54 protein-coding genes (1 of these 54 cut by a window edge) are annotated in these 57,420 nt (G+C 68.6%); 19 read left to right on the top strand and 35 right to left on the bottom strand.

Annotation, left to right across the window (positions count from 1 at the left end; translation table 11 throughout):
• The first annotated feature begins 118 nt into the window (after positions 1-118).
• The 4 genes from NI1_RS29185 to NI1_RS29170 all read left to right on the top strand — a co-directional run bounded on the left by NI1_RS29185 (position 119) and on the right by NI1_RS29170 (position 4,648).
• A complete protein-coding gene (locus NI1_RS29185) occupies positions 119-1,012 on the top strand; it encodes a serine hydrolase (protein WP_245663457.1) in 894 nt (297 codons plus the stop codon).
• Positions 1,013-1,060: 48 nt separating this feature from the next.
• A complete protein-coding gene (locus NI1_RS29180; protein ID WP_067827737.1) occupies positions 1,061-2,092 on the top strand; it encodes an ATP-dependent 6-phosphofructokinase in 1,032 nt (343 codons plus the stop codon).
• Between the two features lie 98 nt (positions 2,093-2,190).
• Positions 2,191-2,553 carry a thioredoxin gene (trxA, locus tag NI1_RS29175; protein WP_067826958.1) on the top strand — a complete coding sequence of 121 codons (363 nt, stop codon included), beginning with the start codon at positions 2,191-2,193 and terminating at the stop codon, positions 2,551-2,553.
• Positions 2,554-2,677: 124 nt separating this feature from the next.
• Positions 2,678-4,648, top strand: coding sequence for a TerD family protein (locus NI1_RS29170; protein ID WP_067827735.1), 1,971 nt, complete (start codon positions 2,678-2,680; stop codon positions 4,646-4,648).
• Here the strand turns inward: NI1_RS29170 and NI1_RS29165 are convergent.
• Both NI1_RS29165 and NI1_RS29160 read right to left on the bottom strand, forming a co-directional pair.
• Positions 4,645-4,845, bottom strand: coding sequence for a DUF397 domain-containing protein (locus NI1_RS29165; protein WP_067826955.1), 201 nt, complete (start codon positions 4,843-4,845; stop codon positions 4,645-4,647). The two genes, NI1_RS29170 and NI1_RS29165, sit on opposite strands and share 4 nt — an antisense overlap.
• Positions 4,842-5,723 (bottom strand): helix-turn-helix domain-containing protein, encoded by an 882-nt coding sequence (locus NI1_RS29160; protein ID WP_067826953.1) that lies wholly within the window; start codon positions 5,721-5,723, stop codon positions 4,842-4,844. Before NI1_RS29160 ends, NI1_RS29165 begins: the two co-directional genes overlap by 4 nt.
• A 431-nt stretch (positions 5,724-6,154) precedes the next feature.
• On the opposite strand from NI1_RS29160, the gene NI1_RS38220 reads away from it, so the two are divergent.
• Positions 6,155-6,331, top strand: coding sequence for a hypothetical protein (locus NI1_RS38220; RefSeq protein WP_157535395.1), 177 nt, complete (start codon positions 6,155-6,157; stop codon positions 6,329-6,331).
• On the opposite strand, the gene NI1_RS40175 is transcribed toward NI1_RS38220, so the two are convergent.
• From NI1_RS40175 to NI1_RS29145, 3 genes are all read right to left on the bottom strand, one after another.
• The gene (locus tag NI1_RS40175; protein ID WP_084523884.1) at positions 6,332-9,166 is read right to left on the bottom strand and encodes a serine/threonine-protein kinase; all 2,835 of its coding nucleotides are present in this window, start codon (positions 9,164-9,166) and stop codon (positions 6,332-6,334) included. It lies immediately after the preceding gene.
• Between the two features lie 67 nt (positions 9,167-9,233).
• Positions 9,234-9,893, bottom strand: coding sequence for a response regulator (locus NI1_RS29150; protein ID WP_067826950.1), 660 nt, complete (start codon positions 9,891-9,893; stop codon positions 9,234-9,236).
• A 163-nt stretch (positions 9,894-10,056) separates the two neighbouring features.
• Entirely contained in the window at positions 10,057-11,205 is a 1,149-nt protein-coding gene (locus NI1_RS29145) for a sensor histidine kinase (protein WP_245663456.1), read from the bottom strand.
• A 764-nt stretch (positions 11,206-11,969) separates the two neighbouring features.
• On the opposite strand from NI1_RS29145, the gene NI1_RS29140 reads away from it, so the two are divergent.
• Both NI1_RS29140 and NI1_RS29135 read left to right on the top strand, forming a co-directional pair.
• Complete coding sequence (locus tag NI1_RS29140; protein WP_245663455.1) at positions 11,970-12,623, top strand: hypothetical protein; 654 nt, start codon at positions 11,970-11,972, stop codon at positions 12,621-12,623.
• Between the two features lie 53 nt (positions 12,624-12,676).
• Entirely contained in the window at positions 12,677-14,140 is a 1,464-nt protein-coding gene (locus tag NI1_RS29135) for an alpha/beta-hydrolase family protein (protein WP_245663454.1), read from the top strand.
• A 1-nt stretch (position 14,141) separates the two neighbouring features.
• Here the strand turns inward: NI1_RS29135 and NI1_RS38955 are convergent, their stop codons facing one another.
• The 3 genes from NI1_RS38955 to gatC form a co-directional block, all read right to left on the bottom strand.
• Positions 14,142-16,172: an ADP-ribosylglycohydrolase family protein gene (locus NI1_RS38955; RefSeq protein WP_218026838.1), complete on the bottom strand. Its 2,031-nt coding sequence runs from the start codon at positions 16,170-16,172 to the stop codon at positions 14,142-14,144.
• Positions 16,173-16,336: 164 nt separating this feature from the next.
• Positions 16,337-17,860 carry an Asp-tRNA(Asn)/Glu-tRNA(Gln) amidotransferase subunit GatA gene (gene gatA, locus NI1_RS29125; RefSeq protein ID WP_067826943.1) on the bottom strand — a complete coding sequence of 508 codons (1,524 nt, stop codon included), beginning with the start codon at positions 17,858-17,860 and terminating at the stop codon, positions 16,337-16,339.
• Positions 17,857-18,156, bottom strand: coding sequence for an Asp-tRNA(Asn)/Glu-tRNA(Gln) amidotransferase subunit GatC (gene gatC, locus NI1_RS29120; protein ID WP_067826941.1), 300 nt, complete (start codon positions 18,154-18,156; stop codon positions 17,857-17,859). Before gatC ends, gatA begins: the two co-directional genes overlap by 4 nt.
• A gap of 246 nt (positions 18,157-18,402) precedes the next feature.
• Here gatC and NI1_RS29115 point away from each other — a divergent pair, with 246 nt between their 5' ends.
• The 3 genes from NI1_RS29115 (at position 18,403) to NI1_RS29105 (ending at position 20,163) form a co-directional block, all read left to right on the top strand.
• A complete protein-coding gene (locus tag NI1_RS29115) occupies positions 18,403-19,053 on the top strand; it encodes an ACT domain-containing protein (RefSeq protein ID WP_067826940.1) in 651 nt (216 codons plus the stop codon).
• A gap of 184 nt (positions 19,054-19,237) precedes the next feature.
• Positions 19,238-19,663 carry a hypothetical protein gene (locus NI1_RS29110; RefSeq protein ID WP_157535393.1) on the top strand — a complete coding sequence of 142 codons (426 nt, stop codon included), beginning with the start codon at positions 19,238-19,240 and terminating at the stop codon, positions 19,661-19,663.
• Positions 19,657-20,163 carry a hypothetical protein gene (locus NI1_RS29105; protein WP_067826936.1) on the top strand — a complete coding sequence of 169 codons (507 nt, stop codon included), beginning with the start codon at positions 19,657-19,659 and terminating at the stop codon, positions 20,161-20,163. The genes NI1_RS29110 and NI1_RS29105 overlap by 7 nt, the downstream gene beginning before the upstream one ends.
• Here NI1_RS29105 and NI1_RS29100 read toward each other — a convergent pair.
• Positions 20,156-20,674, bottom strand: a complete 519-nt coding sequence (locus tag NI1_RS29100; RefSeq protein WP_067826933.1) for a GNAT family N-acetyltransferase — start codon at positions 20,672-20,674, stop codon at positions 20,156-20,158. The genes NI1_RS29105 and NI1_RS29100 overlap by 8 nt on opposite strands.
• 243 nt (positions 20,675-20,917) lie before the next feature.
• On the opposite strand from NI1_RS29100, the gene NI1_RS29095 reads away from it, so the two are divergent.
• From NI1_RS29095 to NI1_RS29080, 4 genes are all read left to right on the top strand, one after another.
• Positions 20,918-23,791 (top strand): tetratricopeptide repeat protein, encoded by a 2,874-nt coding sequence (locus tag NI1_RS29095; RefSeq protein ID WP_169815649.1) that lies wholly within the window; start codon positions 20,918-20,920, stop codon positions 23,789-23,791.
• A gap of 92 nt (positions 23,792-23,883) precedes the next feature.
• The gene (locus NI1_RS29090) at positions 23,884-24,063 is read left to right on the top strand and encodes a hypothetical protein (RefSeq protein ID WP_157535391.1); all 180 of its coding nucleotides are present in this window, start codon (positions 23,884-23,886) and stop codon (positions 24,061-24,063) included.
• Between the two features lie 171 nt (positions 24,064-24,234).
• A complete protein-coding gene (locus NI1_RS29085; protein ID WP_218026837.1) occupies positions 24,235-24,999 on the top strand; it encodes a 2OG-Fe(II)-dependent halogenase WelO5 family protein in 765 nt (254 codons plus the stop codon).
• Positions 25,000-25,045: 46 nt separating this feature from the next.
• Entirely contained in the window at positions 25,046-25,966 is a 921-nt protein-coding gene (locus tag NI1_RS29080; protein ID WP_084523880.1) for a PhzF family phenazine biosynthesis protein, read from the top strand.
• Here NI1_RS29080 and NI1_RS29075 read toward each other — a convergent pair.
• Together NI1_RS29075 and ligA are read right to left on the bottom strand one after the other, a co-directional pair.
• Positions 25,919-26,380, bottom strand: a complete 462-nt coding sequence (locus tag NI1_RS29075) for a RidA family protein (protein ID WP_067826921.1) — start codon at positions 26,378-26,380, stop codon at positions 25,919-25,921. The two genes, NI1_RS29080 and NI1_RS29075, sit on opposite strands and share 48 nt — an antisense overlap.
• A gap of 45 nt (positions 26,381-26,425) precedes the next feature.
• Positions 26,426-28,549, bottom strand: a complete 2,124-nt coding sequence (gene ligA, locus NI1_RS29070) for an NAD-dependent DNA ligase LigA (protein ID WP_067826918.1) — start codon at positions 28,547-28,549, stop codon at positions 26,426-26,428.
• Positions 28,550-28,697: 148 nt separating this feature from the next.
• Between ligA and NI1_RS29065 the strand changes: the two genes are divergently transcribed.
• Positions 28,698-29,117: a PPOX class F420-dependent oxidoreductase gene (locus tag NI1_RS29065; RefSeq protein WP_067826914.1), complete on the top strand. Its 420-nt coding sequence runs from the start codon at positions 28,698-28,700 to the stop codon at positions 29,115-29,117.
• Here NI1_RS29065 and NI1_RS29060 read toward each other — a convergent pair whose 3' ends face one another.
• A complete protein-coding gene (locus tag NI1_RS29060; protein WP_067827728.1) occupies positions 29,118-29,909 on the bottom strand; it encodes an ArsR/SmtB family transcription factor in 792 nt (263 codons plus the stop codon).
• Between the two features lie 164 nt (positions 29,910-30,073).
• Between NI1_RS29060 and NI1_RS29055 the strand changes: the two genes are divergently transcribed.
• Positions 30,074-31,321, top strand: coding sequence for an AAA family ATPase (locus tag NI1_RS29055; protein WP_067827725.1), 1,248 nt, complete (start codon positions 30,074-30,076; stop codon positions 31,319-31,321).
• Positions 31,322-31,373: 52 nt separating this feature from the next.
• Complete coding sequence (locus NI1_RS29050; RefSeq protein ID WP_174564536.1) at positions 31,374-31,745, top strand: hypothetical protein; 372 nt, start codon at positions 31,374-31,376, stop codon at positions 31,743-31,745.
• Positions 31,746-31,755: 10 nt separating this feature from the next.
• On the opposite strand, the gene NI1_RS29045 is transcribed toward NI1_RS29050, so the two are convergent.
• From NI1_RS29045 to NI1_RS29020, 5 genes are all read right to left on the bottom strand, one after another.
• Positions 31,756-32,298 carry a PIN domain-containing protein gene (locus tag NI1_RS29045; RefSeq protein WP_067826911.1) on the bottom strand — a complete coding sequence of 181 codons (543 nt, stop codon included), beginning with the start codon at positions 32,296-32,298 and terminating at the stop codon, positions 31,756-31,758.
• Between the two features lie 57 nt (positions 32,299-32,355).
• The gene (locus NI1_RS29040) at positions 32,356-32,802 is read right to left on the bottom strand and encodes an excisionase family DNA-binding protein (protein ID WP_067826908.1); all 447 of its coding nucleotides are present in this window, start codon (positions 32,800-32,802) and stop codon (positions 32,356-32,358) included.
• Between the two features lie 70 nt (positions 32,803-32,872).
• Entirely contained in the window at positions 32,873-33,937 is a 1,065-nt protein-coding gene (locus NI1_RS29035) for a methionine synthase (protein WP_439957316.1), read from the bottom strand.
• Between the two features lie 409 nt (positions 33,938-34,346).
• Positions 34,347-35,465, bottom strand: a complete 1,119-nt coding sequence (gene mnmA / locus NI1_RS29025) for a tRNA 2-thiouridine(34) synthase MnmA (RefSeq protein ID WP_067826902.1) — start codon at positions 35,463-35,465, stop codon at positions 34,347-34,349.
• Positions 35,466-36,686: a cysteine desulfurase family protein gene (locus NI1_RS29020; RefSeq protein ID WP_067826899.1), complete on the bottom strand. Its 1,221-nt coding sequence runs from the start codon at positions 36,684-36,686 to the stop codon at positions 35,466-35,468.
• A gap of 279 nt (positions 36,687-36,965) precedes the next feature.
• On the opposite strand from NI1_RS29020, the gene NI1_RS29015 reads away from it, so the two are divergent.
• A complete protein-coding gene (locus tag NI1_RS29015) occupies positions 36,966-37,856 on the top strand; it encodes an SGNH/GDSL hydrolase family protein (RefSeq protein WP_067826896.1) in 891 nt (296 codons plus the stop codon).
• Positions 37,857-37,881: 25 nt separating this feature from the next.
• On the opposite strand, the gene NI1_RS29010 is transcribed toward NI1_RS29015, so the two are convergent.
• The 8 genes from NI1_RS29010 to NI1_RS28975 are packed head-to-tail and all read right to left on the bottom strand — an operon-like array spanning position 37,882 to position 46,818.
• Entirely contained in the window at positions 37,882-38,079 is a 198-nt protein-coding gene (locus NI1_RS29010; RefSeq protein WP_067826894.1) for a hypothetical protein, read from the bottom strand.
• 39 nt (positions 38,080-38,118) lie between these two features.
• The gene (locus NI1_RS29005) at positions 38,119-39,339 is read right to left on the bottom strand and encodes a glycosyltransferase (protein WP_067826890.1); all 1,221 of its coding nucleotides are present in this window, start codon (positions 39,337-39,339) and stop codon (positions 38,119-38,121) included.
• A gap of 3 nt (positions 39,340-39,342) precedes the next feature.
• A complete protein-coding gene (locus tag NI1_RS29000; protein WP_067826887.1) occupies positions 39,343-40,596 on the bottom strand; it encodes a glycosyltransferase in 1,254 nt (417 codons plus the stop codon).
• Positions 40,593-41,843 carry a glycosyltransferase gene (locus tag NI1_RS28995; protein ID WP_067826884.1) on the bottom strand — a complete coding sequence of 417 codons (1,251 nt, stop codon included), beginning with the start codon at positions 41,841-41,843 and terminating at the stop codon, positions 40,593-40,595. Before NI1_RS28995 ends, NI1_RS29000 begins: the two co-directional genes overlap by 4 nt.
• Entirely contained in the window at positions 41,840-43,111 is a 1,272-nt protein-coding gene (locus NI1_RS28990) for a condensation domain-containing protein (protein WP_067826881.1), read from the bottom strand. Before NI1_RS28990 ends, NI1_RS28995 begins: the two co-directional genes overlap by 4 nt.
• 25 nt (positions 43,112-43,136) lie before the next feature.
• Positions 43,137-44,348 (bottom strand): GNAT family N-acetyltransferase, encoded by a 1,212-nt coding sequence (locus NI1_RS28985; protein ID WP_067826879.1) that lies wholly within the window; start codon positions 44,346-44,348, stop codon positions 43,137-43,139.
• Positions 44,345-45,631, bottom strand: coding sequence for a DegT/DnrJ/EryC1/StrS family aminotransferase (locus tag NI1_RS28980; protein ID WP_067826876.1), 1,287 nt, complete (start codon positions 45,629-45,631; stop codon positions 44,345-44,347). The genes NI1_RS28985 and NI1_RS28980 overlap by 4 nt, the downstream gene beginning before the upstream one ends.
• A 5-nt stretch (positions 45,632-45,636) precedes the next feature.
• Positions 45,637-46,818, bottom strand: coding sequence for a 2-deoxy-scyllo-inosose synthase (locus NI1_RS28975; protein WP_169815648.1), 1,182 nt, complete (start codon positions 46,816-46,818; stop codon positions 45,637-45,639).
• 219 nt (positions 46,819-47,037) lie between these two features.
• Here NI1_RS28975 and NI1_RS28970 point away from each other — a divergent pair, with 219 nt between their 5' ends.
• Positions 47,038-47,826 (top strand): helix-turn-helix transcriptional regulator, encoded by a 789-nt coding sequence (locus NI1_RS28970; RefSeq protein WP_218026836.1) that lies wholly within the window; start codon positions 47,038-47,040, stop codon positions 47,824-47,826.
• Here the strand turns inward: NI1_RS28970 and NI1_RS28965 are convergent.
• The 10 genes from NI1_RS28965 to NI1_RS28920 all read right to left on the bottom strand — a co-directional run.
• Complete coding sequence (locus tag NI1_RS28965; RefSeq protein ID WP_067826868.1) at positions 47,815-48,606, bottom strand: alpha/beta fold hydrolase; 792 nt, start codon at positions 48,604-48,606, stop codon at positions 47,815-47,817. The genes NI1_RS28970 and NI1_RS28965 overlap by 12 nt on opposite strands.
• A 93-nt stretch (positions 48,607-48,699) precedes the next feature.
• Complete coding sequence (locus tag NI1_RS28960; RefSeq protein WP_067826865.1) at positions 48,700-50,790, bottom strand: winged helix-turn-helix domain-containing protein; 2,091 nt, start codon at positions 50,788-50,790, stop codon at positions 48,700-48,702.
• A 314-nt stretch (positions 50,791-51,104) separates the two neighbouring features.
• Positions 51,105-52,520 (bottom strand): ABC1 kinase family protein, encoded by a 1,416-nt coding sequence (locus NI1_RS28955; protein ID WP_245663452.1) that lies wholly within the window; start codon positions 52,518-52,520, stop codon positions 51,105-51,107.
• Positions 52,517-53,506 carry a DUF1702 family protein gene (locus tag NI1_RS28950; RefSeq protein WP_067826863.1) on the bottom strand — a complete coding sequence of 330 codons (990 nt, stop codon included), beginning with the start codon at positions 53,504-53,506 and terminating at the stop codon, positions 52,517-52,519. The genes NI1_RS28955 and NI1_RS28950 overlap by 4 nt, the downstream gene beginning before the upstream one ends.
• Positions 53,507-53,539: 33 nt before the next feature.
• Positions 53,540-54,277, bottom strand: coding sequence for an ABC transporter permease (locus NI1_RS28945; RefSeq protein ID WP_067826860.1), 738 nt, complete (start codon positions 54,275-54,277; stop codon positions 53,540-53,542).
• Positions 54,278-54,279: 2 nt separating this feature from the next.
• Positions 54,280-55,032: an ABC transporter ATP-binding protein gene (locus tag NI1_RS28940; RefSeq protein ID WP_067826858.1), complete on the bottom strand. Its 753-nt coding sequence runs from the start codon at positions 55,030-55,032 to the stop codon at positions 54,280-54,282.
• Between the two features lies 1 nt (position 55,033).
• Positions 55,034-55,507 carry a DUF3237 domain-containing protein gene (locus tag NI1_RS28935; protein WP_067826856.1) on the bottom strand — a complete coding sequence of 158 codons (474 nt, stop codon included), beginning with the start codon at positions 55,505-55,507 and terminating at the stop codon, positions 55,034-55,036.
• An 8-nt stretch (positions 55,508-55,515) separates the two neighbouring features.
• A complete protein-coding gene (gene fabF / locus NI1_RS28930) occupies positions 55,516-56,754 on the bottom strand; it encodes a beta-ketoacyl-ACP synthase II (protein ID WP_067826853.1) in 1,239 nt (412 codons plus the stop codon).
• Complete coding sequence (locus NI1_RS28925) at positions 56,751-57,263, bottom strand: SCP2 sterol-binding domain-containing protein (protein ID WP_067826851.1); 513 nt, start codon at positions 57,261-57,263, stop codon at positions 56,751-56,753. The genes fabF and NI1_RS28925 overlap by 4 nt, the downstream gene beginning before the upstream one ends.
• Positions 57,260-57,420 carry the 3' portion of an FAD-dependent monooxygenase gene (locus tag NI1_RS28920; RefSeq protein WP_067826848.1) on the bottom strand. Its footprint extends 1,543 nt past the window's final position, so the window shows 161 of its 1,704 coding nt (coding positions 1,544-1,704); the start codon falls outside the window, past its right edge — the gene reads right to left on this strand; the stop codon is at positions 57,260-57,262. The genes NI1_RS28925 and NI1_RS28920 overlap by 4 nt, the downstream gene beginning before the upstream one ends.

Below are 57,420 nucleotides of genomic sequence, written 5' to 3'. Positions count from 1 at the left end.
TACGCACCGCATTTGACCCGGTCGCCACAACCCAGAACAATCCCTTGCGATTGACGGGTTTTGGTGTGTCCGCTAGGAACAGGGACCGACCGGTATCCGGGAAAATGGAGGTGCAGGGGTGGACGGATCGCAGGCGCGCACCGCGCGGCGAAGATGGGCGCGCCTGGTCGCGACCGGTGCGGTCGCGCTGCTGACGGGGGTGGCGACCGGGTGCAGCAGCAAACCGGTACTGGTGCCGGACGCCACCGCGGTGGCCGGGCCGAGCGGCACCGCGGGACCGGTCGTCGCGGCCCTACCCGGCACGCTGGCCTGGGATTTCGTCAATACCCTGAAGCCGACGCTGAACGGCAAGGTGGGATTGGCGCTGATGCCGGTCGGCGGGGATCGGGTAGTCGCGCTGGGCGATTGGACCAACGGACCGGCCTGGTCGACCATGAAGGTGCCGCTCACGCTGGCGGCATTGCGCGCCAATTCCGGGTATACGGGGGCGGCGGCCAATGCCATCACCTATTCGGACAATACGGCCGCCGATACGCTCTGGCAGTCGCTCGGCGGCGCCGATACCGCGGCGCAGACCGTGCAAGCGGTTTTGCGGGAAGGCGGGGACAGCAGCACCAAGGTGCCGGCGGTGCGCACCCGATCCGATTACTCCGCCTTCGGGCAGGCCGACTGGTCGCTCTCGGACCAGCTGAAATTCGCCTCCCGACTACCCTGCCTGCCTGATTCCGACGCGGTCACCGCGCTGATGGGCAAGATCAGCTCCGGCCAGCGCTGGGGACTGGGCAATCTGGACAATGCGGAATTCAAGGGCGGGTGGGGGCCCGACCTCGCCGGCAACTACCTGGTCCGGCAGTTCGGGCTGATTCCCGTCGAAGGCGGTGAACTGGCCATAGCCATTGCCGCCCAGCCCAATTCCGGGTCCTTCGACGACGGCACCGCCATGCTCACCAAGGTCGCCAACCTGATCAATCAGCACCTGGAAGAACTCCGCGGCGGCAACTGCGCCCGCTAGATCGGGGGCGCGACCCGCGAACGCACGGGTTCGGGCATGATGGGGGCCATGCGCATCGGAGTCTTGACCGGAGGCGGAGACTGCCCAGGGCTGAACGCGGTGATTCGGGCCGTCGTTCGGACCGCGAACGGGCGCTGGGGGGATGCGATCGTCGGGTTCCAGGACGGGTGGCGGGGGCTACTCGAGGATCGCAAGATCCAGATCCTGAACAACGACCGGACCGACCGTCTGCTCACCAAGGGCGGGACCATGCTCGGGACCGCGCGCACCAATCCGGACGTATTGCGCGACGGACTGCCCCGGATCAAGCAGACCCTCGACGACAACGGCATCGACGCGCTCATTCCGATCGGCGGGGAGGGGACGCTGACCGCGGCCTCCTGGCTGGCCGACGAGGGCGTGCCGGTGGTGGGCGTGCCCAAGACCATCGACAACGACATCGACTGCACCGACACCACGTTCGGGCACGACACCGCCGTCGCCATCGCCACCGAGGCCATCGACCGGCTGCACACCACCGCGGAATCCCATCAGCGCGTCATGCTGGTCGAGGTGATGGGCCGTCACGCCGGCTGGATCGCGATCAACTCGGGCATCGCCTCGGGCGCCCACCTGACCCTGGTCCCCGAAGTCCCCTTCGACGTCGACGAAGTCTGCGCCATGGTGAAACGCCGCTTCCAGCGCGGAGATTCGCACTTCATCTGCGTCGTCGCGGAAGGCGCGCACCCCGACCCCAAGTCGATGACCCTGCGCGACGGCGGCATCGACGAATTCGGCCACGTCCGGTTCACCGGCGTAGCCCAGCAACTCGCCCCCGAGATCGAGCGCCGCATCGGCAAGGAAGTCCGCGTCACCGTCCTGGGCCACGTCCAGCGCGGCGGCACCCCCACCCCCTACGACCGGATCCTGGCCACCCGCTTCGGCGTCCACGCCGCGGAAGCGGTGCACGCCGGCAACTTCGGCCAGATGGTCGCCCTGCACGGCAACGACGTGGACCTCGTCCCCCTCTCGGAAGCGACCAAACACCTGAAACTGGTCCCCGCCGACCGCTACCGGGAAGCCGCGGCCTTCTTCGGCTGAAAAACCCCGTCCGCCAACCTCTCCCCCGGCCCTCGCATCCCCAATGCGAGGGCCGATCTCTTGCCTTGCCCCCGAGGACAATCTTTACCGTCGAACCCATGCACCTCGACATCTCCGCCCGCGACACCGAAATCCACCCCGTCACAGACGATTCCTTCGCCCAGGAAGTCCTCCGCCACCCCACCCCCGTCCTGGTCGACTTCTGGGCCACCTGGTGCCCCCCGTGCCGCATGATCGCCCCGGTGCTCGCCGACATAGCCCGCGACCACGCCGATTCCCTCACCATCCGCAAACTCGACGTAGACCGAAACCCCCTGACCGCGGCCGAATACCGAATCCTCTCCATGCCCACCCTCATCCTCTTCCAGCACGGCAAGCCCATTCGCACGCTGGTCGGCGCTCGCTCGAAAACCAAACTCCTGACCGAACTGGAGGACATTCTGTGCCATAAAACTTCTTGAGCCCGCCCGCAGAAGCCCCTGCGCCGTACTGTGACTCGACATCACCGGGGGCGCCGAACAGCACGGGGGAACCATCCGTGCCCGTATTTGCCGGTGTGTGTGGCTGATACGGAAGGGTGTGAACGTGAATTCTCCGATCCTGTCCAAGGGACAGAACATTCCATTGCCGGAAGATGTCGACCGGATCGACGTGGTGGTGGGGTGGACCGAATCGGAGATCGAGGTCGACGCGTCGGCATTACTACTGGGCGCGGATCGAAAAGTGCGGTCCGACAGTGATCTCGTCTTCTACAACCAGCCGGAATCGGCGGACGGTTCGGTACGGATTCTGGGCACCAGTGCGACCGAGGAGGGCGCGCAGACCCGGATCTCCATCGATCTGTCGGCGGTGTCCGCGGACGTGCACACCATCGCGCTGGTCGGAAGTCTGAGCGCCGGGACGTTCGGCGACCTGGGCAAGATCGCGTTCCGGGTGGTGGACGGTGCCGGGCAGTCGCTGGCCGAGTACGTGACCGCCGATGCGGGCAGCGAGTCGGCCTTCAACTTCGGTGATGTCTATCGCCGGGGCGGCGAATGGAAAGTGCGCGCGGTCGGTCAGGGCTGGGACACCGGACTGGCCGGGCTCGCAAAGGATTTCGGCGTCTCGATCGATGACGACACGCCGGCGGTCGCCGCGGAGGCCGTCGAGGTGGCGCCGGTGCCGAAGGAAGAGGTCGCCGCGCCCGCACCTGCCGCACGACAGCGCGGGGTGCGGACCACCAAACGGGTGGTGAAGAAGGCGAAGCCGATCGAGTTCAAGTTCGCCGAGCAGGACGGGTGGCAGACGGCGCGTTTGTTCTCTGTCATCGGGGTCGGGGCGGGCGAGGAACAGGAGCGGCGCGCCACCTCGGCGTTGATCGCCACCATGCAGGCGGTGAAGCCGTTCGCTCGCGCGCTGTGCGCTCGAATGGGCGCTCCGGCAGGGGTTTTCGAGGGCTATGTCGAGGTGCAGTACGAGCGCGGCGATTCCAAGGTCATTCCCGACGCGGTGCTGAAGGTGGTACGGGGCAGCCGGGTTTGGACGGGACTGCTGGAGGTCAAGACCGGGAACGGCAAACTGCGCAAGGATCAGCTCGAGAACTATCTCGATGTGGCGCGCAAGAAGAAATACGACGTGGTCGTCAGCCTGTCGAACGATATTCCGGCCGGGCCGGGTGAACTACCGGTGGAGGTCGATCGGCGCAAACTCACCAAAGTCGCGCTGCGGCATCTGTCCTGGGCGGAGGTAGCGCACGAAGCCCGGATGCTGCTCTCGCACGGTGGCATCGAAGAAGATCTGCAAGCTTGGGTATTGAGCGAATTCCTGCGCTATCTCGACCATCCCAAATCCGGGGCCACCGAGTTCGCCGATATGGGACGGCACTGGGTCGCCGTGCGCGACGCGGTCACCGCGGGCACCCTGCGCGCGGGCGACCAGAAGGCGCTGGCGGTGGCCGATACCTGGGTCTCGCTCTCCCGGCATCTCGCGCTGCGGGTCACGGCGGAGCTCGGGGTGACCGTGAATCACGTACTGCCGCGCAAGTTCCGCAACGACCCGGTGGCGCGTAATGCCGCGGTCGCCGAGCGGCTGGCCGCCGACGGCAGTTTCGAAGCGGTACTGCGGATTCCCGATACCGCCGGCGATCTGACCGTGGTCGCGGATGTGCGCACCAATACGATTCGCTGCCGCACCACCCTGGAAGCGCCGAACGAGGGCACCTCGGCACGCCGATTGTCCTGGCTGCTCAAGCAACTGGAGCAGGCGCCGGGCGAGGTGCGCGTGGAGGTGGTCTTCTCCGAACGCGGCAACGAAGCCTGCGAGCATCTCGCCACCGCGCGCACCGATCCGAAACTGCTGACCGCCGGGCGCTCCGGGGAGATCGTGTCCTTCGCGCTGGAACAGTCCTTCCCGATGGGTAATCGGCGATCCGGCACCGCGGCCAGCTTCGTCGCGAGCGTCAAAGCCGCGACCGACGCGTTCTACGGGGCCGTGGTGCAGCCGCTGCGAGGCTGGGTTCCCGCCGCGCCGAAGCAGCCCGAAGGGGTGAACGCCGAAGCCGTCGTGATCACCGATTAACAGTCGAAGGCGCCGGCTGCCAGAGCGGCGGTGAAACGGTCCCATTCGGCGGGGGCGAAGTGCAGCGACGGGCCGGTGGGATCTTTGCTGTCGCGAATGGCTACGGCGGCGGGAAGGAATGCGATTTCCACGCATTCCTTGGCGCCGGTGCTGCGGGTACTTTTGAACCATCGGGGGCTGGACGGTTCGAGGTTCACGTCGCGTACTCCTTCGCTGCCCGTCGTAGCAGGTCTCTGCTGGCGGACTCGTCCAGTGCGGCGCGCTGGAGAGCCTGGTATGCCTCGCGGTAGCGGTCGACCGAGGCTTGTTTTTCGAGATAGAGGTCGCCCAGGAAGTTTTCGAGGTACACCACGGTGGGTTCGACCGGTTTACCGAGGGAGTCGCGGCCGAAATCCAGGATTACGAACGGTCCGACCGTGTGACCGCTCGGGACGCCCGCGGAGAAGGGTAGTACACGAACAGCGATCGTCGGCGCGGTGGACAGGTCCGCCACGCGGCGGAGTTGCGCGGCCATGATGCGCGGGTTGCCGACCAGCCTGCGAAGAGCGGTTTCGTGCACCACCAGGTCGAAGGTGGCGGGGGTGCGTTTGCGGGTCAAGAGGGATTGGCGGCGGAGCTTGAGCTGGACTCTGCGGTCCAGGGCAGCGGGGTCGGCATCCGGCCAGTAATCGCCGATCAGGACGCGCGCGTAATCGGCGGTCTGCATCAGGCCGGGGATCAGGTCGGGTTGATAGGTGATCAGGGTGCGGGCCGAAGCCTCCAGGCCGACATAGACATTGAAGCCGTCGGGCACCAGATCCTCGTACTCGTGCCACCAGGATTTGACGCTCGCCTGTTGCGCCAGGCCCGCCAGGGCGGTGGTGAACTCGTCGCCGAAGTCGTAGATGCGGCACAGTTCCCGGATATCGAGCACCCGGATCTTTTCCGCATTACCGGTTTCCAGGCGCTGAAGTTTCGATTCGCTCCATTCCATCAGGCCCGCCGCTTCGGCGATCGTCATATTGCATTGCATACGGCCCTCGCGCAGATATCGCCCCAGTTGGCGGCGCGGCAGGGTGGAACCATGATCGGACATCGAACTCTCCCCCACGAAGGCGGTTTTCGGTCGCTGTGAACGATGCTCCCATGCAATATGAATGCTGCCCTGGAGGTTTCGGAAAGTTTTTCGCGCAGCGCGGGTTCGGCTGCCGGTTCGCCGCGGTGCTGCTGGACTGGAGTCGCGCCCGGTGAGAGCCGGAGCACTACTACCTCTGGACCCACTCGTCCCCGAGCCGGGCGCACCCAATTTCCGCATTCGCGAATGAATTCCGACATTGCAGGCCAACCGGTCGGTGACAATTCAGGTTAGCAATATGTGAATATCCAGGGCAGCCAACCCATACCGCCGTGCGCGCACGCGAACCTCGATACGCTTTCTGTCAGGCCCGGCGTCACGCATGCCGCCCGCCGACCTGCCAGCGCCGGACCGCCAACTGCACAGCCCCCTGCGCTGATCCGGCGGACACCATGATGTATCTGTTCGACTGCACCGTAGAACCCCGCGACCTCACCCTCTCGCAAGCTCACGAAGCCATGCAGATCCACAAATGCTGCACCGTCGACAACTGCCTGATCCGCCGCCGCGCCCGGCAGATCCTCGTCGAGCAAGGATTGATGGTGCTCGGGCAGCGCGCCGACCCGTGATCAGCCGACCACCAGTACAACCACCGCCAGCAACACCACCAGGGCGATCAGCGCCACCCCCAGCACCACCAAGGCGGCCACCTGCGACCGCTCCAACCGCTCCGGCCGTGGCGGCGGCATCGAAACCGGCGGGAACTGCCCGGTATTCGGACCGAAAGCGCCCGGCGGCGCGGGATACTGCGGGAAAACCGCCTCCGCCGGCAACCGAACCTGTTGCGAAACCGTCATTCCCTGGGCATCGCCTTGTCCCGCAACAGAACCGGCGGCCTCGGCCGCAGCCGGTGCCGGCGATATCGCGGCACTTTCCGGCAGCTCTCCGTCCGCACCGGGGCCGATGAAGTCGGGCGCGCCGGAGGGGTCTTTCCCATGCGACTCGGGATCGGCGTCAAGCGCGCCGGAGGAGTCGTTCCTGCGCGGCTCGGGTTGCGCGCCGGCATCGGACGGGTCGGCTACCTCGTCACCGGGGGCCGTAGCGAGGTTTCGACCGGCTTCCTCGCCGGACCGATCCGTGGACGCATCCGCTGCGGTCTTCGCCGAGCTGCTTGAATGCTCCTCGACCGCAATAGAGTCCGCCGCTTCCGTGGACACCGGTCCGGCACTTTCGGCCGCCCCACGGCTCGGCGAGTCGGCACCCCCCGAACCGGCCGATACGGCCGACCGGCTCGCCTCGCCCCCGGATGCACCGGCCGGATCGACGGTGCGAGCTTCCGGCAATGTCGTTGCGGCGGGGTCGTTCTGCACCGGGCGCAGCGGCGACACCGGCGGCGTTCCAGGTTTGGACCGGCCCCGCGAGTCACGCTTGGCCCGCTCGCCTTCGGGAATGAAAGCACCCGACTCGGGATGCCGCACCATGCCGGAAACCCGTTCCCCCACAAAGCTTTCCCCGGACGAAGCTCGATGCCGGCCGGGCTCGGCCGCGGTGCGCGCGAGGGCATCGAAAGCGGATCCGCTCGACGCCGAGGAGTCAGCCGCGGACGATTCCGAATCCGAACCCGGCGATTCGGGCGCGGCCGAGTCGGGCTCGGTCCCGCCGGTATTGCGTGTGCGTTCGGACCGGCCTCCAGCGGTCGCCGATCCACCGGCGGCAGCTGACCGATCGCCGGGCGACACCATCGGATCCCCGTGCGGCGTTGCGGATTCGGCGGCAGCACCGGGCTCGGCGGACCCGAGACCGGGGGGCGCGGCGACGGTATGGGTCATCGTGGTGCGTTCGGACTGCGCCCCGGCGGGCGTGACGCCGGCCGCGGCAGCCAGGGCCTCCGCAGCTGAAACCTGCTGCTGCGGTACGGGAGTCACCGGCTGCGGCAGCAAGTCCGTGCGCTGCCGAGAAAGTTCGTCGGAAACCGCCTCCTGCGCTGCCGAAGGTGCGGCGGGCGGCCCGGACGCCGAGCTGCCCGCGTAGTCCGGGACAGCTTGACCCGGCGGCTGATTCAACGGCGCGCTGCCCGCGAACTCAGGAGCACCATGCCCCGGCAGCTGATTCAACGGCGGACTGCCCGCGAACTCAGGAGCACCATGCCCCAGCGGCTGATTCAGCGGCGGACTGCTCGCGAAGTCCGGAGCAGCTTGCCCAGGCGGCTGGTTCGAAGGAGCGGCCGGATAGCCCTGCGGCGGAGGTGAATACGTCGGCGCGGGGTAGCCGGGCGGAGTCGCGGGAACGGGGTAGCCCGGCGGAGCGCCCGCACCGCCCGACTCGGGATAGCCCTGGGCCTGGGGCGGTGGCGCTTGCTGCCCGGGCTGCTGTCCCGCCGGAACCGGGCTCGGCGCACCGGGGTAACCCTGCGGGGCGGGCGCTGCGCCCGCCGGATACCCCTGCGGGGCGGGCGGCGCGGGGTACGGCTGCTGGGGTGCGGCGGGCGGGGCCTGGTAACCCGGCGGGACGGGTTGGTAGGGAGACGGGGGCTGGTAGCCCGGCGGGGCCGGTTGGGGGGCTGCCGGGTTCTGGGGGTAGGGGCGGTGGGTGGGGCCCGATTGCACCGGGGGCGTGGGGATTTGCCGCAAGGGGGCGGAGAGGGCGCGGCGGGCCGCCTTGGCGAAATCGGTGCAGGAGGGGAAGCGGTCGATGGGGCGTTTGGCCATCGCCTTGGTGATGACGGCGTCCATGGCCGGGGACAGGCCGGGGCGGCGCAGGCTGACCGGGGGTGGCAGCAGTTGCAGGTGGCCGCGGATCAGTTCGGCGGGGTGCGGGGAGTCGAAGGGGCCGATGCCGATCAGCAACCAGTAGAGGGCGCAACCCAGCGAGTACTGGTCGGTGGTGTGGTCGAGGTGCTGGCCCGTCATCTGCTCCGGCGAGGCGTACGCCAGCGTGGCGGTGAACATTCCGGCCTGGGTGAGATGGGTGGAGTCCTCGCGCAGGCGGGCGATGCCGAAATCGGTGAGGAAGACGCGTTCACCGTGACCGGCGACCGCACGCGCCAGAATGATGTTGGCGGGCTTGACATCACGATGCAGGACGCCGCGACTGTGCGCGTAATCCAGGGCCGACGCCACACCTTCGATGATCTGCACCGCACGCTCCGGCGGCAACTGGGTGACATCCACGCCGGCGGCATCGACGCCGTCCACGTACTGCATGGAGATCCACAGCTGCGCGTCCTCGGTACCGCGGTCGTACACCTCGACGATATTCGGGTGATCCAACTGCGCCACCAGATCGGCTTCGCGTTCGAAGCGCGTGCGGATCTCCCTGTCGGCGAACAGTTCCCGGTTCAGCAGTTTGAGCGCGGTGAGTTTCCCCAGCCGCGGATGCCGGGCCAGATACACCGACCCCATCCCGCCCTGCCCGAGCAGCCGTTCGATGCGGAAACCGGCGAACACGTCCCCGCTGTTCAGCACTTCGACGACCCCCTTCCGGTGACGTACAAGTCCGTGAGCCTACTCGTTTTCACACTGGTCAGCCGGGTCAGCCCGGCGTCACCAAACCCGATTCGTAGGCCAGCACCACGGCTTGCGCCCGGTCCCGCAGATTCAGCTTCGCGAACACTTTGGAGACATGCGTTTTCACGGTCTGTTCCGCCACGAACAAACTCTCGGCGATTTCCGCGTTCGACATGCCGCGCGCCACCAATTCCAGCACTTCCCGCTCGCGTGGCGTGAGCACCGACAGCGCGGGCGCGGGATTGCGGCGGGTGCGGCGGCGAGTGACGTCTTCGATCAACCGGCGCGTCACGGTGGGCGCGAGCAAGGCGTCACCGGCGGCGACGACCCGCACGGCGCGCACCAACTCTTCGGCCGGCGCGTCTTTCAGCAGGAACCCGCTCGCACCGATCGTCAACGCCTCGTAGACGTAATCGTCGATGTCGAAGGTGGTCAGCATGAGCACTCGCACCGGCGGATCCATGGCCGCGCCGAGAATGGCGCGCGCCGCATCCAATCCGTTCATCTCCGGCATGCGCACATCCATCAGCACCACATCGGGCCGCAGCCGCTTAGCTTCCGCCACAGCGATTTTGCCGTCCGAAGCGTCACCGACGACGCTGATGTCGGGTTGCGCGCCCAGCAGCGCCCCGAAACCCGCTCGCACCATCGCCTGGTCGTCGGCGATCAACACCGTTATCGCCACAGTCCCACCTCACGCACGCCACCGAGTTTGCCACGCCGGAGCGCTGATACGAGTGGGCGGAGCAACTTCGCGCACACCGGCAGCCGGAGTTTTGCTCCACTTTCGGGGTGTTCCGGTCGGAAAAGTGACTGAACGGGCTGAAAGTGGAGCAAAACTCCGAGGATCAGAGCGCGGGGACGCCCACCGGCACCACGAGCGGCAACTCCGCGCGCACCTCGAAGCCGCCATCCGGGCGCGGGGCGGCGTGCAGCGTGCCGCCTACCGCCTCCGCTCGGGAACGCATGCCGGCGATACCGCTGCCGGGGGTGGCGGACGGTTCCGCTGCCGAGATCGGGCGGTCGTTGACAACGGTCAGCACCAACCCGGCGCCTTTGGTGATGTGCACTTTCACCGGTGCGCCTGCCGCATGGCGAGACGCGTTCGCCAGCGATTCCTGGACGATGCGATACGCCGCCAGCCCGGTGGTGTCCGGGACGTCCGCCAGTTCGCCGTCGGTCTTCCAGGTGATCGGCACGCCCGCGCGCAACGCGCCTTCGAGCAAGCCTTTGATGTCGGCGGCTGTCGGTTGCGGGGCGTGCTCCGGGAGTTGGCCGTCGCTGCGCAGGACGCCCAGCAATCCGCGGATCTCGTTCAGCGCGGCCCTGGCTCCGGTGCCGATCGACTCGAATTCCGCCTGCGCCTCCACCGACAATCCGGTGATCCGGTACGGGGCGGTCTGCGCCTGCACCACCACCATGGACATGTGGTGGGCGACGACGTCGTGCAGGTCGCGGGCGATACGGGCCTTCTCCTCGAGGATCGCGCGGCGGGCGCGCTCCAGTTCGGTCTCTTCCTCGGACTTCAGCAGGGCTTGCCGCTGCACCGCCACCCAGCGGATGAGCAGGCCGAAGACCACCAGGCCGGTGATGGCGATCGGCCAGCCGAAGCCGGCGTCGGCGAAACTGTCGCCGGTCGCGGCCATGGTGGTGGCGAACAGCAGTGACGTCGCGACCCAGACCACGCCCACGATGCGGATGGGTGAGCGCACCGCGACCGCCAGCACCAGTACGAACAGCGACAGGATGTGCACCACTTGGAAGGGGATGGTGTTCCCGGACTGGTGCGGCACCGCCAGCGAGATGAGCAGCGCCGACCCCGCCGATACCGCCCAGCCGAGCGCCGGATTGACGCGCACCATCAGCACCGGGAAGGCCGCGAATCCGGCGATGAACGGCATCGCCGCGGGCGGCACCTTGTGCGTCACCTGCAAGGTCGGCCAGGCCACCGCCATGAACACCAATGCCACGAATACCGTGACCGCGTCGAACCACATCCGACCTTTTTTCGGACGCACTCGCCCGACCGCCTCAACGACCATGCCTTCGACGGTAGAGAACCGACCCCCATGTCACGTCATACCCCCGAATGATCTGTCACCCCGTACCCCGGTACTAGCCCGTTCCCACCCTCCCCCTGCCCGCGCACCCGGGAACGGTCCGCCGGCGTGAGGCCCAGGTCGGCCGCAGATTCCTAGCGTCTAATCCCATGAGAGCGTCCCCGTCCAACCCGGCTCGCACGCCCCGTGATTCCGCCGCTGCCACCGTTTCGCCCGAAGTCCACCCGCCCTGCCCGCAGCACACGCAGCCGCGCGATGCGACCGGCCCGCGCACTGCCGACGCTGCCGCGCCCACGGCCCAACGCACCGATGCTGCCACCGGCGCACCGCGCACCGCAGCAGCGTTACCCGGCACCGCCTGCGAAGCAAGCTCCGCAGCAACGTATGCCGACACCGTGGGCGAAGCAGGCACCGCAGCACGGTATGCCGACACCGTGGGGGAAACAGGCACCGCAGCACGGTATGCCGACACCGTGGGGGAAACAGGCACCGCAGCACGGTATGCCGACACCGTGGGGGAAACAGGCACCGCAGCGCGGTATGCCGGCACCGCCTGCGAAGCAAGCTCCGCAGCAACGTATGCCGACAGCGTGGGGGAAGCTGGCTCCGCAGCGGCGGCGCACACCTGCGCTGAGGTGGAAACCACAGAGTCGCGCGCATTTTCGGGCCGCCGCGCGGGGTTGCTGGCCGGAGTAGCACTGTTGGTCGCGTCGGTCGCGGTGGTCTTCGCACCGAGCGCGACCGCCGCGACGGCCGCACCCGTGCTTCCGGAGAGTGCCGGCGCTCGACTGGCGGTGCTGGAATCGACGGTGGGACAGCAGGATCCGGCTCTCATTCCGGCCGACTTCGCCACCGATGCCGGATACCGACCCGTGGTGAGCAATGGGCTGCTGGTCAATCCGGCCGGTGACTGCTCCTCCCCTGTCCCGCTCCCCGCCGAATTCGATCTGGCCTGCAAGGCCCACGACCTCGGCTACGACCTGCTCCGCTATGCGGGCGAGCACGGTGAGCCGCTCGGTCCCTGGGCGCGCCAAAGCCTCGATGCCGCACTGGAACAGCGCATGCACGCCGCCTGCGAAGCCCGCACCGACAGCTTGGCCCGCACTCGGTGCCAGGTGATGGCGAGCATCGCCACCGCCGCCGTGGATCTCAATTCCATCCGCCAGGACTACGGCGTCCCGGTTCACGAGACCCTGTTCGCGGCGGCCCCCGGCGCGTCGTCTCCGCTCATCCGCATTCTCCAGATCACCGGCATCGGCTTCCTGCTCGCCGGCATCACCTCGGCCGTCACGGTCGTCACCCGCCGTCGACGCGCCCGCCGCGCGCAGCACCGCACGCCGGCGGCGACGCGATGACCATCCAGCTGAAATCCGCCGGGAACGGCGTTCTCACGACAGAGGAGTCCCACGTGCCACCGGTCGACGCGGCCATCGCCGATTTCGAGCTGCCGCAGGCCGGCAGAGCGCTGCGCGCATCCGGGCACACTAGCGACGCACAGCGATCCGAGGCGCTCGGGTGGATGGCACGAGTGGGGACATCGATCGCGCCGCGGATTCCCCGGGTGGGCACCACGGCGGCGGTCACGATCGGGACATTGGGGTCGCTCGCGCCCGGGTTGCTGCCCAGGACGCCGGCGGCGCAGGGGATATTGACCGCGCTGCTGGTGGTACTGGCTTTGACCGTCGCGGGTGTGGTTCGGGTTGTGGTGCGGCGCTTCAGGACTGCGCGGGAGAAGTCGGTGGGGATGCGCGGCATTGCGATGGCGTTCGGTGTCGGGGCGGCCGGGGTGGCGATGGTGCGGGCGCAGGATTGGCAGAACCGGTTGCGGGAGGCGATGGGGGTGGCGAGCATCGGGCCCGGGTATTGGGTGCGCTGGATGCTGGTGGCTGCCGCGATTGTGGCGGTGGTGCTCGCGGTGTGGTTCGGATTGCGCTGGGCGGTAAGGGGTTTGGGGCGTGCGCGCAGCGCGCTGCTGGGGTTGGTGGCGGTGCTCGGAGTGCAGTTCGCGGGGGCGCCGATGGTGGTGGAGTGGCGGAAGGAGGCGTATGTGGCGGCGGATTCGTTCGTGGATCCGAGTGTGGTGCAGCCGGTTTCGCCGACGCGGTCGGGGAGTCCGGTGTCGGCGGCGAGCTGGGCGAATTTGGGGGCGCAGGGGCGGCGGTTCGTGGCGGGGGACGGCGGGCAGGGGGTGCGGGTTTACGTGGGGTTGAATTCGGCTGCCGGATTGGCGGCCCGGGTGGAGTTGGCGGTGCGGGAGTTGGAGCGGGCCGGCGGGTTCGAGCGGGGGAATATCGTGCTGACGGTGCCTACCGGGTCGGGGTGGATCGATTCGGATGCCGCGAAGGGCATGAACGATCGGTTCGGCGGGGATGTGGCGTTGGTGGGGTTGCAGTATTCGGCGGCGCCCAGCTGGGTGACGTTCATGTTCGGGCGGAGTGCGGCGGAGGAGTCGGCGCGGGCGTTGTTCGCGGCGGTGGAGCAACGGATTTCGCGGCTGCCGCAGCGGCCGAAGCTGTACGTGTACGGGCAGAGCCTGGGCGCGCTGGGCGGGAATTCGATCTTCGCTGATGACGCGGAGCAGGATCGGCGGACGTGTTCGGTGTTGTGGGCCGGGCCGCCCGCGAACGCGGTGCATCGATCCGGCGCAATGGTTTTGGCCAATGCTTCGGATCCCGTCGTGCATTGGTCGCCATCGCTGCTGTGGCACGCACCGGATCTCACCGGCGCCCGGCCGGATGCGCCGCTGCCGCAATGGCTTCCGGTCCTGAGCTTCGTCCAGGCCACGGCCGATCTACTGGGCGCGCTGGACGCCCCGGCGGGGCACGGCCACCGCTACGGCACCGATCAGGGCACCGCACTACCGGATTGCTGATTCACCCCGGATAGCGGGCATACCATTCGTCGGAAGGCTCCCCGTAGGCATTGCTCGGCGGATTCGCCCCGAACTCGGTGCAGAAATCCGACGACAACCGCTCGATGATCGAGGCGGCATCGAGCCGGGCATGCCATTCGGCCGGGATGGCCTGCACACCGAGCCGCGCCCCCAGCAGATTCCCGCAGATGGCCCCCGTCGAATCACTGTCACCGGAGTGGTTGACCGACAGCAGCACCCCGTTGCGGAAGATCTGTTCCGGTGTGCCGCCGACGGTTTCGGCACACAGCGCCGCACACACCGCGATGGCGAGCGCGTCCGGCCCGATCACCCCGAACCCCAGCGGATCCAGGATTTCCGGTTCGGGCATGACCCCGCCGGACCCGGCCGCCGCATCGGCCAGCCGGATGGCGGTGGCCAGCGCCTCCGACGTCTCCTGATGATCCCGGTGCCGTGCCAGCTCGCTCGCCGCATGATTCAGGGAAGTGCGCAGATCCAGCCCGCGCGACAACCCGAACACGGTGGCCGCCAAGGTGCCCGCGGGTAGCCACCCGCTCGGATTGCCGTGTGTCAAAGCCGCCGCGTCACAAGCGGATTCGAATGCCGACGGCAGCGAGTGCAGGAACCCGATGGGCGCCGACCGCACCACCGCCGCGCACCCCTTGGAATCGTTGATGGGCCGATCCCGCGTCCCCAGCGGCGATCCGGGCTGCCGGCGTTCAGCTGCCCGCTGCATGGCGGTGGTGGTGGCGTGCGTCGGCCCGCGATAGCTCATCAGCTCCGGATGCACGCTCAACCCGCTCCGCAGCGCGAACGGCTGTTCGGGCACCGAAACCCCTTGCCCCTGTAACCAAACGAGCAGATTCTCCTGGATCATGGCGACCGTGGCCCCGCCGATGCCGCGCGCCCGCGCCCGCACCGAGCTGCGAATCAGCGCCTCCATGGTGAACAGCGCCAGCTGGGTCTCGTCGGTGATCTTGCCCTTGTAGGTCTCCCCGCTGCCGGTCAGGCCGCGAGGGCCGTAGCGCTGCAAGATATTCGGCAGCAGCATCATCTCCACCGGCGCGCCCAGCGCATCACCGACGGCCCCGCCGAGCATGCACCCGTGCACGATCTCGCGCTGCGACCGCATCGCGCCATTGCCGGTCTCGGGCGGGGGTTCGCGCCGGGTCACCACGGTCGGCCCGGCGGGCGGATTCACCGCGTCCCAGGCCGCCTGCGCGAATTCGGTACAGCTGGGGAACCTTTCACGCGGTTCCTTGGCCAGCGCCCGCCCCAGCACCCGATCCAGTTCGGGCGGCAGTTCCCGCCGGAAGGAGACGACCGAGGGCGGCGTGCCCTGAATATGCCCCAGCAGCACCGTCGCGATGCTCGGCGCGTCGTAGGGCCCGCGTCCGGTCAGCAATCGGAACAGCGTGCACGCCAGCGAGTATTGATCCGAGCGCGCGTCCAGCGGTTCGGCCGACAACTGTTCCGGTGAGGCGTAGGCCAGGGTGGCGTTGAGCGTCCCCGTGCGGGTCAGGTGCGCGGTATCGTCGAGCACCCGGGCGATCCCGAAGTCGCTCAACAGCACTCGCTCACTGAAGCCGGTGGCGGTCCCGGCGGAGTGCGACAGCAGAATATTGGCGGGCTTCACATCGCGGTGCAGGACGCCCTTGCCGTGCGCGTAGTCCAGCGCGGCCGCGGTCTGAATGATGATCTCCACGGCGCGTTCCGGGCTGAGCGCGCGCCAATCCACGGTCGCCCCGTCCTCACCGTCCACGTACTGCATGGCGATCCACAACTGGTCGCCTTCGGCTCCGCGGTCGTACACGGTGATGATGTTCGGATGGTCCAGGCGCGCGACCACATCGGCTTCACGCTCGAACCGGATCCGGGTCTCGTTGTCCCCGAACATCTCCGGATGCAGCAGTTTCAGCGCTGTCATCCGGGGCAGGCGCGGATGCCTGGCCGCGTACACCGATCCCATACCGCCGCGGCCCACTTCGCGTTCGATCCGGTATCCGGCGAACAGCTCCCCGCGACGCAACATCCCCGATCCCCTCCGGCACTCCGAACCAGGTGCAGCCTACCGGGCGCGTCCCGCGGCCCGCAGCCATTGTCAGGCCGTCAAAACCACCGGCACCCGCCTCGAAAGCGGTTCGGCCCCCGCCCGTTACCGGGCGAGGGCCGAACATGCTTGTGCGGGTACGCCGATCAGGCGATAGCGCCGCGCGCCGCCTCGTAGGCCGCGCCGACCCGGTACAGGCGGTCGTCGGCCAGGGCCGGGGCCATGATCTGGAGACCCACCGGCAGGCCGTCGTCCGCGCTGAGCCCGGACGGCACCGACATGGCGCAGTGCCCGGCCAGGTTGGTGGGCAGGGTGCACAGGTCGGACAGGTACATGGCCAGCGGATCGTCGACCTTCTCGCCCAGCTTCCACGGGGTGAAGGGGCTGGTCGGGGAGATCAGCACGTCGACGGTCTCGTACGCCTTGTCGAAGTCGCGCGCGATGAGGGTGCGCACCTTCAGGGCCTGACCGTAGTAGGCGTCGTAGTAGCCGGCCGACAGCGCGTAGGTGCCGATCATGATGCGGCGCTTGACCTCCGGCCCGAACCCGGCCTCACGGCTGAGCGACATGACCTGGTCGGCCGAGTGGGTGGCGTCGTCACCGACCCGCAGCCCGTAGCGCATAGCATCGAAGCGCGCCAGGTTGGACGACACCTCCGACGGCATGACCAGGTAGTACGCGGAGAGCGCGTGCACGAAGTTGGGGCAGGACACCTCGACGATCTCCGCGCCCAGCTGCTTGAGCTGATCGACCGCGGCGTCGAAGGAGGCGAGCACGCCCGGCTGGTAGGAGTCGGAGTGAAGTTCCTTCACCACACCGATTTTCACGCCGGACAGATCACCGTTGGCGCCTTCGCGAGCCGCGGCGACCACGGGCGCGACCGGCACGTTGCGGGAGGTGGAGTCGCGCGGGTCGTACCCGGCGATCACCTCGTGCAGCAGCGCGGTGTCGAGAACCGTTCGGCCGCAAGGCCCGCCCTGATCGAGCGAGGACGCACAGGCGACCAGGCCGAAACGGGACACGGTGCCGTAGGTCGGCTTGGTGCCGACGGTCGCGGTGACGGCGGCGGGCTGGCGAATCGAGCCGCCGGTGTCGGTGCCGATGGCCAGCGGAGCCTGGTAGGACGCCAGCGCGGCAGCCGAACCACCACCGGAGCCGCCGGGAATCCGGTCCTTGTCCCACGGGTTGCGGGTCGGCCCGTACGCCGAGTTCTCGGTGGAGGAGCCCATGGCGAACTCGTCCATATTGGTCTTGCCGAGAATCGGGATACCGGCGGCGCGCAGCTTGGTGGTCAGGGTCGCGTCGTACGGCGACACCCAGCCCTCGAGGATCTTCGACCCGCAGGTGGTCGGCATATCCGTGGTGGTGAAAACGTCCTTGAGCGCCAAGGGAACACCGGCCAGCGGCGAGGCGACCGTGCCCGCGGCGACCGCGCGATCGACCTCGGCGGCGGCCACCAGGGCCTCCTCACCGGCGACGTGCAGGAAGGCGTTGATCTCGCCATCGACTTCGGCGATGCGCTGGATGTGCGCCTCGGTCACCTCGACCGAGGACACCTCACGCGCGTGGATCTTCCCCGCCAGCTCGGCCGCAGAGAGCTTCGTCAGGTCGCGCCCGCCCGTCGCCCGACCGCCGCCCCCCACGGAATCGCGATGCGATGCAGTACTCATTCGCCCTCTCCCAGAATCTGCGGAACCATGAACCGCTGGTCCTCGACGGCGGGCGCCATGGCGAGCGCCTCCTCGGGCTTCAGGCAAGGCTGGACCTCGTCCGGACGCGTCACATTGGTCGCCGGATTCGGGGACGCGGTGGCGGGGACGTCTTCGGCGGCGACCTCGGAGATCTGCGCGACGTGGGTCAGGATGGAATCCAGCTGACCGGCGTACAGATCGAGTTCGTCATCGGTGAGGGCGAGCCGGGACAACCGGGCGAGGTGTGCGACCTCGTCCCTGGAGATGGCGGGCACCGCGAGACCCCTTTCGACATGGTGAGAGCTTGGTGATTCGACTTTCGACAGCCTAGCGACCCGGCCCGCGCGACCCGCGACAGGTGTCGGTGGCAGCTGGCATCATCGATAGAGCAACCCGGGAGTAAGTGGCCTGCGTCACAGGAAACGGTTCGATTCGATAACCGGGTGCCGAGGGTGTAAGTATTGCGAGACTCGGGTACCCGTCCGAAAGTTTCGCTCGCACAGCAAAGGAAAGGAAGGCACGTGTCATACCTGCTTCGCGTGCAACTTCCGGATCGACCGGGCAGCCTCGGCTCCCTGGCGCTGGCATTGGGTTCCGTCGGCGCGGACATCCTTTCGCTGGATGTGGTCGAGCGCGGTGACGGTTTCGCCATCGACGACATCGTGGTGGAGGTCCCGTCGGGGGCGCTACCCGACACCTTGATCACCGCGGCCGAATCCCTGCACGACGTACAGGTGGACTCGCTACGGCCCTACTCCGGGATTCTCGATACGCACCGCGAGCTGGAGCTCATCGATCAGGTCGCCAACGCGCGCGACGATCGGTTGCAGGTGCTGGTCGACGGCGCGCCCCGGGTGCTGCGGGTGGGCTGGTCGACGGTGATCGACATGGGCCCGCAGGGCGCGTATCGCGTGGTCGGTTCGCAGAGCGCACCCTCCACGCAGGCCGCGGTCGCACCGTGGATGCCGCTGGAGAAGCCCGCCGTACTCGACGGCGAGAGCGACTGGGTGCCGCAGCTGTGGCGCGATATGGACACCAAGCTGGCCGCCGCGCCGCTCGGCAATACCGGCAAGGTGCTGTTGCTGGGCCGTCCGGGCGGACCCGACTTCCGGCCGTCCGAGGTGGCGCGGCTGGGTTATCTGGCGGGGATCGTGGCCACGGTGCTCGGCTAGTTTCCGACTTTCCTTCGGGCCGGTGCGATGCGTTCGCACCGGCCCGAATTTTTGTGCCTGCCGCCACTTTTCATGGTTCGACCTGCCCGGATACGGAATCACAGGCTGCTCTCAGCGTGCGCCATCTACTATCGAGCTCAGTAGATAACTACTATCTAGCTACGTAGATGGACGGAGGGCGACGATGCCCATGTACCGGATACCCACCACCCTCGCAGCGTTCGCCGGGGCCGCCTTCGCCGGTGCGATCGCGGCCGGACCCGCGGCGGCCGAATCGCTTTCGGGCGGCAGCCTCTCCCGCGGCGACAGCACTACCCGCGCCGGCGGCAGCGCCCTCGGCAACCCGGGCGGCAACTACGGCCACCAGCCCTACGGCGGCGACACCACCGGCATCCACGCCACCGACCCGCTCGGCTTCCAGCACGTGGACTCGAATCCCGTATTGCAGAACCAGCATCCGCAGAACTGGCGTGACCGGCAGCGCGCACCGGAGGCATCGCGGCCCGGCGCGGCCATGAGCAGCGACGGCTCCCGCAGCACCTGGACCGCGGTCCCGAACTCGGACGGCACCGGCTGGGCCGTCTGCAAGCCCCGGGCCGCGTCATGCTGACCCGCCGCGCCGTCACCCCGTTGGCCGTCGCCGCACTCGCCGCCGTCGGCGTCCCGCTCGGCGCGGGCGCGGCCGAGGCCGAGACCCGTAAACCCCGGCCCGCTGCCGGATGCCTCTGGGACGGAACGACTTACGCGCCCGGCCAGACCGTCGTCGCGGGCGGATCCGAATACCGTTGCGGGGAGCGCGACGCCGCGCCCTTCTGGTTCAGCGGCCAGCGCACCGACCGCCCGAACACGGTGCCCAATCCCGGCGCGGCGACCGGCCCATCGGGCCGATTCAGCGCGGGCGCAAGACAACCCGGCACCAGCTACACCGACTACTGCGTCGGCAATCAGCTCATTCCCGGCACCGACGACATCTATCAGGTGGTGCGGCTGCCCGAGGGCACGCTGCTGTGGAAGGCGGTGGCGCCGGCCTCGGAGTGGGCCTTCGACGGTGACCGCCCCGCGCCCACCTGGCGCACGCCGAGCCTGTGCATCGACGGCACGCTCACCTGAGCGGCGCGCCCGCTCCGTCGAGCGCGTACCTCATGACGGTCAGCGGCAACCCCATCATGGTGAACCAATCCCGTTCCGGCACATGGACGAAGCCCAGCCGCTCATAGATCCGCCGGGCATCGGCCATGGTCGGCATGGTGGTCAGCACCACGCCCGCGAACCCCTCCGCCCGCGCCGTCTCGAGCACGGTCCGCACCAGCGCGGTCCCCACCCCCAGCCCGCGCGCCTGCTTGGCCACCGCCAGCATGCGGAACTCCAGCTCGCCGTCGCGCGCGATATCCGCGAACGGCGTCCCCGGCCGCGCCAGCGTCAGCGAGCCCAGCACCGCCCCGTCCCGCACCGCCACCAGCACCTGCGCCGCTGCCGCCCGGGTGGCGGTATCGGCGAGCTCGGCCCCGTACGGACTCTCCGGCGAGACGTGCCCCTCCCCCACGTACGCCTCGACGGTGAGCTCCCCGATCGCCGCGAACTCCGCGGGCCGGGCAGCGCGAATCTCGAACTCCTGGGCCATCAGCAACCTCCGAATTCCGGCAATCGACATGAGAACCGAATCCCCATCATTCCCATTCCCCTGAGATCGACCACGACCGGGCAGCCGATTCGTGCGGATTTCGCAATGGGAAAGCCACTCGCCCTGTCGGGCCGATCTGTTAGGAAGGTGTCGTTCGACGTAAGTTCGACGAAGAGGTTCGCCATGGGGGTTCACGTCGTATTCGTGCACGGGTTGTTCTCGTCACGAAAAACCTGGTCGGACATGACCAGAGCGATTCAGGCGGATCCCGAACTGGCGGGCAGCGCAATCCATCTCGACTACTTCGAATACCGCACCCCGAAGTTCCGCCGGCGGCCGGATCAGCGCATCGCGGATGTGCGCGATATCGGCGGGTCGCTGGGCACCTATCTGAAGGCGAAGTTCACCGAGACCGATCAGATCGTGCTGGTCACCCACAGCCAGGGCGGGCTGGTGGTGCAGCAGTTCCTGGCGGAGACCTGCCTGCGCGAACGAGCCCACGAGCTCGCTCGGATCCGCCAGATCGTCATGTACGCCTGCCCCACCACCGGATCGGAATTCTTTCTCTCACTACGCAAGTCGGTGTGGTTCTGGCGGAATCCGCAGGAACGCTGGCTACGGCCGTTCCACGAGGCGGTGCTGTCGGCGCATCGCACCGTGCTCGATCAGGTGGTGTTCGCTCGCGGCCGCAGCGCCACCGAATGCCAGATCCCGATCGCCGCGTACGGCGGGCTGGAGGACGGCGTGGTGCCGCCGGACGTGGCGACCTGGGGGTTCATCGATACCGGCCGGGTGCCCGGCGATCATTCCTCGATCATCCGGCCCACCGGCACCGACTCCACCTCGTATCTGGTGCTGAAACAGGCATTGACGTCCGTCGCGACCGTCGCACGCATCGAGCAGCAGCCCGAAAACGCGCGGGACAGCGGTCTTTCGGTGTCGGTCGAGCCGCCCGCGGCGGACCTTCAGCGCCCGCTGCGCGGACGCGATCAACTGCTGGCCGCCGTCGATCACCACCCCGACGCCCGGGTGCAGGTGCTGACCGGCGAGGGCGGAGTCGGAAAGACCAGGCTCGCACTGGAAATCGCCTATCGGGCTCGCCGCCGGGGCCAGCTGGTGCTGTGGATTCGCATGTCCCGGCTCAACGGGTGCATGCGGGAGGTCGCGACCCGGCTGGGCGCGACCGCGAATCAGCTCGACTACGCCTCGAGGGGACCGAGCGGTCCGGCGGACCTGGTCTGGCGATTGCTGAACGAGCAGCGCAAACCCTGGCTGCTGGTCTTCGACAATGCCGACGATCCGCGCCTGCTGGCCGCACCCGGCGAACGGGTCTCGGAGGGAGCGGGCTGGCTGCGCAAGCCCGAGGGCGACTACGGCCGGGTGCTGGTAACCAGCCGGCAGGGCAATGAAACCAAATGGGCGCCTTGGAGTCTGGTACATCAGGTACCGCCGCTGGAGGTGTACGCGGGCGCCGCGGTCCTGCGCGATATCTTCCCCACCGGCGGCACCGTGATCGAGGCCCGGGAACTCTCGGCCCAGCTGGGCGGCCTGCCGCTGCGGCTGCGCAAGGCCGCCGAATACCTCGAATCGGCGAACAAGGCCCGCGGCTTCCACGGCCCGGACGAGGCACGCACCTTCGACGGCTATCGCCTTGCGGTGCAACGCCGCTGGAAGTCGCCGGGCGAGGCGACCAGCGAACTCGACGACGTGCTGGGCGTGAGCCTGACCCGCCAGGTCATCACCCTGTCGCTGTCGCTGGTGACCGGCCGGGGCGTACCCGACGCGGCGACGCTGCTGAAGCTGCTGTCCTGCTTCAGCATCGCGCCCATCCCCTACTATCTGCTCTTTCGCGCGACCCCGCCGGGCACCTCGCATCTGTTCGACGAGATGAGCACCGGGCAGGCCATTCACGCGCTCGAGGAACTGGCGAATGTCGGCTTGGTCGAACTGCATACGCTGCCGATCAGCGGGCCCGCCGACATCCAGCACGTGCTGTCGCTGCACCCGGAGATCCATCACGTGCTCAACGAGGACGACGATGTGCGGGAGCGGCACGACGAGTACTACACGCTGGCCGTGCACATGATCCTGGCCATCGCCGCGGCGCACGATCCGGACGACCCCACCACCTGGCCGATCTGGAATCGCCTGGTGGCGCACTCCACTCACGTCGCGCGGGCCGCGCTGGTCGGGCCCGCGCCGCTGCGTGAGCACGCCACCGTGACGGCCGCCGTCGATGTGGCGCGGCTGAGCCTGCGCTATCTGGTGGCGCGCGGCTTTCTCGACCCGGCGGACGAACTGGCGGGGGCGATCATCGACGGCTGCGCCGATTGCCTGCTCGATGTGAACGATCCGGAGATCCTGGCCATCCGCCACGAGCGGGCGCGCATCGTGCTGGAACGCGGCGACCGGGTCACCGCGGAGCGGATGTTCCGGGAGATCCTCGCCCGGCGGACCGTCATCCTGCCCGGCGGCGATCGGAACCCCGATACCCTGGCCAGCCGGCACAAACTCGCCCGCGCCATTCTCGAACAGGAGGGCCGCGCGGCCGAGGCCGAGGCCGAACTGCGGACCATCGTGGAGCTGGAACGCGATGTGCGCGGGTTCGACCACTCGGACACGCTGGTGGTGCGGCGCAGCCTGGCTCGCGCCCTCATCTACCAGGGGCGGGCGGATCAAGCCCTGCCGCAGCTGCGCGAGATACTCGCGGTGAGCCTGGCGCAGTGGCCGCCGACCCGGCCCGAAACCCTGTGGGTTCGGCACACCTCCACCCGCTGCCTGCTGGAGCTGGAGGATTACGCGACCGCCGAACGGGAAGCGCGCGACGCGCTGAATCTGGTTGCCAGCGCTGAGAATTCGACCGACAGCCCGGTGGTGCGGTGGTCCATGACCATGCGGCGCAGCCTGGCCATGGCGCTGCTGGGACAGGGCCGGGTGGACGAAGCCGCCGAAATAGTCGACACGCTGCGCCGCCAGGCCGGTGAACAGCTCGACCCCAGCGACGCACTGCACGAACGAATCATGACCCTGTGGGAAAACATGCGGCAGCCATTACCCGGACAACACTCCGATTCTGGGGAACCACGCGGCGAGTGTGACGAAGCTGATGTACGGTAATTCGCGGCGCTGCTAACACTTTCGGTGATCGTTGCGTTGACAAGAGCATGGCCTTCGAAACCAGTATCGTCCGCACGGCGGGAGGGGCCGAAATGATACGGTCCGATAACGAATTCGATGATCAGCCTCCGGGTGTCGGGACGATCAACTATTCCACTCACGCCCAGCTCCTACGCCAAGTCGCGCGCGAGCTCGTGCGGGCCACCCTGGAAGCCGATCGGCATGTGCCCGAGCTGGATTCCAGCCCATTGGTGAGCAGCACCGGCTCCTGACAGCCATCTTCCGGCGACCGTTATGAGCATCTCGATACGGTCTAATCCGGCTTGATCGCGCGGAAACTGTGAGAACCTCGACCTGCCTGGGTGCCAGCTCATTTCACATTCAACCCCAGGGCAGGTGGGGACATGACGTCAGTTTGCGCGCGTGATCCATTCTTCGTGGCCGTGACCGCATCGGGATTCCGGCGCGATCATATCGCCGGATTAGCGGCCGGTCGGTATGCCGCCATTCAGGTGGCGGATTTCCTTCCGGCACAGACTTGTTCGGAGATACTCGCGGCACTGCGGAGAGTGCCGTTCGACGCCTACGACACCAAGCGGGTGGATCCGCCGGTGTTCCGGTTCGGGGTCGGGGTGAGCGATCACCGGGTGGCGGGGCAGCTCGGGGAAACCTACTGGCCCGCACTGGATTCCAGCCGGGAGGCGTGGGCGCGGCTGCGGCTGGATTACGACCCGTTCGCGCTGTGCCGGGACAATCTGGGGCGGGACTGGCCGGGGCCGGTGCGCGTCGGGCGGTGCGCTGACCGGGAACTGGGGCCGGGGGTGGCGCGGGAACCGAATCAGGGGTTCCAGGTGCACTTCGACGATTCGATCAGGGAATTCGACGGCAAACTGGTGGACGCGCACCTGGTCGCGCAATTCGCCTTCAACCTTTATTTGAGCGTGCCGGAGGAAGGCGGTCAAACGGTGGTGTGGCGGCATCGCTGGGCGCCGGGTGACGAATCGTATCGATTGCCCGCTTCGTACGGTTATCACCGGGATGTGGTGGGGGATGCCGAATCCTTCGTATTGCAACCCTCGGTCGGGCAGGCATTGTTGTTCGATCCGCGTAATTTCCATGCGGTATTGCCGAGCGCGGGCGCACGGCGAATTGCGCTGGGATTCGCGGTGGGATTGACCGATTCCGGCGAACTTCATGTTTGGGGATAATCGCCTATCGCACGACCTGGATCCGCCCGCGCGCTACCGTCGAGCGATGGGGATTCTGCGCTACGCGGCGTTCAGCTCCGATCCGGCCGGCGGGAATCCGGCCGGGGTGGTGCTCGATGCGACCGGACTGGATGCCGCCGACATGCTGGCCACGGCCGCCGAGATCGGATACTCCGAAACGGCGTTCGCTACGCCCGGCGAGGACGAAAAGACCCTCGACGTCAGGTATTTCAGTCCGCTGGTGGAGGTGCCGTTCTGCGGGCACGCCACCATCGCCACCGCGGTGGCGTACGCGGAGCGGTTCGGGCCCGGGGAGCTGGTCTTCCGCACCCAAGCGGGTCCGGTTCCGGTCTCCACGCGCCGCGACGCGGCCGGGAAGCTGGCCGCCACACTGGTTTCGGTGCCGCCGCGTTCGCGCGATATCGGCGCCGGGGAGCTGGATCGGCTGCTGGCCGCTCTGCGCTGGGACCACCCGGATCTCGACGCCGCGCTGCCGCCGCGCGCCGCCTACGCCGGAGCCTGGCATCCGGTGATCGCCGCCCGTACCCGCGAGCGGCTGGCGGACCTCGACTACGACTTCGCGGCATTGGGCGAACTCATGCGGGAAATGGATTGGGCCACCGTGGATCTGGTCTGGCGCGAGCGCGACGACGTCTTCCACGCCCGCAATCCGTTCCCGCCCGGCGGTATTCGCGAGGATCCCGCGACCGGGGCGGCGGCCGCGGCGCTGGGCGGCTATCTGCGGGAATTGGGGCTGGTGGAGCCACCGGTCACCCTGACCGTGTTCCAAGGAGCCGATATGGGGCGGCCGGGGCGGATCGAAGTGGCGGTGCCGCCCGCGCCCGGCGGGGTAGCGGTCAGCGGCACGGCCGTTCCCATCCGACAGTCCCGCCACCATGGCATGCCGACGGGAAAGAACTCAGTTCGACAGGGCGAGGGTGACCTCTATTTCGACGGGCGCCTGTAAAGGCAGTTCCGGTACGCCGACAGCCGTGCACACCCCGCGGCCCGCCGCGCCCAGGAGCGCGACGAACAGGTCACCGGCGGCCGACACCACTTCCAGCTGACCGTCGAAACCCGGCGCGGAAGCGACATATCCGGCAACCCGGACCACCCGTGCGAGGGAGTCGAGACCGGCGACCGCATCCATCGCCGCGAGCGCGGCCAGGGCACAGCGGCGGCTGAGTTCCGCGGCTTCGGCGTGCGTCACCTCCGCGCCGACGCGGCCGGTGGTCACCACCCGACCCGCGAGCATCGGCACCTGACCGGCCACATGGACCAGCGCTCCGCTGCGCACCGCGGGCACGTACACGCCTCCGGGTGGACTGACCGGAGGCAACACCAGACCGAGTTCGGCGAGCCGCGCACGCACCGGGGACATGCGGGGCACAGTAGCCTGTGCCCCAACACATCCGGAGGGAATCGACTATTCGCCCGATTCCCCGGTATCGGCTTCGGCGGCCGGCGTGACCGCCTCCGGGCCGCCCTCCAGTAGCAACCGGAACCCGTCCTCGTCCAGGATCGGCACGCCGAGTTCCTCCGCCTTGTCCGCCTTGGACCCGGGCGAATCGCCGATCACCACGAAAGCCGTTTTCTTGGAGACGGATCCGGCCGCCTTGCCACCGCGAATCAGGATGGCTTCCTTGGCGCCGTCGCGGGTGAAGGTTTGCAGCGAACCCGTCACGACGATCGACAGACCCTCGAGATTGCGTTCGATGGATTCGTCCCGCTCGTCCTCCATGCGCACGCCCGCCGCCGCCCACTTGTCGACGATGTCGATATGCCAAGGCACGGTGAACCATTCGGTCAAGGACACCGCGATGGTCGGGCCGACGCCGTCCACGGCCGCCAGCTCCTCCGCCGACGCCGCGCGAATGGCCTCCATACTGCCCAGCGCCGACGCCAGAGCCCGTGCGGCGGTGGGCCCGACATGGCGGATGGACAACCCCACCAGCACCCGCCACAGCGGCCGGTCCTTGGCGGTCTCCAGATTCTGGAGCAGCCGTTTGCCGTTCTGGGTCAACTCGCCCTTCTGGTTGGTGAACAGGTCGGTAGTGAGCAGTTTGTCCTCGTCGAGGAAGAACAGGTCGCCTTCATCACCGATGGCACCGGATTTCAGCAGATCGACGGCGGCCTCGTAGCCGAGCGCCTCGATATCGAACGAGCCACGCCCGGCGACGTGGAATACCCGCTCCCGCAACTGCGCCGGGCAGTACTGCTGGTTCGGGCAGCGGATATCGGCGTCGCCCTCCTTGGCGGGGGCGAGTTCGGTGCCGCACTCCGGGCAGTGGGTGGGCATGACGAAGGCCCGCTCGGTTCCGGTGCGCGCGTCCACCACCGGGCCGAGCACCTCGGGGATCACGTCACCGGCCTTGCGAATGGTGACGGTATCGCCGATGAGCACACCCTTGCGCTGCACTTCGGAGGCATTGTGCAGGGTCGCCATCGCCACCGTGGAGCCCGCGACGGTGACCGGCTGCATCACCGCGAACGGCGTAACCCGGCCCGTGCGACCGACATTCACCTGAATGTCGAGCAGTTTGGTGGTGGCCTCTTCGGGCGGATACTTGTACGCGATGGCCCAGCGCGGCGCGCGGGAGGTGGCGCCCAGCCGGCGCTGCAAGGAGAATTCGTCGACCTTGATGACCTGGCCGTCGATCTCGTGCTCGATATCGTGCCGGTGCTCGCCCCAATATTCAACGCGCTCCACCACCGCGTCCGCGCCCTGCACGCGCACGGTGTGCGCCGACACCGGCAGCCCCCACGCCGCCAGCGCCCGGTACGCCTCGTACTGCGATTCGGGAGCGAAGCCCTCCAGCCGCCCGAAGCCGTGGCAGATCATCCGCAGCCGCCGCCGCGCGGTCACCGCCGGATCCTTCTGCCGCAGCGACCCGGCCGCGGTATTGCGCGGATTCGCGTACGGCGGTTTGCCTTCCGCGACGATGGAGGCGTTCAGCGCCTCGAAATCCTCCAGCGTCATGAACGCCTCGCCGCGCACCTCCAGCAGCTTCGGCACCGGGAAGTCGTCGCTCGCGCTGAGCTGATGCGGAATGTCCTCGATGGTGCGCGCATTGAGCGTGACGTCCTCACCGGTGCGCCCGTCGCCACGGGTGGCCCCGCGCACCAGCTTCCCGTCCTCGTAGACCAGGTTCAGTGCGACGCCGTCGATCTTCACCTCGCACACGTAGTGGGTGCCGGCGCCGGTCTCGGCTTCCACGCGGCTGATCCACTGCCGCATCTCGTCCTCGTTGAACACATTGTCCAGCGAGTACATCCGCTCCAGATGGTCGACCGGCTGAAAACCGGTGGTGAATCCGCCGCCCACCACCTGCGTCGGCGAATCGGGCGTGCGTAGGTCCGGGTGGGCTTCCTCGAGCGCGACCAGCCGGTTGAACAACTCGTCGAACTCACCGTCGGTGACGATGGGCGCGTCCCGTACGTAGTACCGGAACTGGTGGTCGCGGACCTCTTCCGCCAGCCGCTGCCACTCGACGCGCTGGTCTCCGCTCGCGGCGGTGTGCCCGTCCCCGGCGGTCTGGGTGATCTCCATGCCCGATTCGCTCACCCCCTGAACATTAGTCGAGCCCACCGACACCTTTGCGCGACATTCGCGCACGTCGCGCCACCAATCGGGGAAGTCTCCGCGATCTCGGGGCGGGTTCGGGAACAGCGTCCGCACGGGCAAGGTTGCAGCACACATGAACCTCGAGACGGCCGTCGAGTTCGCCCGTGCCCATCCGCGATCGGTGCTCGCGACCATCCGCCGCGATACCCGTCCGCAGCTGTCCAATGTGCTGCACTGGGTCGGCGCGGACGGCATCATCCGCATCTCCATCACCGCGGACCGGGCCAAGTATCACAATCTGCGCCGCGAACCGTGGGCGGCGCTGAATATCAGCAGCGACGATTTCTGGTCGTATGCCGTCCTCGAGGGCGAGGCCGAAATCTCGCCGGTGGCAGCGGATCCCGCCGATGCGACGGTGGACGAACTGGTCGCCTACTACCGGGCGCTCAGTGGCGAACACCCGGATTGGGACGATTACCGCCGCGCCATGGTGGCCGACCGCCGGGCCGTCGTACGTCTCACGCCGGCCCGGGCCTACGGCCTGCTGCGCTGATCATTCCTGCGGTTCGGGGAGGACCTCGCCGGTCTCCAGGAGGGTCTTGAGGTTGGAGAGGATGGCGGGCCAGCCTTCGCGGATGCCTTCGAGCATGGCGCTGCCGGGGTCGAAGCCGTTGTGCACCACGGTGAGTTTGACGGTTTCGCCCATGGGCTCGATTTCGAAGGTGACGACCGAGCGGGATTCGGTGGAGAGCTTCTCGAAATCCTCGGCGCTGAAACCGAATTGGTCGGCGAATGCCTGGTCGACGGTGTGCCAGGTGTAGGACAGCGTGGTGTACGGGTCGGCGGTGACGACGACCTGTTCGGGGTCTTTGCTCACCCAGCCCTGCTGCTCCCAGGTCATGGGAGAGCCGGGCCGCCAATCGGATTCGAAGGTGGCGCCCCAGTAGCGCTTGGTGAAGGCCGGGTCGGTCAGGGCCTGCCAGAGCTTTTCGGGGGTGGTGCGGATGTAGGTGGTGTAGACGAATTCGTCGCTCATGGTCGCGCTCTCCAATGCTGATTTCAGGTCGGCGAGTGCGTGCACCCGCGCGCGGTCGTATCGATTGATCCAGCGGTCGGCGATGGCATTGACGGGTTCGGCATTGAGGTAGTGCAGCTTCTCGCGGCCCTTGCGCACGGTGGTGACCAGGTTGGCGGCCTCCAGTACGGCCAGGTGCTTGCTGACCGCCTGCCGGGTCAGGTCGAGCTCCGCGCAGAGGTCGCGCAGGGTCTGACCATTGCGTTCGTTGAGGCTGTCCAGCAGTCTGCGCCGATTCGGGTCGGCCAGCGCCTTGAAGACCTCGTCCACCGGCACCTCACACCATCGCTATAGGCAACCCTTTGGTTGCGTAATCGAGAATAGGCAACCTAAGGGTTGCATGTCAAGGTTTGCCGACCGGTTTCCACGCTCCGCCGGGCATGACCGAAAAGGGCGAGTCGCAATTCCGTGCGCCGACCGGCATGATTTCGCTTGTGTTGCGCAGTTTTCAGGTGACGAATCATCGATCTCTCGCCGAACCGCAGGAATTGCGGCTGACCCGCGGAAGCAGCGGGGCCATCGCCACGCCGGTGACCGCCGTGTACGGGGCCGCCGCCACGGGCAAGACCGGCCTGGTCGACGGCCTGGACCGGATGCGCGATGCCGTACTCAACTCGGTCACCGGATGGGATCCCTACTCCGGGCCGGTGCGCACGCCGCATATCGGATTCGCCGATCGCCCTTCGGAATTCGTGGCGCACTTCGTGGCCGAGGGCTGCCCGTACACCTACGGGTTCAAGCTCGACAACGCCGATGTGAAAGCCGAATGGCTGCACTCGCATCCGCACAATCGCAAACGGGTGGTGTTCGAACGCTCCGGGGACGAGGTGCGCATCGGGCCCATGTTCGAGGCCGCGCGCTACGGGCTCGGCGCGGTGGTGCCGCTGGTGCGCCCGAATGCGCTGCTGCTCAGCCTCTCCGGGCAGTTGTACGCCGAACCCCTGGTGCCCGCCTACCGCTGGTTCCAATCGCTGCTGGAAGTGCAGTGCGGGCAACCGGATCCGGCCGAGATCGCGCATCGGGTGGGCGCGCACATCTCCCGCTCCACCGACCACGCCGTGCGCCTGCTCACCCTGCTGCGCGCCGCCGACCTCGGCATCACCGATCTGCTGCTGCCTACCGACGACCCCATGTACGCCGACTACCTGCGCGACCTGGACACCGATATCGCCGCCACCACCAAGGAGGTCGAGAACTGCACCATCTCGGCCAATTACGCCGAGGAGATGTTCCTCGAACACGGCATCACCATCACCCTGCTCCAGCGTGAACTCGCCAACCTCTACGCCGCGCGCGATGCCCTCTACTCCCGCATGGTCGCCCGCCGCGGCGTCGGCCTCGGCCTATCCCACGAAGGCATCGAGACCGCCTTCGACATCACCGACGAATCCAGCGCCACCCTCGCCATGCTGCGCCTGCTCCCGCCGATGCTCGACGCCCTCGACGCCGGCGGCGTCCTGGCCATCGACGATATCGACGCCCACCTCACCCCCGAGACCGCCGACAGCCTCATCCAGCTCTTCCAGAACCCGGAAACCAATACCCAAGGCGCGCAACTGGTCTTCACCACCGCCAACCGCACCCTGATCGATCGCGGCAACGGACGCTCACAATCCAAGCGCACCACCGTCTGGCAACTGCGCCGCGCCGAATTCGGCATGTCCGAACTCACCCCCCAATAACCCGCGCCGCCACCCCACCGGCCCTCCCCCGCCCTGCGCCTAGCATGGGGACATGCTGATGCAGTTCGTATTCCTACTGCTGATCGGTGGCGCCCTCGGCGCGACCCTCGCCTACTACTTCCGCGCCCGCAAAGGCGGCGCCCCGGTGGCGAACCCCGAATCCGGCACCCTCCACCTGACCGGCGTGAGCCCCCGCCCCGAAGCCCCCGGCGAGCAATACGTAACCCTCAGCGGCAGCATCTCCGGCCCCACCGTCGTCGCCCACGAGGTCTACGGCCGCTTCGCCTGGGACACCGGCCAATGGCCCTCCATAGGCGAGCAAATCCCCGTCGTCTACCCCGCGGGCAAACCCGACCGCTGGCAACTCGCCCACCCCGGGGCCCGCCCCTACTTCGGCACCAAACAGCCCCGCAACCCGCAGTAGCCGCCCAGGCTTATTCGATACTCGGCATGAACTCGGGCCGAAGGATGAGGTCCGCGACCGCGTCGCCGAGCTCTTTTCGAGCCCAGACTGCCAACCGATCTCGAACTTCGGTCACCTCAACTCGGTCCGCACGTTCGAGCCAGCGTCGCTGTGCCATATCCACCAAGGCGCGGCCTGCGCGACGAACATCGGTATCGATCGCGTAGGCGATGAAGACTGCGGGCGTCTGCGTTTCGATGATTTCCTTTCCGCCTTCGAGCTCATGGATGAGGGGGCGATCGCTGGTCACCAAAACCTCGGCGTGCGCGAATATCGCCGCCGCGACCACATGCCGGTCCTTCGCGTTGACCAGGCGAGGCACCGTGGCCTCGAACTCACCGGGCCACTCCACGAGGGCTTCCGGGAACGCACGATTCATGGCCTCGAACAACGCATCGCGGTTCCCGGAAGGCATCGACGCGGGAAGATGCCTAGCCACCTCATTCAAAACCTGTGCACTCCAGTAAATTTCGTACAGGCCTGCTTCGGCGAGGGTTAGCAGTAGGTCGCGCAATCGCGCCGGACCAGAACATTCGCATCCAGGAAGGCACGGACGTCACCGCACGGCCTCTCAGAAGTCGTCGTCGTACAGACCGGCTTCCCGAGAGATGCTCGACACGTCGTCCAGCGCCTGGGCGCGGTCGTGCCGGCGCTGCTCTCGATAGTCGAGAACCGTTTGTAGGGGGATCCTGCGATGGGTACCGCGGTACTCGGCGGCCAGGGTGCCGTCGTCGACCAGACGGCAGACGTAGGTCCTGGAAAGGCCCAACAGGTCGGCGGCGGCGGAAGTGGTGACCAATGTGTCCACCGGTGCGATTGCCACGCCGCGCCCCTCGCTCAGATGTTCCAGAAGCGCGGTCACCGCGGCTCGCACGCTGCGGGGCACGTGCATCGGCACGTCATCGATGACGATCGTCGATGTTTTGCGCTCCTTTTCGGCCCGCAGCGCGCCCAACGCCACCTGCAATTCCCGGCGGGCGGGTACGGGAAGGTCGGCTTCGACGCGGCAAACAGTCATGACACCAATCCCTCCGCATGGCGGCTCATCGGTCCATGGTCGCGCACAAACGACACAAACGCAACCAAGATCAGTCGAAGGTGAGGGCTTCGGGTTCGTCGGCGTAGGCGTGGGCGGTTTCGGCGGCGAGGGTGAGGGCTTGGCGGGCCCAGGTGAGGGGGGCGGTGGCGAGGCCGCAGGCCGGGGAGACCTGGATTTGGTCGGCCAGGCGGCGGCGGGGGAAGCCGAGGCGGTCCATCAGGCGGACGCCGGGTTCGGCGATTTCCTTCCAGGTGGGGGGTTTGGCGGGGGCGGTGGTGGGGACGAGGCCGAGGACGAGGTATTTTCCGGCGTCCAGGGATTCGCCGATGCCGTCCAGGTCCTTGGTGGCGATGGTGGCCAGGTCGAAACCTATTGCGGCCGCGCGGGTCTTGCGGAGGAAGGACAGGGCGGGGGGTTCGGCGCAGGAGTGGATCAGGACCGGGTGGGTCTGCTGGTCGATCAGCGCGTCCAGGATGTGCAGGGCCTCGGGTTCGGGCATGGGCCGGATGGTGTTCATGACGCTGGGGCCGCGCAGGGAGCCCGCGAGGACCGCGTTCAGGAGGGGTTCGTCGAGCTGGATGAGAACATCGGCGCCGAGGCGTTTGGATACCTCGGCGGCATGGTTCCGCAGGCCCTCGGCGAGGGATTCGGCGAGATCGCGCAGGGCGCCGGAGTCGGTGAGGACGCGATGGCCGTGCGGCAGTTCGACTTCGGCCGCCAGCGTGAGCGGGCCGGCCACCTGGAGCTTCACCGCATGGCCGGTGCCCGCGAGACCGGCTGTCTCCCAGGATTCTTCGAGCGCGTCGAGGTCGGTGCGCAGCAGATCGCGGGCGCGGCGGGCGACCGCGCCGGGGCGGGTCGCCAATCGGTATCCGCGGGTGGTGCTGTCGAAACGCATATCCACCAGCAGTCCGGAGACGCGGCCGATCATGTCCGCGCCGACGCCGCGCGCGGGCAACTCCACCAGGTGCGGCAGATCGCCGAGTTCGCCCACCACCGTGGCGGCGGCTTCGCGCGGATCGGTTCCGGGCCAGGAGCCGACACCGGTCGCGATCCCGCCGCGCAGTCCCGGCGTGGTTCGTTGTTCGTCACTCGCCACGCCGCTGCCACTCACTCGTGCGTCCCCGTTTCGTCGCGCCGCTCCGGTTTCCGCTGATCACGTATGCGATCGAGCTCCTCCGGCAGCTGATTCCGCATGTCGTTCGATTGGTTCGAAAGTTGATTCCACACTTCGATCGGGTCGGTCGGCCGCAGTTGATCGCGCCGGTCTCGCGCCTGCTCCGCCGCTTCCCGGCAGCTCACGCCCGGGTCCGTCACGCTCCCGGGCAGAATCCGCCGTTTGGGCCGCCCCGGCCGCCGTCGAATCACTGCTCCCACACCAGAATCCGCTGCCCGCACCAGACGGGACGCGAGAGCTACCCGCATCCCCGGTGCGACGAATCGCCGCACATCCACGGCATCCAAGTTACCCGTGCGCGGCGGTCGAGGGTCGGTGGTCGTGGATCGAAGGCAACGCTCGGCGGTCACCGGGCGTTGTCCGCCAGTTCGGCCGCCCGCGCCTGCGGTTCGCGTTCGGTGCCGGAAATGGTTCCGCTGCCGAGCACTTCGTCGCCGGAGCTGTCGGGGCGGTAGAGCACCACGGCCTGGCCCTTGGCAACACCGGTGAGCGGTTCCCGCAGGCGAACCACCAGGCCGCCGTCGACGGGTTCGGCGACGGCGGGCGCGGTGCCGCCGTGCGCGCGCACCTGCACGATGCATTCGATCGGACCGTCCGGGGTGGCACCGGAAGTCCAGATGGCGCGGTCGGCCAGCACCGTCCAGACCTCGAGGTCCTGCACGGAACCGACGCTGACGGTGCCGGATTCGGGGTCGATGCCGGTGACGTAGCGGGGCTTGCCGTCGGCGGCCGGACCGGGCAGGCCCAGGCCCTTGCGCTGACCGATGGTGAAGCCGTGCACGCCGTCGTGATCGCCCAGCTTGGTGCCGTCGGAGTCGACGACCGCGCCCGGGCGGATACCGATCTTCGCGCCGAGGAAGGCGCGGGTGTCACCGGAGGGGATGAAGCAGATGTCGTGGCTGTCGGGCTTGTCGGCCACGGCCAGCCCGCGCTCGGCGGCCTCGGCCCGGATCTGCGGCTTGGGGGTGTCGCCGACCGGGAACATGGCACGCGAGAGCTGGTCGGCGGTGAGCACCGCGAGCACGTACGACTGATCCTTGTCGGCGTCGACCGCGCGGCGCAGCACGCCGTCTTCGAGTCGCGCGTAATGCCCGGTGACGACGGCATCGAACCCCAGCGCCACCGCGCGATCCGCGAGCGCCGAGAACTTGATCTTCTCGTTGCAGCGCAGGCACGGGTTCGGGGTCTCGCCCGCGGCATAGGCGGCGACGAAATCGTCGATCACGTCTTCCTTGAAGCGGTCCGCGAAATCCCAGACGTAGAACGGGATTCCGAGCACATCGGCGGCGCGGCGCGCATCACCGGCGTCCTCCTTGGAGCAGCAGCCGCGCGATCCGGTGCGCAGCGTGCCCGGGGACGCCGACAGCGCCAGGTGCACCCCGACCACCTCGTGTCCGGCATCGACGGCGCGGGCGGCCGCCACCGCGGAATCCACACCACCACTCATCGCGGCAAGTACTCGCATCTAGAAGCCTCCCTTCGCTCCGGCCAGTCCGGCCGCCTTCGCCCGCTCCACCACCTGCGGCAACGCGGCCAGCAGGGCATCGATATCGGCGTCGGTCGAATTGTGTCCCAATGAAAATCGCAGTGATCCGCGCGCCAGCGCCGGTTCCACGCCCATGGCCAGCAGCACATGGGAAGGTCCGGCGACACCGGCGTTGCAGGCGGATCCGGTCGAGCATTCGATCCCGGCGGCGTCCAGCAGCATCAGCAGCGAATCGCCTTCGCAGCCGGGGAAGGTGAAGTGGGCGTTGCCCGCCAGCCTGCGGTCGCCGGTCGCACCGTTGAGCACCGCGTCCGGGAACGCGTCCTGGACGCCGGCGATCAGCCGATCCCGCAGCCGCTCGAGCTGGGCGGTCCGCGCCGGCAGTCCCGCGACGGTCTCGCGGATCGCGGCGGCCAGCCCGGCCGCCCCCGGCACATCCGAGGTCCCCGACCGCAGATCGCGCTCGTGCCCGCCGCCGTGCAGCAGCGGCACCGCCCCGACCTGCCGTCCCAGCAGCAGCACCCCGACCCCGTGCGGCCCGCCGACCTTGTGCCCCGCGAAACTCGCGGCGGCCAGTCCGCTGCGCCCGAAATCGATCGGCAATTGCGCGGCGGCCTGCACCGCGTCGCTGTGCATCGGCACATCGAATTCCTGTGCCACCGCCGCCAATTCGGCGATCGGCTGAATGGTCCCGACCTCGTTATTGGCCCACATGACGCTGACCAGCGCCGCGTCCTCGGCATAGGTGGCCAGGGCTTCGCGCAGCGTGCGCGGCGAGACGACGCCGTCGGCGTCCACCTCCAGCCAGGTCACCTGTGCGCCCTCGTGCTGTTCCAGCCATTCCACGGTATCCAGCACCGCGTGATGCTCGACCGCGCTCACCAGAATCCGGTTCCGCTTCGGATCGGCATCCCGCCGAGCCCAGAAGATCCCCTTGACCGCGAGATTGTCGCTCTCGGTCCCGCCGCTGGTGAAGATCACTTCGGAGGGCCGCGCGCCGAGCCCGGCCGCGATCGACTCCCGCGATTCCTCCAGTGACCGCCGGGCCGCCCGCCCCGACCCGTGCAACGACGACGCGTTCCCCGCATGCCCCAGGACAGCCGTCATCGCCTCGATGGCGACCGGGAACATGGGTGTAGTGGCCGCGTGATCGAGGTAGACCGTCTGGGCACCGACCGGACCCGGGAAAGCCGACTTCATGACCGATAAAGCCTATCCCATCGTTGACCTGCGCAACCTTGGGGTATCTCCCCGCCGTCCACGCCTTCGTGCGTTCCTGCACGCCCTGTGGGCAACTCCCCGCTCGGCGTCCGGTATTCCCCGGATCTTCGAACCGGTGTCCGGTAGCGCCCCTGGATTCGGGGGGCGAGGAATTGGGGGACGGGAAATCATCGCGGAGTCCCTCGGGGTCGCGGGGACGGTGCTTAGACTCACGACCGGATGAAAGATTTTCGTTTCAGATTTTTGCGTGAGGTTGCCATGAGGGCTTGGGTCGCGATGGCGTTGGCGGTCGCCGCTTCGGTGAGCGGGGTGGCCGGTACGGTCGCCGCCGCCCCGGCCGAGGGGAAAGAACTTGTGGTGCTGGGGGATTCGTTCAGCGCCAATGAGTGGGTGACGCAGGCGCAAGGATCGGAGTGCCGGCACGGCGCGACCTCGTGGCCGACGCGATTGAGTAACGCGATGGGGGTGGCGGGGAGCGCGGACTATCTGGATGTTTCGTGTCCGGGGGCCGCCATCGACACTCCGCCGAGTTACACCGCGGGCTGGGAGGCGAAGCAGGCGGATGGGGCGGGGGCGTTCGGGCCTCGAACCAAGCTGGTGGCCTTGCAGTTCGGACTGAACGATCGGTGGGGATCGAACGAGGCGACCCTGTGGTACGCGCTGCAACAGTGCGTGCTCGACTTGGTCCGGGGGTGCGGGGCGGACGCCGCGGTGGCGGGGCGCGGGATGGACGCCAGCGAGGTCACCGGGGCGCGGTATGCCGAGCGGCTGCGCAACGTGGTCACGTATGTGAAGTACTACGCGCCGAATGCCCGCATCGTGCTGGTCGGCTATCCGGAGCTGTTCCGCACCGGTCAGGATGCGGTGTGCTTCAGCGCCTTCGGCGTGTTGCGGTTCGTGCAGCCGCGCGGGCAGGCGGCCATCGACGCGGTGAACCGGCTGGATCAGGCGCAGCGGGAGGCGGCGCGGGTATTGGGGGTGGAGTTCTTCGATGCGCGAGCGGCGACGGCGGGGCACGGGTTGTGCTCGGAGCAGTCGTGGATCAACGACTATCAGGACCCGCGGGATCCGGGGGCGATTCCGTTTCACCCGTCCGCGCGCAGTGATGAGGCGGTGGCGGCGGGGATCTACCAGCAGGCCGGCCGCTGACGACGCACCGGCCGGCCGGCCTCGCTCAGAAGGAGCAGTCGGTGGTGCGGCCCGCCCAGCCGCCCTTGAGGAACTGGATCACGGCGCAGAAGATGTCGGCCGAGGACGATCCGGTGGCGATGGGGGCCGCGTGGCTCGGGGCGGCAACGGTTTCGGCGGAGGCCACGCCGGCCGATCCCATCAGTCCGGCGGTGATGGCGGCGACAGCTACGAGCTTCTTCATCAGGCATCCTTTGCGTCGGTTACGAATAGTTGCTGATGCTTACATACCCAGTCGGCGAGAATCATTACTGTTGCTACTGAAAACATTTGCGACAGAGTCGCTTTGATCGGCCGCCAGATGCGCCTCGATGGCCTTGACCGAAGTGCCGATGCCGTCCTCCGAATCGATCAGCGCACCCAGCCGGGCGGCGTTGGCGCGCAGCTCGGGATCGGTGGTGGCGGCGCGCAGGGCGTCGGCGAGGGCGTCGGCGGTCAGGTCGCGTAGTGGGATCGTGCGGGGGCTGACGCCGAGGTCGAGCAGGCGCTGCGCCCAGTATGGCTGATCGACGCCGCCGGGTATGGCGACGGCGGGTACGCCCGCGCGCAGACCCGCGGCCGTGGTGCCCGCGCCGCAGTGGTGAACCACGGCGGCCATGCGCGGGAACAGCCAGTCGTGCGGCACATTGCCGATGGTCAGCACGTCGGCGTCCTCGACATCCAGTCGCAGCCAGCCGGATTGGACGATGCCGCGCACCCCGGCTCGCCGCAGCGCCGCCGCGACGATCGCCGAGAGGTCCGCACGGTGTTCCACACCGTCGGTGGTGCTGCCGAAGCCGATGAAGACCGGGGGCGGTCCGGCCGCGAGGAATTCGGTGAGGGCGGCGGGCGGCTCCCAACCGAGCGGGCGGGGCGTCCACCAGTAGCCCGCGACCAGGCGATCCGGCGGCCAGTCCGGGGGCAGCTGGATCACATGGGCCGAGAAGCCGTACAGCACGAACTTTTCGGATTCCCGGAAGCGGGATTCCAGCTCCGCGGTGCCGATTTCGGGCAGACCCAGCTCGGCCCGCACGGCGTGTCCGGCCGCGGCGGCCCGGGGATCCATGGGGCCGTGCCCGAAATCGCCGGTGGGGAAGAACCGCAGGCCGATCACCGGGATCGATTTGAGTTCGGCGAGTGAGAAACTGGCGAGCTCGACCGCCATTCCGGTGAGCAGGGCGTCGGCGGGCTGATCGCGGACCGCGTCGATCACGCCGCGACTGAGCACCCGCAGGGTGTGCACCCAGTCCGACAGTTCCGCTTCGTGCTGTCGCGGGTTGTCGGGGTCGAAGTCGAAACCGGGTGCCATGTAGAGGTATTCGAGCCCGCAGCCGGTGACCAGGTCCTCGAAGAGCGGGTGGGCGGCGAAGGCGACGTCGTGTCCGGCGGCCTGCAAGCCGACGCCGAGCCCGACCAGGGGCGCGACATCGCCGTGGGTGCCGACCGCGATGATGATCAGTCGCAATGGTCAGCCCCTGCCCAGCGCGGCCATATGCGCTTCGATGGCCTTGACCGCCGCACCGGCGCCGTCCTCCTGGGCGATGGCCGCCCCGAGGCGAGCGGCATTGGCCCGGTACGAATCGTTTTCGGTGAGGGCGCGCAACGTCCCGACCAGATGGTCGGCGGTCATCTTGCGCAGCGAAATCGTTCCGGGGCTCACCCCGTGATCGATCAGCCGCTGCGCCCAGAACCCCTGATCCGCCTGCCCGGGCACCCCGGCGGCGGGAATCCCGGCCAGCAGGCTCGCCGAGGTGGTGCCGGCTCCCGCGTGATGGATGGCCGCCGAGATCCGCGGGAACAGCCAGTCGTAGGGCACGCTGCCGATATTGAGCACCTCGTCGCCGGTGATGTCGAGTTCCAGCCAGCCCGATTGCACCACCGCCCGGCCGCCGAAGCGCCGCAACGCCGCGTTGACGATCGCCGACATCTCTTCGCGTTTGCCCGAACGCGCCGTGGTGCTGCCGAACCCGATGAAGACCGGCGCCGGACCGGCCGCCAGGAAATCCACCAGTTCGGCGGGTGGTTCCCAGTCGGCGGGGCGCGGCGGCCACCAGTAGCCGACGACCTCCTCTCCTCGCCGCCAATCGTGCGGCCGGGGCGAGACGGCGGGCGAATAGCCGTGCAGGATCAGCCATTCCGCCGCATCGCGCCGCCGCCGCAGCTCCCGCACCGGCACCCGGGGCAGGCCCAGATCGCGGCGCAGATCGGCGATGATATTGCGGAAGATGAAGTCGTAGAGCCCGGCTCCGAGGTCGGCGATCCGCCGGTTGCCCCAGCCGCCGAGCGAGCGTGCCCCACCGCACAGCGCGGGCTGGAACTCCGCGGTCGCCGATTGCGGAGAGAGCCGCATGCCGATGGCCGGAATACCTTTCGCCTCCGCCAGCGCGTGCCCGGCCGCCTCCGACATGGGGGTGATGAGCAGCGCGTCGGCGGGTTCGTCGATGAGCGCCTCGATCACGGTCTCGTTCAGGAAGCGCTGTCCGCTCGGCCGGGCCAGGGTCTTGGCGCGTTCGTGATGCAGGAAGTTCGGGTCGGCCGGGTCGATCTCCAGGTCGGCGCCCATCACCCGCAGGTCGAGTCCGGCATCGAGGACCATCTGCTTGTAGATGCAGTGTGCCGCCATCACGACCTCGTGCCCCGATTCCTGAAGCCGCACTGCGACATCCAGCAGCGGCGCGAAATCTCCGCGTGTTCCGATGGGGGCGATGATGAATCTGCTCATCCGAGTTCTCCGCTCAGGTGTGCTTCGATGACCTTGACCGCCTGCCCCACACCGTCTTCCGCGGCGATGGCGGCGGCGAGCCGGGTGGCGTGGTGCCGCAGGGTCTCGTCGGTGGTGGCGCGCTGGATCGCCGATGCCAACCGGCCCGCCGAGAGTTTCGGATGCGGGATCGTGGCCGCGCTGACACCGAGGTCGAGCAGGCGCCGCGCCCAGAACGGCTGATCGGAGTAGAGCGGCACACCGATCGCGGGCACCCCGGCGCGCAGTCCGGCGGCGGTGGTGCCCGCGCCGCAGTGGTGCACGACCGCCGCGGTCTGCGGGAACAGCCAATCGTGCGGCACATCGCCGATGGTCAGCACATCGTCACCGTCGACATCCAGTTGCAGCCAGCCGGATTGGACGATGCCGCGCACGCCGGCCCGGCGCAGCGCCTGGCCGACCAGCTCGGAGATCTCGGCGCTGCGCGTGGCACTCTCCACCACGCTGCCGAAACCGATGAATACCGGCGGCGGCCCGGCGCCGAGGAACTCCAGCAGTTCCCCGGGCGGTTCCCAGGCGATCGGCTGCGGCGGCCACCAGTAGCCGGTCACTTCCAGCCCGCGCCGCCAATCGCCGGGGCGCGGCACCACCGAGGTCGAAAACCCGTGCAGGATCAGCCATTCCGCGGCCGTGCGCCGCCGTCGCAATTCGTGGCTCGATGCCTTGGGCAGGCCCAGTTCCCGCCGGAAGGCCGCCACCGGTCCGGCATAGAACTTGTCGAGCGCCCAGCCGCCGATATCCGCGGCGAGCCGATTGCCGAGCGGCCCGAACGAACGCGGTCCCATGGCGCTGGGCGGATGCGCGCTCGTCGCCGACATGGGCTGGAACCGCAAGCCGATGGCCGGAATGCCCTTGGCCTCCGCGAGCTGGAACCCGGCGAGCTCGGTCAACTGGCCCAGCAACAACGCGTCCGCGGGTTCGTCGCGCAGCGCCGCGATCATCCCCTCCCCCATCGCCCGAACCCCGCCGGGCGAACCGAAGGTCCACTCCATCTTGCGTTTGTCGGTGATGTCGGCGCTGGTCATATCGAAGTCGAGATTGGTTGCCATCGAACGGAATTCGAGTCCCGTCCCGGTCACCAGCTCCGCGAACATATCGTGCGCGGCCACCAGCACGTCGTGCCCGGCATCGCGCAGCCCCGCGCCCAGCCCCAGCAGCGGCGCGATATCGCCCCGGCTGCCGATGGCGGCGATGATCAGCCTGCTCACGCGATCTCCACCGTCTCGAGAATGGACAGCCAGCGCGTCACGATGGCGTCCACCCGCTCCGCGCCCAGCGCGCCCTCGGGCGAATGCACCGAATAGTGCACCTGCTCTACGCCTTCCGGCTTGCTCGACCCGAGGAACATGCTCAGGTCGAACATGGTCAGCCGCGCCTGTTCCCGCGAATGCGCGTCCGGAATCCACACGCCCACATCGCCGGTGAAGTTGAAGTAGAACTTCGGGAAGTTGAATTTCACGAACTCGGGCCAGCTTTCGGGGTGATGCCAGCACAGCAGCGTGAAGTCCTCCGGGTGCTCCGGATATCCGGCGACGGCATCGCGCAGCCGCGCCGCGAGATCCCCCGCGAAAGGCCGTACCAGCCAGGGATAGTCGTCGGAGAGCCAAGCCACGGTGCGGGCCAGGTCGGTACCGGGCCGCAGCCGGCTGTAGCGACCGTGCTTCTGCACCTGGATGGGCCGCGCCACCCCGGTCACGTCCTCGATGGCCAAACCCAGTGCGATGAGCAGGATTCGGGTGTAGCTGGCGTCGAAGGCGGCCGGCAGTGCGGTCAGCAGCCGCTCGGCCAGCGCACCGTCGATTACGCCGTCGACGTGCGCCGCCGCCGGAGTAGCCGCCCGCACCGGCAGATTGGGCTCGCTGTCGCTGGTGGACAACCAGTAATCGAGTTCGCCCGCCCGGCTGGGGGCGAGATCGTCGAGGAAGGTCGCCCATTCCGAGCCGGTGGTGACTTCGGGCTGCAACGAAATCGGTTCGCCCGCAGCCCATTGCCGCGTATAGGTCGCCACGTCGTCCCACAGCACCCACATGGCCACCCCGTCGATGGCGATGTGATGGGCGGTGAGCAGCAGAATGCCGACATCGTAGGAGCGCGTGAACAGTACGGCGGTCACGATCTTGCCGGCGGCCGGATCCAGGCGCAGATTGTTCTTCGCCGACTCCTCCTCCATCAGCGCCACCAGCTTGTCGGGTTCCAGCCCCTCGATATCGATGGCCCGCACACCGATCCGCTCGAGGTCGACCACCCCACCGGACGCGGCCTCGATCAGGCACCCGGGCGGTTCCCCGTAGCTGTATCGGCTGCGCAGGGATTCGTGCTCGTCGACGATCGCGTTGATCATCACCCGCGCATCGTCCAAGCCCATGGCCACCGGAACCGGGCAGGGAATGGTGATTCCGAAGACGGCCGGGTTCGCATCCCAGACCAGGAAGCGTTTGGCGGCGGCGGTCAGCCGCCCGGGACGCGGTGCTGTCATGTCTTGTCCAATCGGTAGAGGCGGCTCAGACCGCGGTGATATTGACCGGCCGCCGGTCCGGCATGAGCGCGTTGTCGAGCGCGATGACGGCTCCGGCGGTGAGTTCCTGGACGCGTCCGGCGCGCCACAGTTCGAGGGGCGTGTGCGCACCGAAGTAGGCGCTGGCCAGTTCGACCGGCCCGACCCGCACATCGGGCGCGGTGCCCGCCGGCGCGGGCGCCCAGCGGCCCTGCCCCGCGGTGACCTCGAGGCCGAACAGCCCCGAGCCCATGCCGTAGGGATCGGTCACCTCGATCACCCCGTGGAAGTCGGCCCGATAGGAGCGCCGCTCGAACGCCTTGGGCGCGTCGAGAATGAACATGCGCAGCTCGGCCCCCACCCCGGTGACGGCGGTGACGCGCGGATCCTCGAACAGCAGCGGGGTCGGGTCGTCGACGGCGGTTTCGAGGTGGATCTCGGCGTATTCGGTGTGCCCCAGCAGGCACCGCAGCAGTTCCCGGTGCGCGGCGGCGGTGAGCGCGCAGAAGTCGCGCACCCGCACCACGTCGCCGATCAGGTCGTACAGCACGTACCCGTCCGGATGCACGATGACGAACGATTCGTCGTCGAAGGTCGCGGCCCAGAAGTGCGCGCCGCGATCCAGCGCTCCGGGCGTGCTCCGCTGCCAGCGCTCGTAGATCTCACGGATCAGCGGCCGCGCCGCGCCGGGTCGCGATTCCCGGCACCAGCCCGAATCCGGCTCCCCCGCCAGGAGTTTCGCGCGCCGCCGGTCGATGCGCAGCGACCGGGTGTGCGCGGCGGGTCCCGCATAACCGTAGTGCGCGCCCGGACCGGGTGCGCCGCCGAAGACGTCCGCCTCGAATTCATTGGCGATATACAGCGTTTCGGCTTGCAACCGGGCGTAGATGCCCCGCTTCTGATGGGTCGGCGCGATCAGCCCCTGTGCACAGACGGCGGCCCGCAACTGCCCGCCGCCGGGCGCTGTGATCCGCATCCGCAACACCGCGAGGCTGCCGACCAGGAACGGCGCGTCCGGATCCGAGACATCCTCGGCGACAGCGATATCGGAGAGCCGGAACTGCCGCCGCCAGCTGTCGAGGTCCTTGGCCCGCACACCCCCGAACGCCCGGTCGTAGGCGTCGTGCAGGGCGTCCCAGTCGTTCTCGTGTGCCCGGCGGACGCGCAATCCGTCCATGTCCACGCTCTGCCAGCGGGCCATCAGATCCACGGTGGTCATACGCCAACACCTTTCGTCGTGAGTGAATCGGCGTGGAAGCGCACCTTTTCCAGGGCCGTGAGAATGTCCTCGACCTCGGTGCGCGCCCCGAGCAGCACACTGTGATGCAGCAGCAGGGTGTGGTCGCGGTAGTGATCGGCGGCGGGGAACCCGCGTCCGGCCGCGCGTTGCACGGCGGGATTCCAGAAGCGGGCGAAGCGCGGTTTGGTGTGCGGGCGCAGCAGGGCGCTGCGATGCAGCGGCACGCGCGGCGGGTAGACCTTGGTGCCGAGTTCGGCGGTCAGCGCGGCCGCCACGGCTTCGATGGGCGCGCCCGCGAAAGTGCCCGGGTCGAAGCGGATTCCGTACTCGTAGACGGCACGCCGATCGACCTTTACCGGTACCGGTATCGGCCGCAGGCCCGCGATGGCGTCCAGTCCGGCTTCCAGCTCCCGGGCGCGCAGTTCCCGATGCGCGTGCTGGGCGTCGAGGCGGGGCAGCTGATCCAACAGCACCGCCGCCGTCAGTTCCGGCATGCAGTAGTTCGCGCCCATGATGTCGCCGCGTTCGACCAGTTCGTACTCGCCCGGCATCGGATCGTGCTCGGCGTAGCCGCGAGAGTCGGCGCGCAGCAGCAGCATTCGCTGATACAGCTGGTGCCGGTCGGTGATCACCGCCCCGCCCTCCCCGCCGGCCAGGGTTTTGGCGGCGCCGAGACTGAACACACCGGCATTGCCGAAGGTGCCCACCGCCTGTCCCGCCCAGCGGGTGCCGTGCGCTTGGGAGCAGTCCTCGATGAGCGGGATGCCTTCGGAGAGCGTGGCGGCGAGCACCTGGTCCAGGTCGACGGCCGTGCACGCCAGATGGACCGCGATCACGGCCCGGGTACGCGCGGTGACCGCCGCGCGAATCGATTCGCCGGTGACGCAACCGGATTCGGCGTCCACATCCACCAGCACCGGCACCGCGCCGACCCGCAGCACCGCCGTGGCGGGTGCGACCCAGGTCAGTGCCGGGACGATCACCTCGTCGCCGGGGCCGATGCCGAGCGCTTCCAGCGTGATCACCAGCGCACTGGAGCCGTGATCGACGCTCACCCCGTGGGCCGCGCCGTTGTAGCGCGCGAAAGCCGCCCCGAACAACCGTTCCCGGGACTTTCCACCCTGCGGGCTGTACCAGCTGACCGACCAGCGATCCGAGCGCAGAGCCGCCAGCACCGCCCGTTCGGTGTGCTCGTCGTGCTGGGGCCAGCGCGGCCATGCCGCGGCCGCCCGGACCGGTCTCCCACCGTCTATCGCCAGCATGATCGCTACCCCACCGCCGGGAGCACGGGCGCCGCGCGCCGCGACAGCACGTCCAGTGCCGCGCGAATCTCACTGCGGGACACCGGCACCAGGGGCAGGTCACCGGTCATGGCGGGCCGGCCGAGCGCCCGCAGCAGCACGAACGGCACGCTGTCGGCCCGCGGCTCCAGGTACCCCTTCTTGTTGTCGTCGGCGATCACCCGCAGCACCTCGTCGATGCGCACGGTGCCCGGCAGATACGGTTCCACGCCCAGCCCGGTCACGATCTCGTAGTGCCGGCTCACCGCATCGTCGGACAGCCAGCCGCGCGCGTGCGAGATATGCGCCGCCACCAGCATTCCCAGTGCGATGGCCACCCCGTGCGGCACCCCGTCCGCGCCCCGCGCCCGATGGTCGCACAGCTCGATGGCGTGCCCGGTGGTGTGCCCGTACTCCAGCACCAGCCCGCTCCGCCGCTCGAAGGTATCGTCCTGGGTGACCGCCGATTTGGCCTCGATGCTGGCCTCCAGGAGCCATGCCAGCGCCGGTGGCGCACCCAGGTCACCGCCCGCGATAACCGCCCGCAGTCCCTCGATCGATTCCGGCCGAATGGCCAGGCAATTCTTCGCCATTTCGCAGAGTCCCGAACGTAATTCGCGAATCGGCAAGCTGGTGAAGAACCGCACATCGGTATACACGGCGGTCGGCGCGTAATACGTGCCGAGGCTGTTCTTGCCGACCGGACTGTTTATCGCCTGTTTCAGCGAAAGCACCGAATCCATCGCGGCAATGGTGGTGGTGGGCACATGCACCAGGCGCACGCCGCGAAACAGCAGGCTCGCCATCAGCCCGGCCAGATTGCCCGGCACCCCGCCGCCGAAGGACACCACCACCGAGCGCCGGGTGGCCCCGGCCGCCAGTGCCGTCTCGAGGTGCCCGGACAGGCAGGACAGGGTTTTCATGGATTCGCCCGCGGGCTGGGTGAGCACCACGGACGGGGTCCGCTCGCCCAGTCGCGCCAGCACTCCGGCGTACAACTCCGACACCTGATCATCGGTCACCACCACGAGCAGATCGGCCCCGAGCCCGGCCAGCCCGTCGGCGATCTCACCGACGCAGTCGGCCCCGAAAAAGTAGGGAAAGGAGCGGTCACCGATTCGAATGATGCGCGAATGCAATCCCGAGCTTTCCGGCCACGTTGAATTCACCAAGCAAATATCGAATGCGAAGTGGCGCACGGCAACCGCTCGGATACCCCAGTCATGACCTCACCCGCTGCCCGGTACCACCGGCCGAATATCCGGCCGCGGCGGTACCACCGGCGGTGGTGGTGCGATATTGCGCACACCCTCGGAAGTGTCGAACCTCCGGACAGAACCACAACGGATGCTTATCCTGGCGAATGATCTTGCGTGAAGGGAGATCCGTTGGTAGACAGCACCGTTGGCGGCAATACGCCCGCGCTACGCGCCCCCACCCTGGCCGAGTTCGTCCGCGAACGCCGGTCCCGCGCCACCGGCCGCCATCCCGCCGGGCTCACCCGCAAGGAACTCGCCGAGGCCACGCACGCCAGCCTCGGCTATATCGCGAAGATCGAACAGGGCGAGGCGCTCAATCCCAGTGCCGCGATCCTGGATTCGCTGGCCACCGTGCTGGAGCTGGATGTGGCGGCCCGGGTGCACCTGTATCACCTGGCGCAGCAGCGCCCACCCGAGCCGGTGCCGCCGCTGCGCGCCCCCGACAGCGCCATCCGCACCACCTTGCGCGCGCTGGAACCGCATCTGGCCGCCGCGCTGGACCACGGCTGGCGAATCATCGACCACAACACCGCTTTCGGCGCGGCCCTGCCCGGCCTGACCCCGGGCAGTCACGTGCTGCGCTGGATGTTCACCGATGCGCGCGCCCGCATCGTGGTCGAGGAGTGGGAGCGCGAGGCCACGCTGCTGGTCGGCCGGTTCCGCTCCTACGCCGCGTTCGCACCCGACCGCGACGATGTCGAGTCGGTGCTGCGGGATCTGGAGCGCCAGCCCGACTTCCGCCGCCTCTGGGCCGCCGGGCATGTGCGTCTGGGCCGGCCCGACCCCGACTTCGCGCTCCGCGATCCGCGCACCGCGACGGTCTCCGAGGTCCGGGTGCAGCGTTATCGCGGGACCGCCCCCGGCCCCGCGCACCAGCTGTTCATCGGCCTCACCGGCCCCGCGGAATCACCCGGGTAGACCGGCCAGGAATTCGCGCAGCAGGGCGTTGACCTCCGCCGGATGCGTGAGGTTCGGCGTCATGGCGGCGCCGATCACGGTGTGTGTCCGGGCCGGTCCGCCGAAGGCCGCCGCCAGCTGCGCGGTTTCGAACGGCCGCGCGGAGTGATCGCTGTCCCCGCGAATCACCAGCGCCGGGCAGGTGATCTCGCTCAGCAGCTCCACCACCGAATCCCGGTTGATCGAGCACTCCGCGGCCATCCGGGTCCGGTGCCGGTTACCGGCGAGCCATTTGTCCCGCCACGGCTGCTGATCCTCGGCGGTGCCGCCGATCATGAGCGAGGCCACCATGCGCGCGGTCGCCGCGAACGGCGTGCCCACCGTCCAGGCCTCGATCACCTCGGTGTAGCCCACCCGGCGTTGCGCGTCCATGGCGACCGCGGTGGAGCTGATGGTGATCACCCCGTCCACCCGCGGCCGCGCCAGCAGGGCCATTCGCAGGGCGGTGAACGCGCCGTGCGAAACCCCGCCCACCACCACCTTTTCCAAGCCCAGCTCGTCCACCACCGCCCAGGCGTCGCGCGCCAGGTCCCAGTAGCTGAACGGTCCACCGTCGTCGGTGCTCGCGCCGTGCCCGCGCGAATCGATGGTGATCACCCGGTATTCCGGCGTCAGCTCCGCCACCTGCGCCGCGAACATCTCCTGATCCATGAACAGGCAGTGCCCCAGCACTATCGCCCGTCCCCCGCCCCCGGTATCGCTGTAACTGACCTGCACGCCCCCGCGCGTGACGAACGGCATCTACCAACTCTCCAGTGTCGCTTGCGGACCCCCGACGCTATCTGAAAATGAAAGCTTCCACACGACACCAGTATTCGGGTCGATCGCCCCGCCTCACGCCGTGCGCTGCGCCCCGCGTTTGATCACCAGCGCCACGTGCAGCCGGGAGGGGCAGTCCAGCTTCGCCATCACCTGGCGCAGATGGTTGACCACCGTCCACTCGGCAATCCCCAAGCGGCTGGCGATCATGCGGTTGGTCATGCCGTCGGCCACCAGCAGCGCGATCTCCAATTGCCGCTTGGTCAGCCGGGAGATGGGCGAGTCGCAGTCGTCGGCGGCCAAGGCCGGGGCCGACAGCGCGTAGGCGACCGCCTCGTCGATGTCGAGCACCGATCCGATGGTGGAGATGGCCGGATCCGCGCTGTCGGCGGGCGATTTCGCCGCATCGACGTGATCGGTGAGCTGCGGCAGCGCGTAGGTGTCGCGAATCCAGTGCGCGGCCGCGGAGATTCGATGGACCTGCTCGGAGTACTCCTGGCCCGCGGCGTGATACGCGCGGGCACAACCCTCCAGCGCGGTGACCAGCTCGATCAGGTGCTGCTCGGGGTCCGGGGCGCGCAGCACCAGATGGAACACCTCGAGGGCGTGCTGCGGGGCCTGGGCGCGCAGCAGCGTCCGCCCGAGCGCGCCGAGCATGCCGAGCCGATCCCGGCTGTGCGGCAAGGCCATTGCCCGATCACGCAGTGCCGGCCAGCCCTCGTCGTCCCCCTGCGCGCCGTCGAGTTCGACCAGCGCCTCGATCAGCTCGCCCACCTCCCGTTCCCCCGCCGGGCGTTCCGCGTCGAGCGGCGCGGCGGCGAGCAGCGGCCGGGCCAGCTCCGGCTTGCCGATCTCGTGGTAGGCCAGCGCCAGACATCGCGCCAGGCCGGGGTCGCCGCTCTCGCCCGCCGCCGCCAGCAATCCGACCGCGTCGTGAAACCGTCCCGACCGCAGGGCCCAGCGGCCCAGCAGGTCCCGGCAGGCCGTGGCCACCGTGGCGTCCGCGCCGGACAGCAGGCCCGCCAGGAGGGTCTCGGCATAGATCAGCATGCGGCGTTCGATCCAGACGTCCTCCAGCTCCCACAGCAGCCGCACCGCGCGCTCGCCCGAGCCCGCTTCGATCAGATAGTGCACGGTGGCGAGGAGATCGGGCAGCCAGCGATCGGCCAGCGGCACGGCGGCGGCACGGCCGTGCGGCTGCGCGAGCAGGCGCGCGATCTCGGTGCCGAGCTGGCAGATGCCGTCCGCGCGCACCGCTCGAACGCATTGCGCGCGTCCGGTATCCGCGCGCAGCACCTGGCGGCAATAGGTGCGGGTGAAGCCGGAGATGGTGTAGGTCTGCTTGCCGTTCCCGGCCACGACGTGATCGAGCAGGCTGTGGTTGACCAGCTGGGTCAGGCCCTCGGTGACGACATCGCGCCACCGGCCGCTGATTTGCAGCACCTCCTCCAAATCGGCGAGCACCTCGGAGCTGGAGATCTGGAGCAGCAGGTTGGTCGCCGCGCGGCTCAGATCGGTGATGCCCCACTCCACGCAATCGCGAATCGTGCGGTGGCGCAGCGGTATATCGACGAAGGGCGACGGCGGCAACGGCTGCCCGGATCTGATCTGGAGCAGCGTCCGTTCCGCGCCGATCCGGCCGACGGCGGTCGCGGCCAGCTCCAGAGCCAATGGGACGCCGCCCAATTCGGCCGCGATCTCCTCGGCGATGGCCGGCTCCATCGCGGCGGACGCGCTGCGGAAACGGGTCTCGATGCTGTTGAGCAGCAGCTGCGCGGCCGGGCTGGGCCCGCCGGGATCCGGCGTGCTCGCGGTGGGCAGCGGCGGAACCTGGTACAGGCACTCCTGATAGAGCGCGAGGCTGCGCCGGCTGGTCACCACGACGGTCAGATTCGGGCAGCAGGCCAGCAGTTCCGGCAGTTCGCCCGCCAGCTCCCCCGCCACGCGATCGCCGTTGTCCAGCAGCAGCACCGCGCGCTCGGCCCCGAAGTGATCCGCGACCGACCGCCACCCCCGCGGATCCCCCTCCGAGTCGCCGAGCACCGCGTTCCACACCCCGGGCAGGTCGGGCGTCTCGGCCAGATCCACTGTCAGCACCGGTAATTCGACGGCGGCCAGCGCCGCGGCGGCGAGCCTGCTCTTGCCGACCCCCGCGATCCCGGTCACGGTGAGCAGCCGGATCCGGGGATCGCCGATCAGCCGCCGTATCTCGGCCGACGACGGCTGCCGGCCGATCAGTGTTGGAATTCGATATCGTCCGCCCCCGGATCCAGCATTCCCCCACTGACCGATTTCTGGCATTAGTCCCTCTCCAGCACCCGGCATAGCCCACCATCCGGACGGTGGAATCCTAGATCAGTTTCACACTTTCATCGACCCGAAAAAGTCACCGATCCCACCGGGAATCGTCCGACCAATTGCCTGGAATCCGACTGTCCCAGAAGGCTTTACGAACAACCGCCGCACTCGGCGCGAATCGATCATGCGGGCAATTCCAACCCGCGCGCCGCGGCCGCGGCGGCCACCTTATCGGGAAAGATATTGCGCAGCAGATACAGGTCCTTGCCCAGCCGCCAGCCGGGGGCCAGCGCGACCGCGTACCGCTCGAAATAGCCGAGTTGTTTCCCCATCAGAATCAGCTGCTCGGGTCCGGCCGCACCGGTGCCCCGGCCGAAATCCAGCAGCGCCGAAGTCACCGTCTTCAAATCCATTTCCGCGAGTTCACCGGAGAGCACCGGCCCCATCACCATGGCGAGTTGCTCCCCGATCGCGGTGTCGTCGGTGCTCTGCCCGGTGAACAGGCCCAGCTCGCGCAGCGCGACCGCCACCGGCGTGAAATCACCGTCGAAGGCGCTGGCCTGGAACATCGCCCGCACCAGCGCCTGCCAGGGCGGGGTCATGGTGCCGACGATGCCGAAATCGAGCATGGCCAGCCGGCCGTCCTCGAGCAGCCACAGATTGCCCGCGTGCACATCACCGTGGAAGAGCCCGTGCACCGCAACGCCTTCCAGCCACACCTTGACCAGCCGGCGGATCAGCAGCTCCGGATCCGCGCTCGCGGCACGCACCGACTCGAAACGATCCAGCGGAACCCCGCGCAACCGCTCCATGCACAGCACCCGCGGACCGCAGTACTCCCAGAAGGGTTCGGGGACAACGACTTCGGCATTGTCGCCGAAGGCTCCGAGGGCCGCGCCGATCCGCGCCTGATGCTCGGCCTCTACGAGGAAGTTCAGCTCCGCGACCGTCACCTCGTACAGATCCCGCACCACACCGACGGCATTGGCGATCCGGGCCGCCTCCGAACGCTTTTCGAGCAGCCGCGCGGTCAGCAGCGCCGCCCGCAGATCCACGATCATGCGGCGCGCGATACCGGGGCGCTGCACCTTGACCACCGCCTCGCGGCCGTCGGCCAGTACGCAGGCGTGCACCTGCGCGACCGAGGCCGCCGAGAGCGGTTCGTCGTCGAAGCTCAGGAACAGCTCCTCGATCGGACGGCCCAGATCCTCGGCGACCGTGCGGCGGACCTGCGCGGCGGTGAAGGGCGGGACATCGTCGAGGCAGCGCAGGCACGCGTCCGAGAGCTCCTCGGGAAACGCGCCGCTCGACGAGGCGATGAGCTGCCCGAGCTTCACGAAGAGCGGGCCGAGCCGCTCGAACCCGTCCACGACGCCCTCGGCCGCCGCCGCCCGCCGCGCCTTACTGTTCCCGAATCCGAAGGTGTGCTTGATGATTCGACCGGCCACGCTGCCGCCCAGCACCCCCGCGATGGTCAGCATGCGCAGCGCCTCGGCCGGACCGAAGGCGTCCAGCGCCGGGCGCTGCACCGCGAACGATTCGGCGGGCGGCAGCAACGGTTCCCGCACGGTGCGCGGGGGCAATGGTTCCGCGCTCACGACCGCACCTCGAGATCGGCGAACCGGGCCCGGATCCGCAGCCGCCACTGTTCGTAATCGGGCACCGGTCCGGGTTCGGCCGGCGGTAAGGCCGCCGCCTCGGCGAACTCGGCGATCTCGGTGACATCGGAGCGGCAGAACAGTTCCGCGCCGAGCTCGGCGCTCTCGGGCACCCAGCCCGCGTAATGCCTGGCCTTGACGGCCATCACCGCACCGATCGCCAGATCCGGGACGTGCGCGCCCGCCCGCGCGATCATCCGCTCCAGTTCGGCCCGCGACTGGCCGCCGATATAGGTGGCGGCCGCCCCGACCCCGCTCCACAGATCGCCCCGGCGATCGGGTTCGAACCCCTCGATCGCCGCGGTGACCGCGGCGCAGTCCCCGCCGTAGTAGAAGCTCAGCGCCCGGCCCACCCCCTGATCGAAGGCGCGCGGGAAGTAGTCGGGCGCACCCGCCCAGGAGTAGCGCGGGGCCCGGCGGCGTTCGAGGATCCAGCGCTTCGGATCGAAGAAGGCCCGGTCGAAGCCGTACCCGTCGACGGCCAGCCAACCCAATTGGGCGACCAGCGGATTCGAGTCGAAGCGTGGCATCGCCCGCTGCCACAGGAAACGCGGCAACCGCGACATGACCAGCCCGCAGCCGACATAGGCCATCAGCGAATGCGGTTCGCCATGGGTGCGGGTGAACTCCTCGGCCCGGTGCGTGCGGCCGCCGGCGAGCAGATCCCGCAGCGCCATGGCCGCGATGGCCCCCTCGTAGGCGAGGCTGAGATAGCGCGGTTCCACCCACTCCAGCCGCCGCGCCACTTCGTCGGGATCATCGATATCGGCCCCGTACTCGAAGCCCTCCAGCACCGCCCGCGAGACGCCCTCGAAGCGCCGGCTCACCTCGTTCGCCGCGGCCGGGAAGCCCCGGGCGGCGAATTTCATATCGTTCATGGTCGGCGCCGGCACCAGATGCCGGGCGACCGTCAGCAGAGTTGCCATCGGCTCTCTCTCGAATCCGAATTTCGTTGGAATTCAGCGGGACTGGCGGCGCAGCGTGGCCGCGCCCAACATCAGCAGGGTGACGCCGAAGGCCAGGATGATGGCCAGATCGCGCCACAGCACGGTGGTCGGTTCCGGATAGGTGCCGACCTCGCCGAGGGCCTCGGCCGCATAGCGCAGCGGCACCACATTGCCGGCCGCCCGCAACGGGGCCGACATCTCCTCGCGCGGCCAGATCAGCCCGCACAGCAGCAGCTGCGGAATGATCACCGACGGCGCGAATTGCAGCGCCTGGAATTCGGTGCGCGCGAAGGCGCTGGTGAACAGGCCGGTCGAGGAGCCGAGCACCGCGGTGGCCACCACGATGATCAGCACCACCGCCAGCTGCCCCTGGGTCTGCAAGCCCAGGAACCGGTAGGCCACCGTCGCCGCCACCGTGGCCTGCACCACCGCGACCGCCGCGAAGGCCAGCCCGTACCCGAGCAGCAGATCCAGTTTGTTCAAAGGCATGGAGAGCAGCCGCTCGAGCGTGCCGGTGGTCCGTTCGCGCAGCATGGCCACGCTGGTGATGAGGAACATCGAGGTGAACGGGAAGATGCCGAGCAGCAGCAGCCCGATCTGATCGAAAATGTCGGGCCGGCGGTCGAATACGAAGTGCAGCAGGGTCAGCAGCACACTCGGCACCACCAGGATCAGGCCGATGGTGCGGCGGTCGTGGCGCAGCTGGTTCAGCACCCGGGCCGCGGTCCACAGCGTGAGTCGAAGCGACATGGTCAGGCTCCCTGCGTGGTCGGGTCGAGCTGCCGTTGCTGGGCGAGCACCAGTTCGAGGAAGGCCTCCTCCAGATTCGGCACGCCGGTGGCGGCCCGCAGTTCGGCGGGCGTCTCGTCGGCCAGCAGCCGCCCTTCCCGCATCAGCAGCAGGCGATCACAGCGTTCGGCCTCGTCCATCACGTGGCTGGAGACCAGCAGCGTGGTGCCGGCCGCGGCCAGCGCCCGGAACTGATCCCACAGATCCCGGCGCAGCACCGGATCCAGCCCGACCGTGGGTTCGTCCAGCACCAGCACCTCGGGCCGGGCGACCAGGGCACAGGCCAGCGACACCCGGGCCCGCTGCCCGCCCGAGAGCTGCTGCACCAGCTGTCCGGGCCGGTCGTCGAGCCCGACCTCGCGCAGGGTGCGATCCACGGCGGCCGGTGAAACCCCGTACACCGCACCGAAATACCGCACGTTCTGCCGGACGGTGAGGTCGTCGTAGACGGCGGGCTGCTGGGTGACATAGCCGATCTTCGGGCGCAGGGCGGCGCTGCCGGCGGGTCGCCCGAGCACCCGCACGCTGCCCGCCTGGATGCGCTGCACGCCGACGATGGAGCGAATCAGCGTGGTCTTACCGCACCCGCTGGGCCCGAGCAGCCCGGTCACGGTGCCGGGCGCGACGGTGAACGACAGCCCCCGCAGCACCGGGGTGCCGTCCCGGGCGACGACGAGATCCGCGACGGCGATGGCCGCGGCGCCTGCTTCGCTCATCTCAACCCACTCGATACATCTTGTACTGGAGACCGAATCCATCGATGAAGCGGCCCTCGCCCAGGAACATGGTGTGGTTGACCCACGCGAAATCGGAGTCGCCGGTCTCCAAAGTCGGTGTCACCCGGAAGTATTGGTCGTCGAAGTCGGTGCCGGTGCCCGCGGCGATGGCCTGCTGCACCGGCTCGTTCAGTTCGATCAGGCCGGGGAAGGAGGCGTAGATAGCGCCGCCGTCCTGGGTCTGGAACTGCACCCGCACATCGAGCCGGACCCAGCCGTCGGGGCCGATCAGCGCCCAGTCCCCGCCGCCGGAGAGCACTTTGCCGGTGATGGTGGCGACCTCCGGTACCCCCGGCTCACCCTCCAGCACGCCGTCCAGGATCTCGAAGAACATGCGCACGCCGTAGGGACCCGGTCCGATCATGACGGGCGGTTTCAGATTGGCGGTGACGGTGCCGATATGTGTCAGTTCCATGGCTTCCCCTACTGATCCTCGACTCGCCGGAAGGCGAGGGTGACGTTGTGCCCGCCGAACGCGATCGAATTCGACAGCGCCACTTCGACATTCGCGGTGCGCGCGACATTCGGGACGCAGTCGAGCTCGCACGCCGGATCGGGTTCGGTGTGGTTGATGGTCGGCGGCAGCTCGCCGCGATCGATGGCGAGCGCGCAGATCGCGGCCTCCACCGCACCGGTCGCGCCGAGCATGTGCCCGGTCATCGCCTTGGTCGAACTGATCGGCACCCGGCGGCCGTACGCGCCGAAAGCCCGGTGCACGGCATTGGTTTCGGCCGGATCCGACAGCAGCGTGCCGGTGCCGTGCGCGTTGATGTAGCCGACCTCGTCGGGAGCCACCCCGGCCTCGCGCATGGCCAGGGTCATCGCCCGGGCCGCGCAGGCGCCGTCCTCGCGCGGCGCGGTGACGTGATGGGTGTCCACCACCTGGCCGTAGCCGCAGATCTCGGCGTAGATGTGCGCGCCGCGGGCCCGCGCCGAGTCGAGGGTCTCGAGCAGCAGCATGCCCGCGCCCTCGCCGAGCACGAAACCGTCCCGGTCCTTGGCGAACGGACGGCAGGCCCCCGCCGGATCGTCATTGTTCTTCGACAGCGCCCGCATACTCGTGAAGCCGGACAGCACCACCGGATTCACCGCGGCCTCCGCACCGCCGACCAGGGCGGCGACCGCGTGCCCGTCGCGCACCATGCGATAGCCCTGCCCGACCGCGTCCGCCGAGGACGAGCAGGCCGACAGCGGCGCGTAGCAGGGGCCGCCGAGCTTCTGCCGGAACGCCACCGTCGAGGCGGCGAAGTTGGCCATCGCCATCGGGATGAACAGCGGAGAGACGTTGCGGCCGTTCAGGTTGTCCCGGATACCGGTCTGCGCGGTCTGGGTGCCGCCCAGCCCGGAGCCGACGACCGACGCGATCTCGTCCTTGTCCAGGCCGTCCAGGGACTGGTCGGCCACGGTCAGTTCGGAGGCCGCGACGGCCAGGTGGCCGACCCGGTCGAAGCGCCGCGCGTCCTTGTAGTCCAGCCAGCGCGCCGGATCGAAATCCGGTATCTCGGCGGCGATCCGGACCCGGTTGAAGGAGGGATCGAAAGCGGTGATCGTGCGCACCCCGCTCTCGCCCGCGATCAGCCGCTTCCAGAATTCCTCCACGCCGGTCCCGATCGGGGTGACCAGTCCGATGCCGGTGATGACGACACGCTGTGGCGCACTCATGATTTCGCCGCCGTGCTCAAGCCGAAGAAGGATTCGGTCTTCATCGCCACCTGGACATTGCCCTGCAACTTCAGTTCCCCGCGCATGAGCAGCTCCATGCCCTTGACCAAGCCCGTCGCGACCCGCACGAAGCCGAGGGCGTCGACGAAGACGCTCAGCTCCGGTTCGGTCGAGGGGTCCACCGGGCCGACCCGGCAGTAGTCCGGACCGAAGACGACATCGCGCCCGACCGGCTCGCCCGGGGCCCGGGTCACCCGGTAGCGGACGATGACCGGCGCGGTGAATTCGCCCGGCACGTAATAGGCGGGCATCAGCTCGAAGGCATTGAGCAGCGCCTGCTCCCCCAGGTCGGTGCCGAGCGCCCAGCGCAGATCGGATTCGGCCATCACCTCGACCACCGAGCGCACCCGGGGGCGTTCGCCCGAGAGCAGATCCTCGATCTGGGCCGCGGTGGCCTTGCCGGTCGCCGTCGCGAGCGCGATCGCTTCCGTGAGCGCCTCGGTTCTCACACCAACACCTCTGATTTCGTGTAACCGGTTGTGGTGCCGTCGATTACGGCTTTGATCAGTTCGTTGTAGGGGTCGTGCCCGGGCAGTACCGCGGCGATGTGACCGTCGGGGCGCACCAGTACGGCGACGCCGGTTCCGGTGAGCCCGTAGGCGGGGC

It is taken from the genome of Nocardia inohanensis NBRC 100128 (assembly GCF_001612945.1).
GTDB lineage: Bacteria > Actinomycetota > Actinomycetes > Mycobacteriales > Mycobacteriaceae > Nocardia > Nocardia inohanensis.
Note: the sequence above shows the minus strand (reverse complement) of the source record. Positions and strands in the feature narration are given on the sequence as shown.

What these genes read in the sequence shown, in the direction of transcription:
- NI1_RS29105 (WP_067826936.1), top strand. Translation starts at nt 19,657, where the DNA reads ATGCTGACCCGCCGCGCCGTCACCCCGTTGGCCGTCGCCGCACTCGCC.
- NI1_RS29050 (WP_174564536.1), top strand. Translation starts at nt 31,374, where the DNA reads ATGCTGATGCAGTTCGTATTCCTACTGCTGATCGGTGGCGCCCTCGGC.
- NI1_RS29020 (WP_067826899.1), bottom strand. Translation starts at nt 36,686, where the DNA reads ATGAAGTCGGCTTTCCCGGGTCCGGTCGGTGCCCAGACGGTCTACCTC.
- NI1_RS29075 (WP_067826921.1), bottom strand. Translation starts at nt 26,380, where the DNA reads ATGTCCCCGGTGCGTGCGCGGCTCGCCGAACTCGGTCTGGTGTTGCCT.
- trxA (WP_067826958.1), top strand. Translation starts at nt 2,191, where the DNA reads ATGCACCTCGACATCTCCGCCCGCGACACCGAAATCCACCCCGTCACA.
- NI1_RS38955 (WP_218026838.1), bottom strand. Translation starts at nt 16,172, where the DNA reads ATGTTGCGTCGCGGGGAGCTGTTCGCCGGATACCGGATCGAACGCGAA.
- NI1_RS28950 (WP_067826863.1), bottom strand. Translation starts at nt 53,506, where the DNA reads ATGGCAACTCTGCTGACGGTCGCCCGGCATCTGGTGCCGGCGCCGACC.
- NI1_RS29010 (WP_067826894.1), bottom strand. Translation starts at nt 38,079, where the DNA reads ATGAAGAAGCTCGTAGCTGTCGCCGCCATCACCGCCGGACTGATGGGA.
- NI1_RS29080 (WP_084523880.1), top strand. Translation starts at nt 25,046, where the DNA reads ATGGGGATTCTGCGCTACGCGGCGTTCAGCTCCGATCCGGCCGGCGGG.
- gatA (WP_067826943.1), bottom strand. Translation starts at nt 17,860, where the DNA reads ATGAGTACTGCATCGCATCGCGATTCCGTGGGGGGCGGCGGTCGGGCG.
- NI1_RS38220 (WP_157535395.1), top strand. Translation starts at nt 6,155, where the DNA reads ATGATGTATCTGTTCGACTGCACCGTAGAACCCCGCGACCTCACCCTC.
- NI1_RS29065 (WP_067826914.1), top strand. Translation starts at nt 28,698, where the DNA reads ATGAACCTCGAGACGGCCGTCGAGTTCGCCCGTGCCCATCCGCGATCG.
- NI1_RS28965 (WP_067826868.1), bottom strand. Translation starts at nt 48,606, where the DNA reads ATGCCGTTCGTCACGCGCGGGGGCGTGCAGGTCAGTTACAGCGATACC.
- NI1_RS29180 (WP_067827737.1), top strand. Translation starts at nt 1,061, where the DNA reads ATGCGCATCGGAGTCTTGACCGGAGGCGGAGACTGCCCAGGGCTGAAC.
- NI1_RS29110 (WP_157535393.1), top strand. Translation starts at nt 19,238, where the DNA reads ATGCCCATGTACCGGATACCCACCACCCTCGCAGCGTTCGCCGGGGCC.
- NI1_RS28990 (WP_067826881.1), bottom strand. Translation starts at nt 43,111, where the DNA reads ATGACAGCACCGCGTCCCGGGCGGCTGACCGCCGCCGCCAAACGCTTC.
- NI1_RS29000 (WP_067826887.1), bottom strand. Translation starts at nt 40,596, where the DNA reads ATGAGCAGATTCATCATCGCCCCCATCGGAACACGCGGAGATTTCGCG.
- NI1_RS29100 (WP_067826933.1), bottom strand. Translation starts at nt 20,674, where the DNA reads ATGGCCCAGGAGTTCGAGATTCGCGCTGCCCGGCCCGCGGAGTTCGCG.
- fabF (WP_067826853.1), bottom strand. Translation starts at nt 56,754, where the DNA reads ATGAGTGCGCCACAGCGTGTCGTCATCACCGGCATCGGACTGGTCACC.
- mnmA (WP_067826902.1), bottom strand. Translation starts at nt 35,465, where the DNA reads ATGCGAGTACTTGCCGCGATGAGTGGTGGTGTGGATTCCGCGGTGGCG.
- NI1_RS29095 (WP_169815649.1), top strand. Translation starts at nt 20,918, where the DNA reads ATGACCAGAGCGATTCAGGCGGATCCCGAACTGGCGGGCAGCGCAATC.
- NI1_RS28940 (WP_067826858.1), bottom strand. Translation starts at nt 55,032, where the DNA reads ATGAGCGAAGCAGGCGCCGCGGCCATCGCCGTCGCGGATCTCGTCGTC.
- NI1_RS28980 (WP_067826876.1), bottom strand. Translation starts at nt 45,631, where the DNA reads ATGCTGGCGATAGACGGTGGGAGACCGGTCCGGGCGGCCGCGGCATGG.
- NI1_RS29090 (WP_157535391.1), top strand. Translation starts at nt 23,884, where the DNA reads ATGATACGGTCCGATAACGAATTCGATGATCAGCCTCCGGGTGTCGGG.
- ligA (WP_067826918.1), bottom strand. Translation starts at nt 28,549, where the DNA reads ATGGAGATCACCCAGACCGCCGGGGACGGGCACACCGCCGCGAGCGGA.
- NI1_RS29015 (WP_067826896.1), top strand. Translation starts at nt 36,966, where the DNA reads ATGAGGGCTTGGGTCGCGATGGCGTTGGCGGTCGCCGCTTCGGTGAGC.
- NI1_RS28945 (WP_067826860.1), bottom strand. Translation starts at nt 54,277, where the DNA reads ATGTCGCTTCGACTCACGCTGTGGACCGCGGCCCGGGTGCTGAACCAG.
- NI1_RS29040 (WP_067826908.1), bottom strand. Translation starts at nt 32,802, where the DNA reads ATGACTGTTTGCCGCGTCGAAGCCGACCTTCCCGTACCCGCCCGCCGG.
- NI1_RS29145 (WP_245663456.1), bottom strand. Translation starts at nt 11,205, where the DNA reads ATGTGGTTCGACGCGGTCACGGTATTCGTGGCATTGGTGTTCATGGCG.
- NI1_RS28985 (WP_067826879.1), bottom strand. Translation starts at nt 44,348, where the DNA reads ATGACCACCGTGGATCTGATGGCCCGCTGGCAGAGCGTGGACATGGAC.
- NI1_RS28935 (WP_067826856.1), bottom strand. Translation starts at nt 55,507, where the DNA reads ATGGAACTGACACATATCGGCACCGTCACCGCCAATCTGAAACCGCCC.
- NI1_RS29160 (WP_067826953.1), bottom strand. Translation starts at nt 5,723, where the DNA reads ATGTCCGATCATGGTTCCACCCTGCCGCGCCGCCAACTGGGGCGATAT.